Source organism: Wenyingzhuangia aestuarii (assembly GCF_011927765.1).
GTDB classification, from domain to species: domain Bacteria; phylum Bacteroidota; class Bacteroidia; order Flavobacteriales; family Flavobacteriaceae; genus Wenyingzhuangia; species Wenyingzhuangia aestuarii.
Genome location: NZ_JAATJG010000003.1, coordinates 115,343 through 173,013, shown reverse-complemented (window position 1 = coordinate 173,013; position 57,671 = coordinate 115,343). Strand labels below are relative to the sequence as shown.

Annotated in this window: 52 protein-coding genes and 1 other RNA gene (2 of these 53 running past the window's edge); 29 read left to right on the top strand and 24 right to left on the bottom strand. The window is 30.5% G+C overall.

Features of this window, described 5'->3' with window-relative positions; genetic code table 11:
- Nucleotides 1–39, top strand: partial view of a sulfatase gene (locus GGR97_RS04220; RefSeq protein ID WP_167897266.1) — the 3' portion only. 1,392 nt of this gene lie to the left of the window's left edge; the window shows 39 of its 1,431 coding nt (coding positions 1,393–1,431); the start codon falls outside the window, past its left edge; its stop codon occupies nucleotides 37–39.
- Between the two features lie 34 nt (nucleotides 40–73).
- Here the strand turns inward: GGR97_RS04220 and GGR97_RS04215 are convergent, their stop codons facing one another.
- Nucleotides 74–1,426 carry a UDP-N-acetylmuramate--L-alanine ligase gene (locus GGR97_RS04215; RefSeq protein ID WP_167897265.1) on the bottom strand — a complete coding sequence of 451 codons (1,353 nt, stop codon included), beginning with the start codon at nucleotides 1,424–1,426 and terminating at the stop codon, nucleotides 74–76.
- A gap of 104 nt (nucleotides 1,427–1,530) precedes the next feature.
- Between GGR97_RS04215 and GGR97_RS04210 the strand changes: the two genes are divergently transcribed.
- The 3 genes from GGR97_RS04210 (at nucleotide 1,531) to kdsA (ending at nucleotide 9,574) form a co-directional block, all read left to right on the top strand.
- Complete coding sequence (locus tag GGR97_RS04210; RefSeq protein WP_167897264.1) at nucleotides 1,531–2,007, top strand: hypothetical protein; 477 nt, start codon at nucleotides 1,531–1,533, stop codon at nucleotides 2,005–2,007.
- A 141-nt stretch (nucleotides 2,008–2,148) separates the two neighbouring features.
- On the top strand, nucleotides 2,149–8,700 hold the full coding sequence (locus GGR97_RS04205) for an alpha-2-macroglobulin family protein (protein WP_167897263.1): 6,552 nt from the start codon (nucleotides 2,149–2,151) through the stop codon (nucleotides 8,698–8,700).
- Nucleotides 8,701–8,755: 55 nt separating this feature from the next.
- Nucleotides 8,756–9,574, top strand: a complete 819-nt coding sequence (kdsA, locus tag GGR97_RS04200) for a 3-deoxy-8-phosphooctulonate synthase (RefSeq protein WP_167897262.1) — start codon at nucleotides 8,756–8,758, stop codon at nucleotides 9,572–9,574.
- Between the two features lie 76 nt (nucleotides 9,575–9,650).
- Here kdsA and GGR97_RS04195 read toward each other — a convergent pair whose 3' ends face one another.
- Nucleotides 9,651–9,878 (bottom strand): DUF3820 family protein, encoded by a 228-nt coding sequence (locus tag GGR97_RS04195; protein ID WP_167897261.1) that lies wholly within the window; start codon nucleotides 9,876–9,878, stop codon nucleotides 9,651–9,653.
- A gap of 66 nt (nucleotides 9,879–9,944) precedes the next feature.
- On the opposite strand from GGR97_RS04195, the gene ssrA reads away from it, so the two are divergent.
- The 9 genes from ssrA to GGR97_RS04150 all read left to right on the top strand — a co-directional run bounded on the left by ssrA (nucleotide 9,945) and on the right by GGR97_RS04150 (nucleotide 15,537).
- Nucleotides 9,945–10,344: a transfer-messenger RNA gene (gene ssrA / locus GGR97_RS04190) on the top strand.
- A 135-nt stretch (nucleotides 10,345–10,479) separates the two neighbouring features.
- Nucleotides 10,480–11,358: a hypothetical protein gene (locus tag GGR97_RS04185; protein WP_167897260.1), complete on the top strand. Its 879-nt coding sequence runs from the start codon at nucleotides 10,480–10,482 to the stop codon at nucleotides 11,356–11,358.
- Between the two features lie 46 nt (nucleotides 11,359–11,404).
- A complete protein-coding gene (locus tag GGR97_RS04180) occupies nucleotides 11,405–11,692 on the top strand; it encodes a helix-turn-helix domain-containing protein (RefSeq protein ID WP_167897259.1) in 288 nt (95 codons plus the stop codon).
- A 39-nt stretch (nucleotides 11,693–11,731) separates the two neighbouring features.
- On the top strand, nucleotides 11,732–12,679 hold the full coding sequence (locus GGR97_RS04175; RefSeq protein WP_167897258.1) for a replication initiation protein: 948 nt from the start codon (nucleotides 11,732–11,734) through the stop codon (nucleotides 12,677–12,679).
- A gap of 263 nt (nucleotides 12,680–12,942) precedes the next feature.
- Nucleotides 12,943–13,740, top strand: coding sequence for a toprim domain-containing protein (locus GGR97_RS04170; protein ID WP_167897257.1), 798 nt, complete (start codon nucleotides 12,943–12,945; stop codon nucleotides 13,738–13,740).
- Nucleotides 13,741–13,811: 71 nt separating this feature from the next.
- Nucleotides 13,812–14,105, top strand: a complete 294-nt coding sequence (gene mbpA / locus GGR97_RS04165; protein ID WP_167897256.1) for a mobilization protein MbpA — start codon at nucleotides 13,812–13,814, stop codon at nucleotides 14,103–14,105.
- On the top strand, nucleotides 14,105–14,941 hold the full coding sequence (locus tag GGR97_RS04160; RefSeq protein ID WP_167897245.1) for a relaxase/mobilization nuclease domain-containing protein: 837 nt from the start codon (nucleotides 14,105–14,107) through the stop codon (nucleotides 14,939–14,941). Before mbpA ends, GGR97_RS04160 begins: the two co-directional genes overlap by 1 nt.
- Complete coding sequence (locus GGR97_RS04155) at nucleotides 14,929–15,237, top strand: DUF6730 family protein (RefSeq protein ID WP_167897244.1); 309 nt, start codon at nucleotides 14,929–14,931, stop codon at nucleotides 15,235–15,237. Before GGR97_RS04160 ends, GGR97_RS04155 begins: the two co-directional genes overlap by 13 nt.
- 78 nt (nucleotides 15,238–15,315) lie before the next feature.
- Complete coding sequence (locus GGR97_RS04150) at nucleotides 15,316–15,537, top strand: phosphate ABC transporter substrate-binding protein (RefSeq protein ID WP_167897242.1); 222 nt, start codon at nucleotides 15,316–15,318, stop codon at nucleotides 15,535–15,537.
- A gap of 136 nt (nucleotides 15,538–15,673) precedes the next feature.
- Here the strand turns inward: GGR97_RS04150 and GGR97_RS04145 are convergent, their stop codons facing one another.
- Nucleotides 15,674–15,886 carry a hypothetical protein gene (locus GGR97_RS04145; protein ID WP_167897240.1) on the bottom strand — a complete coding sequence of 71 codons (213 nt, stop codon included), beginning with the start codon at nucleotides 15,884–15,886 and terminating at the stop codon, nucleotides 15,674–15,676.
- 531 nt (nucleotides 15,887–16,417) lie between these two features.
- Between GGR97_RS04145 and GGR97_RS04140 the strand changes: the two genes are divergently transcribed.
- The 4 genes from GGR97_RS04140 (at nucleotide 16,418) to GGR97_RS04125 (ending at nucleotide 19,932) form a co-directional block, all read left to right on the top strand.
- On the top strand, nucleotides 16,418–16,882 hold the full coding sequence (locus GGR97_RS04140) for a hypothetical protein (RefSeq protein ID WP_167897238.1): 465 nt from the start codon (nucleotides 16,418–16,420) through the stop codon (nucleotides 16,880–16,882).
- 81 nt (nucleotides 16,883–16,963) lie between these two features.
- A complete protein-coding gene (locus GGR97_RS04135) occupies nucleotides 16,964–17,449 on the top strand; it encodes a beta-barrel fold lipoprotein (RefSeq protein WP_167897236.1) in 486 nt (161 codons plus the stop codon).
- A 46-nt stretch (nucleotides 17,450–17,495) separates the two neighbouring features.
- Nucleotides 17,496–18,068: a hypothetical protein gene (locus GGR97_RS04130; protein WP_167897234.1), complete on the top strand. Its 573-nt coding sequence runs from the start codon at nucleotides 17,496–17,498 to the stop codon at nucleotides 18,066–18,068.
- Between the two features lie 301 nt (nucleotides 18,069–18,369).
- Complete coding sequence (locus GGR97_RS04125) at nucleotides 18,370–19,932, top strand: Fic family protein (protein ID WP_167897232.1); 1,563 nt, start codon at nucleotides 18,370–18,372, stop codon at nucleotides 19,930–19,932.
- Between the two features lie 204 nt (nucleotides 19,933–20,136).
- On the opposite strand, the gene GGR97_RS04120 is transcribed toward GGR97_RS04125, so the two are convergent.
- Both GGR97_RS04120 and GGR97_RS04115 read right to left on the bottom strand, forming a co-directional pair.
- Nucleotides 20,137–20,298, bottom strand: coding sequence for a hypothetical protein (locus tag GGR97_RS04120; RefSeq protein WP_167897230.1), 162 nt, complete (start codon nucleotides 20,296–20,298; stop codon nucleotides 20,137–20,139).
- Nucleotides 20,299–20,543: 245 nt separating this feature from the next.
- Nucleotides 20,544–21,467 carry an ankyrin repeat domain-containing protein gene (locus GGR97_RS04115; RefSeq protein ID WP_167897228.1) on the bottom strand — a complete coding sequence of 308 codons (924 nt, stop codon included), beginning with the start codon at nucleotides 21,465–21,467 and terminating at the stop codon, nucleotides 20,544–20,546.
- A 355-nt stretch (nucleotides 21,468–21,822) separates the two neighbouring features.
- Between GGR97_RS04115 and GGR97_RS15310 the strand changes: the two genes are divergently transcribed.
- Nucleotides 21,823–21,936, top strand: a complete 114-nt coding sequence (locus GGR97_RS15310; RefSeq protein ID WP_245229446.1) for a helix-turn-helix domain-containing protein — start codon at nucleotides 21,823–21,825, stop codon at nucleotides 21,934–21,936.
- Between the two features lie 596 nt (nucleotides 21,937–22,532).
- Here GGR97_RS15310 and GGR97_RS04105 read toward each other — a convergent pair.
- Genes GGR97_RS04105 through GGR97_RS04080 form a run of 6 tightly spaced genes read right to left on the bottom strand, consistent with a single transcriptional unit; the run spans nucleotide 22,533 to nucleotide 28,981 of the window.
- On the bottom strand, nucleotides 22,533–23,102 hold the full coding sequence (locus tag GGR97_RS04105; RefSeq protein ID WP_167897226.1) for a hypothetical protein: 570 nt from the start codon (nucleotides 23,100–23,102) through the stop codon (nucleotides 22,533–22,535).
- The gene (locus tag GGR97_RS04100; RefSeq protein ID WP_167897224.1) at nucleotides 23,099–23,596 is read right to left on the bottom strand and encodes a hypothetical protein; all 498 of its coding nucleotides are present in this window, start codon (nucleotides 23,594–23,596) and stop codon (nucleotides 23,099–23,101) included. Before GGR97_RS04100 ends, GGR97_RS04105 begins: the two co-directional genes overlap by 4 nt.
- The gene (locus tag GGR97_RS04095) at nucleotides 23,580–24,467 is read right to left on the bottom strand and encodes a hypothetical protein (RefSeq protein ID WP_167897222.1); all 888 of its coding nucleotides are present in this window, start codon (nucleotides 24,465–24,467) and stop codon (nucleotides 23,580–23,582) included. The genes GGR97_RS04100 and GGR97_RS04095 overlap by 17 nt, the downstream gene beginning before the upstream one ends.
- 2 nt (nucleotides 24,468–24,469) lie before the next feature.
- Nucleotides 24,470–25,930: a T9SS type A sorting domain-containing protein gene (locus GGR97_RS04090; RefSeq protein WP_167897220.1), complete on the bottom strand. Its 1,461-nt coding sequence runs from the start codon at nucleotides 25,928–25,930 to the stop codon at nucleotides 24,470–24,472.
- A gap of 15 nt (nucleotides 25,931–25,945) precedes the next feature.
- The gene (locus GGR97_RS04085) at nucleotides 25,946–27,427 is read right to left on the bottom strand and encodes a hypothetical protein (protein ID WP_167897218.1); all 1,482 of its coding nucleotides are present in this window, start codon (nucleotides 27,425–27,427) and stop codon (nucleotides 25,946–25,948) included.
- A gap of 33 nt (nucleotides 27,428–27,460) precedes the next feature.
- On the bottom strand, nucleotides 27,461–28,981 hold the full coding sequence (locus GGR97_RS04080; protein ID WP_167897216.1) for a transglutaminase-like domain-containing protein: 1,521 nt from the start codon (nucleotides 28,979–28,981) through the stop codon (nucleotides 27,461–27,463).
- Between the two features lie 121 nt (nucleotides 28,982–29,102).
- Between GGR97_RS04080 and GGR97_RS04075 the strand changes: the two genes are divergently transcribed.
- Complete coding sequence (locus tag GGR97_RS04075) at nucleotides 29,103–31,589, top strand: alpha/beta hydrolase-fold protein (RefSeq protein WP_167897214.1); 2,487 nt, start codon at nucleotides 29,103–29,105, stop codon at nucleotides 31,587–31,589.
- Nucleotides 31,590–31,656: 67 nt separating this feature from the next.
- On the opposite strand, the gene GGR97_RS04070 is transcribed toward GGR97_RS04075, so the two are convergent.
- The 3 genes from GGR97_RS04070 to GGR97_RS04060 are packed head-to-tail and all read right to left on the bottom strand — an operon-like array spanning nucleotide 31,657 to nucleotide 33,860.
- The gene (locus tag GGR97_RS04070; RefSeq protein WP_209272317.1) at nucleotides 31,657–32,046 is read right to left on the bottom strand and encodes a DUF6527 family protein; all 390 of its coding nucleotides are present in this window, start codon (nucleotides 32,044–32,046) and stop codon (nucleotides 31,657–31,659) included.
- On the bottom strand, nucleotides 32,036–33,217 hold the full coding sequence (locus GGR97_RS04065; protein WP_167897212.1) for a ThiF family adenylyltransferase: 1,182 nt from the start codon (nucleotides 33,215–33,217) through the stop codon (nucleotides 32,036–32,038). The genes GGR97_RS04070 and GGR97_RS04065 overlap by 11 nt, the downstream gene beginning before the upstream one ends.
- Nucleotides 33,192–33,860: a multiubiquitin domain-containing protein gene (locus GGR97_RS04060; RefSeq protein WP_167897210.1), complete on the bottom strand. Its 669-nt coding sequence runs from the start codon at nucleotides 33,858–33,860 to the stop codon at nucleotides 33,192–33,194. Before GGR97_RS04060 ends, GGR97_RS04065 begins: the two co-directional genes overlap by 26 nt.
- 449 nt (nucleotides 33,861–34,309) lie before the next feature.
- On the opposite strand from GGR97_RS04060, the gene GGR97_RS04055 reads away from it, so the two are divergent.
- Nucleotides 34,310–35,377, top strand: a complete 1,068-nt coding sequence (locus GGR97_RS04055) for a HigA family addiction module antitoxin (protein ID WP_167897208.1) — start codon at nucleotides 34,310–34,312, stop codon at nucleotides 35,375–35,377.
- Between the two features lie 196 nt (nucleotides 35,378–35,573).
- Here the strand turns inward: GGR97_RS04055 and GGR97_RS04050 are convergent, their stop codons facing one another.
- From GGR97_RS04050 to nadE, 7 genes are all read right to left on the bottom strand, one after another.
- A complete protein-coding gene (locus tag GGR97_RS04050; protein ID WP_167897206.1) occupies nucleotides 35,574–36,800 on the bottom strand; it encodes a tyrosine-type recombinase/integrase in 1,227 nt (408 codons plus the stop codon).
- Nucleotides 36,801–37,051: 251 nt separating this feature from the next.
- Entirely contained in the window at nucleotides 37,052–38,620 is a 1,569-nt protein-coding gene (locus GGR97_RS04045; protein ID WP_167897204.1) for a sulfatase family protein, read from the bottom strand.
- A 2-nt stretch (nucleotides 38,621–38,622) separates the two neighbouring features.
- Nucleotides 38,623–39,468, bottom strand: a complete 846-nt coding sequence (locus GGR97_RS04040; RefSeq protein ID WP_167897202.1) for a LamG domain-containing protein — start codon at nucleotides 39,466–39,468, stop codon at nucleotides 38,623–38,625.
- Nucleotides 39,469–39,936: 468 nt separating this feature from the next.
- Nucleotides 39,937–42,621 (bottom strand): TonB-dependent receptor, encoded by a 2,685-nt coding sequence (locus tag GGR97_RS04035; protein WP_167897200.1) that lies wholly within the window; start codon nucleotides 42,619–42,621, stop codon nucleotides 39,937–39,939.
- A 2-nt stretch (nucleotides 42,622–42,623) separates the two neighbouring features.
- On the bottom strand, nucleotides 42,624–43,487 hold the full coding sequence (locus GGR97_RS04030; RefSeq protein WP_167897198.1) for a GLPGLI family protein: 864 nt from the start codon (nucleotides 43,485–43,487) through the stop codon (nucleotides 42,624–42,626).
- A gap of 180 nt (nucleotides 43,488–43,667) precedes the next feature.
- Complete coding sequence (locus GGR97_RS15385; RefSeq protein WP_167897196.1) at nucleotides 43,668–44,108, bottom strand: cold-shock protein; 441 nt, start codon at nucleotides 44,106–44,108, stop codon at nucleotides 43,668–43,670.
- A 236-nt stretch (nucleotides 44,109–44,344) separates the two neighbouring features.
- On the bottom strand, nucleotides 44,345–45,133 hold the full coding sequence (nadE, locus tag GGR97_RS04020; protein WP_167897194.1) for an NAD(+) synthase: 789 nt from the start codon (nucleotides 45,131–45,133) through the stop codon (nucleotides 44,345–44,347).
- Between the two features lie 54 nt (nucleotides 45,134–45,187).
- On the opposite strand from nadE, the gene gldB reads away from it, so the two are divergent.
- Together gldB and gldC are read left to right on the top strand one after the other, a co-directional pair.
- Nucleotides 45,188–46,147: a gliding motility lipoprotein GldB gene (gene gldB / locus GGR97_RS04015; RefSeq protein ID WP_167897192.1), complete on the top strand. Its 960-nt coding sequence runs from the start codon at nucleotides 45,188–45,190 to the stop codon at nucleotides 46,145–46,147.
- 35 nt (nucleotides 46,148–46,182) lie between these two features.
- A complete protein-coding gene (gene gldC / locus GGR97_RS04010) occupies nucleotides 46,183–46,530 on the top strand; it encodes a gliding motility protein GldC (protein ID WP_167897190.1) in 348 nt (115 codons plus the stop codon).
- 71 nt (nucleotides 46,531–46,601) lie between these two features.
- Here gldC and recA read toward each other — a convergent pair whose 3' ends face one another.
- The 3 genes from recA to GGR97_RS03995 all read right to left on the bottom strand — a co-directional run bounded on the left by recA (nucleotide 46,602) and on the right by GGR97_RS03995 (nucleotide 51,007).
- Nucleotides 46,602–47,621, bottom strand: coding sequence for a recombinase RecA (gene recA / locus GGR97_RS04005; RefSeq protein ID WP_167897188.1), 1,020 nt, complete (start codon nucleotides 47,619–47,621; stop codon nucleotides 46,602–46,604).
- A 284-nt stretch (nucleotides 47,622–47,905) separates the two neighbouring features.
- Nucleotides 47,906–48,631: a transporter gene (locus tag GGR97_RS04000; protein WP_167897186.1), complete on the bottom strand. Its 726-nt coding sequence runs from the start codon at nucleotides 48,629–48,631 to the stop codon at nucleotides 47,906–47,908.
- 60 nt (nucleotides 48,632–48,691) lie between these two features.
- Complete coding sequence (locus tag GGR97_RS03995) at nucleotides 48,692–51,007, bottom strand: TonB-dependent receptor (RefSeq protein WP_167897184.1); 2,316 nt, start codon at nucleotides 51,005–51,007, stop codon at nucleotides 48,692–48,694.
- A 106-nt stretch (nucleotides 51,008–51,113) separates the two neighbouring features.
- On the opposite strand from GGR97_RS03995, the gene GGR97_RS03990 reads away from it, so the two are divergent.
- The 7 genes from GGR97_RS03990 to GGR97_RS03960 all read left to right on the top strand — a co-directional run.
- Nucleotides 51,114–51,785 (top strand): metal-dependent transcriptional regulator, encoded by a 672-nt coding sequence (locus GGR97_RS03990; RefSeq protein ID WP_167897182.1) that lies wholly within the window; start codon nucleotides 51,114–51,116, stop codon nucleotides 51,783–51,785.
- 1 nt (nucleotide 51,786) lies between these two features.
- Nucleotides 51,787–52,698 (top strand): metal ABC transporter solute-binding protein, Zn/Mn family, encoded by a 912-nt coding sequence (locus GGR97_RS03985; RefSeq protein ID WP_167897180.1) that lies wholly within the window; start codon nucleotides 51,787–51,789, stop codon nucleotides 52,696–52,698.
- A gap of 221 nt (nucleotides 52,699–52,919) precedes the next feature.
- Nucleotides 52,920–53,666: a metal ABC transporter ATP-binding protein gene (locus GGR97_RS03980; protein ID WP_167897178.1), complete on the top strand. Its 747-nt coding sequence runs from the start codon at nucleotides 52,920–52,922 to the stop codon at nucleotides 53,664–53,666.
- On the top strand, nucleotides 53,663–54,775 hold the full coding sequence (locus tag GGR97_RS03975; protein WP_167897176.1) for a metal ABC transporter permease: 1,113 nt from the start codon (nucleotides 53,663–53,665) through the stop codon (nucleotides 54,773–54,775). Before GGR97_RS03980 ends, GGR97_RS03975 begins: the two co-directional genes overlap by 4 nt.
- Entirely contained in the window at nucleotides 54,772–55,932 is a 1,161-nt protein-coding gene (locus tag GGR97_RS03970; RefSeq protein WP_167897174.1) for a metal ABC transporter permease, read from the top strand. Before GGR97_RS03975 ends, GGR97_RS03970 begins: the two co-directional genes overlap by 4 nt.
- An 80-nt stretch (nucleotides 55,933–56,012) precedes the next feature.
- On the top strand, nucleotides 56,013–56,456 hold the full coding sequence (locus tag GGR97_RS03965) for a hypothetical protein (RefSeq protein ID WP_167897172.1): 444 nt from the start codon (nucleotides 56,013–56,015) through the stop codon (nucleotides 56,454–56,456).
- Nucleotides 56,457–56,517: 61 nt separating this feature from the next.
- On the top strand, nucleotides 56,518–57,671 hold the 5' end (the start) of the coding sequence (locus tag GGR97_RS03960; protein ID WP_167897171.1) for a UvrD-helicase domain-containing protein. The gene runs 1,957 nt beyond the window's last position; only the first 1,154 of its 3,111 coding nucleotides appear in the window; its start codon is at nucleotides 56,518–56,520; its stop codon lies beyond the right edge, outside the window.

Below are 57,671 nucleotides of genomic sequence, written 5' to 3'. Positions count from 1 at the left end.
GAAAAGAATTTTTTTAAGAAAAAAAGAAAAAAGCATTAAAAAAAATGGCCGTTTTAAATGGCTGTTTTTTTGATTAATATATTTTTTTTAGCTCGTCAAAATCTAAACCTCCGTAATTACCAGAACTCATTAATAAGGTTGCGGTATTGTTAAAATCTTGTTCAAACAAAAACTGTTTAAAATTGTCTGGATTGGTGTAAATAATTAAATCATCTCTTTTAAAAGCATCTTTAATTTGCTGCTCAGTTACTTTTTCTAATTGTTTAATAGCTACTGCTTTTGGAGAATAAAAAACTACGGCTTTATCAGCTTTGTTTAAAGCACCTTCGTATTCTTTTAAAAACTCAGCATTTAAACTACTGTACGTATGTAGTTCTAAACAAGCTACTACGGTTCTGTTGTTGTATTGATTTTTAACAGCAGTAGTTGTAGCAGCAACTTTACTAGGCGAATGGGCAAAATCTTTAAAAAGAACAGCGTTGTTGTTTTCTGCAATTTTCTCCAATCGTTTGCTAGCTCCTTTAAAGCTTTCAATAGCTTCGTAAAAATCTTCTTCTCCAACTCCCATGTGCTGACAAATCCATTTGGCACCTGCTAAATTTTGTAAGTTGTGTTTTCCAAAAATTTCTAAAGGCAAATCTCCTTCAGGAGTGTCTAATAAAGTAGTACCATCATCTATTGTGTAAGTAGGAGTGGTATATGGATATTTTTTTATAGTATTTTCAGAACCTTCAACCACTTGTTTTACATATTCATCTTCTTGATTGTAGACCATAATTCCACCAGGAGTTAAAGAGTCTGTAAAAATAGAAAACTGTTCTAGGTAGTTTTCAAAAGTTGGGAATACGTTAATATGATCCCAAGCAATTCCACTTAACAAAGCAATGTTGGGTTTGTATAAATGAAATTTTGGTCGTCTGTCTATAGGGCTAGATAAATATTCATCTCCTTCTAAAACTATAAATTCATTTTCTTTAGTTAGGTGTACCATGGTGTCAAATCCTTCTAATTGCGCACCTACCATATAATCAACCTGAATGTTGTTGTAGTTTAAAACGTGTAAAATCATAGAGGTAATGGTGGTTTTTCCATGAGATCCTCCTATAACTACTCTTGTTTTTTCTTTAGATTGCTCGTATAAAAATTCAGGATAAGAATAAATTTTTAACCCTAACTCTTGTGCTTTTAACAATTCTGTATTGTCTGGTTTTGCATGCATTCCCAAAATAATAGCATCAATATCTTTGGTTATTTTTTCAGGATACCATCCAAAAGTTAAAGGCAATAGACCATGATTTGCTAATCTGGATTTTGAAGGTTCAAAAATAGTATCATCACTACCTGTTATTTGATATCCTTTTTTGTGTAAAGCAATAGCTAAGTTGTGCATTGCACTACCTCCAATAGCAATAAAATGTATGTTCATGTGAGATTTTTTTTTGATAATCTTAAAAAGTAAATTTAAGAAATGAATTCTGTATTGACTGTTTTGTTTTGCTATATTTAGCGTTGAATATAAAATAAGTACTTATGAAAAAAACAATTTTTACTTTGGGATTGTTGTTAGCAGGTTTTGCAACACAAGCTCAAGATTTGTCTAAACATGCCATTGGTTTGCGTTTAGGTGATAATGATGGTTTAGGGTATGAAATCTCGTATCAGAGAGCTTTGTCTGATGCTAACAGATTACAGTTTGATTTAGGAATAAGAAGTAGCGATAATGTAGATGCTTATAAGTTATCTGGTGTTTACCAATGGGTATGGGACTTAAGCTCTTTGGCTGATGGGTTTAATTGGTTTGCGGGTGCGGGTGCTGGACTAGGAACTATAGAGACTATGGGGAGTGATAGTGAAACGTTTATCAATGCTGCAGGAACTGTTGGTATTGAATATAATTTTGAGTTTCCATTACAATTATCTTTAGACACAAGACCAGAACTTGGAATTATTAATGGTAACAACGATTTGTCTTTAGAAATAGCTTTAGGAGCACGTTATAAATTCTAATTCTATTTTTAAAAACTTTACTTAGAGCCTCTGTGTTTACAGGGGCTTTTTTTATGAGGTATATAAAGTTGGTATTCTAATTGATGTAAGTTTTAATAGAGTCCTTCTAAAGTGTTAATTTGCCATTAAAAAACTGCTATTATGAAAAAGAGTATTCTTGTTGTTTTTCTATTCTTATCGTGCGTATTGCAAGCTCAAAGTAAATTTAATTCCTATGATAATTTGTGGGTAAAAGTATATGAAGATGAGCTAAAACTTTTGCCAAAATCCTCTTTAAAAAAGGTAGATGCTATTTATAGTAAAGCGGTAAAAGAAAAGAACGAAGTGCAAAAAATAAGATGCTTGCTGTATCAAAGTAAATTTGCATTAACCTTAGAAGAGAATGCTCAGTTAAAAATTGTGAACAATTTTAAATTGCAAATAAAAGCAACAAACAATAAAGTATCAAAAGCACTTTTGCACAGTTTGTTGGGACAGATGTATTTAGATTATTTTCAAGCTCATAGATGGGATTTTTACAACAGAACTCAAACAGCTAAAAAAGTAAATGATGATGATTTTAGAACATGGGATTTAAAAACATTATATACAGAAATTCACAAACATTTTAATGCTTCTTTACAAGAAAAAGAGTTGCTTATAACTATCAAAATTGATGATTATAAGGTTTTAATCAAAGAAAATCAGTTAAATGAAATAAGTACGTTGTTTGATTTTTTAGTTTTTAATGCTTTAGATTTTTATAATAAAAGCGAAAGCAGTATTACACAACCTAAAGAGCCTTTTGTAATAGATAAAAAGGAATATTTATCAGAAATAGAAACCTATCATTTTAGCACTACAGATAGTTTATCTAACAAGTATTTGTCTTTAAAATTGTATCAAGAATTAATTCAGTTTCATAAAAAGCAAACCAATCAAGAAGACTATTTTAAAACTTTATTACTGGCTGTTGAGTATGTGCAGAACAAATCAGATATTGAGGATTTTAAACAAGTAAAACTAACGTTTTTACAAAAACTACAACAGAAATACAGTCTATCTAAGGCAAGAGTTTATATAGATTTTGAAATTGCAAAAACGTATTATAGTCTAGGAGAAACGTACAATCCTAAGTCTAATACAACGCATCAATATGCTTTTAAAAAGGCGTTAGAAATCTGTGAGGAATTGGAGAATCTTGATCAGGATCATGAGTTGTTTCAGAAGAACAAAGAGTTGATCAATGCTATAAAATCAAAAGAAGTTTTTTGTGTTACAGAGGAATATATGCCTGTAAATCAACAATCAAAAGCAATGCTAAAATATAGGAACGTAACCGAGTTTTATGGGACTATTTACAAGGTAAATTCAACACAATACCAACAAATAAAAGAGGAAAGAGTTTCTCGTAAAAAAGATTCTTTAACAAATCTTTTGCCTGTTTATAAAGAATGGAAATCAGAATTACCCAATAAAAATGATTATCAGCAACACTCAACAGAAATTTTGTTACCAAAAATTCCACAAGGACTATATATTTTAAAAGGGAATTTTATAAAGAATAATAAAAACAGTCGTTTACAATATTTTCAAATAACCAATCTTACATATCTTAAAAAAGACAAAGGTTTGTTTCAGGTGTTAAACAGACAAACTGGACGTGCTTATTTAGGGGCTAAAGTTTATTTAAAAAATAAACCATATAATACAAGAGAATCTAAAATTGATAAAGATTTTGTAACTGATGAAAACGGTTTTTTTGAATTTGAAAATCATCAATATTACAGAAATGTAACTGCAAAAGTAGTTACAAAAACAGATACCGCTTTTTTTGAGAATATCTATTTGTATAACTATAATAATTATACAGGAAACACTAGTTCAGCTATTAGTTACAAACCATTTGTGTTTACAGATAGGAGTATTTATAGACCTGGCCAAAAAGTTTTTTTTAAGGCCATTGTGTTAAAAAAGAAAGGGAAGAATACAGAGGTGGTTAGTAACGAATCTGTTGAGGTTGTTTTGTACGATGTAAATAATCAGCAAGTAAAAAAGGCAACTTTAGAACTGAATGAATTTGGAACGGTAGCTTCTACTTTTGAATTGCCAACAGGTGGATTAAATGGGCAGTACAGCTTTAAGGTATTTAGAAACGGAAAACAAATAGAATATGTATCTACCAAAATAGCTGTAGAAGAATACAAAAGACCAAAGTTTGAAACGTCCTTTACACCCATAAAAGAAACGTATAAAGTAAACGATTCTGTAACCGTAAATGGAGAAGCAATTGCTTTGTCTGGAAGTAAAATTACCAATGCAAAAGTGGTATATAGAGTGGTAAGAAAAGCTAAGTTTCCAAGATGGTGTTGGTGGGGTCGTCCTTCTAATCCAACAGAAATAGCAAACGGAGAAATTATTACAGATGGCAATGGGGATTATAAAGTAAAGTTTAAAGCTTTTCCAGATGTGAATGTCGATAAAAAAAATCAGCCGACTTTTTACTATACTATTTATGCCGATGTTACAGATATAAATGGAGAAACCAGAAGTGCAGAAACAGAAGTTGCTGTAGGATATCATTCCTTAAGGCTAGAAGTATCACTTAAAAATAAGATAGATAGTTGTGATAAAAACTCACTAACTATTGATAGTGAAAACTTAAACGGACAATTTGTTGCTGTACAAGGAGAATTAAAAATTTATAAGTTAGTAGCTCCGCAAATGGTGTATAGAAATAGACCCTGGTCTAGTCCAGATGTGCAAACTTTTTCTAAAGAAGAATATGCCAAATTATTTCCTTTTGAAACGTACAAAGAAGAAGATTTGGATCCTAAAAAATGGGAAAAAGGAAAATTAGTATTCTCTAAAAGTTTTGATACGGAAAAAGAACCTAAAATTAGTTTGGGAAAAACTAAAAAATGGGAGTTAGGAAAATATATAGTAGTTGCTACTTCTAAAGATAAGTGGGGGCAATTGGTAAAAGATGAACAATTGTTTACGTTGTTAAATTCCAAAGCTAAAAAAGTTGCCGACAACCAGTTGTTTCAAATTTCTATAGACAAAGAAGTGTATCAACCTAAAGATTATGTAATCCTTTCTGTGAGTTCATCTTTTAAAGGGATGACTGTTTTTGTGGAGGTAGAAAAAAATCACAAAACAGTTTCGGTACATCAAATAGAGTTAAATAATCAAATTAAGAAAATAAAAATTCCTGTATCAGAAAAAGATAGAGGTGGTTTTGCCATTAAATGGCACAGAGTAAATTACAATGCAATAGCTAGTGGTGTTCTTCATGTTTCGGTTCCATATCAACCTAAAGATTTAAGTATAGAAACCCTTACGTTTAGAGATTTGTTACAACCTGGAGCTACTCAAAAGTGGAGTTTTAAAATTAAAGGAGCCAATCAGCAAAAGGCAACAGCAGAGGTGTTAGCATCTATGTATGATGTTTCTTTAGATCAGTTTAAACCTCATACTTGGAGTTTTAATCCTGTACAATTACCAATTTATAGAACATCAAATTATATAAATAGTTTTAATAATTTTAGAACAAATACATTAACAATTAGAAGTTCTAATTACAGATATTTTTATCATCACTATCAGTTGGCTGTTCATCAATTTAACTGGTTTGGATTTAGTTTTACAAATGATTCTTGGGTAAATAGAAATTATCTTAGAGAGATAAAAAATTATTTTTTTGAATTTAATAATATTCAAAAATCCCATAATGATTCTTTAGCAAAAGATGAGGTGAAAATTACTGTTGTAGATGCTAATCATGAACCTCTTCCAGGAGTAACTATTGTTGGTGGAGAAAAACCTATATTAACAGGTTTTGATGGAGTAGTTATTTTAGAAAATCTAGAAAACAAAGAATTGTATTTTAGTTATTTAGGTTACCAAAAAGCAATACTAAAAATAGAAAAATCCTATAATAGTTATGTAGTTGTTTTAGAAGAAGACAGTAAAAGTTTAGATGAGGTTGTGGTAGTTGGTTACGGTACTCAAAAAAAGAAAGAAGTAACAGGGGCTTTACAAGGTCAGGTGTCCGGAGTAAATATTATAAGTACAACAAGATCGGAGGCTGAAGATAACATTCAAATTAGGGGAATGGCTTCTTTAGAGGCTGGCGACAACCCTTTGTATGTAGTTGATGGAGTAGTTTATGATAAAGATCCACAATTAAATGTTGATGAAATTAGTAGTATTGATGTGTTAAAAGATGGAGCGGCTACAGCTATATATGGAACTAGAGGTGCAAATGGAGTAGTGATAGTGACTACAAAATCAGGAGCAAAAAAACTAGAAGAGCAGTTAGGGAATATAAAAGCTAGAACCAATTTTAACGAAACAGCCTTCTTTTTTCCACAGCTTAAAACCGATGAAAACGGAGAAGTATCTTTTGAGTTTACCATGCCAGAAGATTTAACCAAGTGGAAATTGCAATTATTAGCTCATGACAAAGAATTAAATACCGGAGTAAAAAGTTTAACTACAGTTACACAAAAGCAGTTAATGGTGACTCCAAATGCTCCAAGATTTTTAAGAGAAGGAGATGAAATTACATTTAGTACAAAAATTGCAAATTTAGCAACTAGTGTTCAGCAAGGAAAAGTAAGATTAGAGCTTACCGATCCTACTACGGGTAAAAACATAGATGCTTTGTTGCAAAACCATCAAACCACAAAAGATTTTAAGGTTGTTGGAAAAGGAAATACATCGGTGTCTTGGCAATTGCAAATTCCAGAAAATATTTCTGCTGTACAGTACAAAATTGTGGCAGCGAGTACTAACTATTCAGATGGAGAACAAAATGTGTTGCCTGTATTGTCTAACAGAATGTTGGTTACAGAAACGTTGCCTTTGTGGGTAAATGGTGGAGAAACCAAAACGTTTGTTTTAAATGGTTTAAAAAATAATACTTCAGAAAGTTTAAAACACCATCAATTAACTTTAGAAATAACATCTAATCCTGCATGGTATGCTGTGCAAGCTTTGCCGTATTTAATGGAATATCCGCACGAGTGTGCAGAGCAAACTTTTGCTAGGTATTATGCAAATCAATTGGCAAGTCATATTTTAAACTCCAATCCTAAAATTAAAAAGGTGTTTGATCAATGGGCAAATTCAGAAACTTTGATTAGTAATTTGGAAAAAAATCAAGAGTTAAAATCCATTATTATTCAAGAAACTCCTTGGTTAAGAGATGCGCAATCAGAAACCGAACAAAAGAAAAGAATTGCTTTATTGTTTGATTTGTCTAAACTAGAAAATAGCTTAGAACAAACTATTAATAAGCTAGATAAAATGCAGTTTTCTAGTGGTGCATTTCCTTGGTTTAGCGGATCTGACCATTCTAACAGATATATTACTCAACATATTTTGCAAGGCTTTGCACACTTAAAACATTTGGGAGTAAATATCAATCATAAAAAAACAGAAAAAATTATTGAAAAAGCACAGGCTTATGTAAATGCGGAATTGTTAGAAGATTATGAAAGATTGTTAGTACGTGCAGAAAATATAAAATCTAAAGCAAAAACTAAAAAAGAAGGAGTGTTGTTGGCTCAAGATTATTTAAATAAAAAACACTTGTACAGTGTTCAGTTGCAATATTTATACATCCGTAGTTTTAACATACAGCCAATTACAGATAAAAAGTTAAAAGAGGCTGTAGATTATTACTTTCATCAAACTATAAAATATTGGAAACAAGAAAGCTTGTATAATAAAGGATTAATTACGTTAATTCAACACAGAAATAACCATTTAAAAACGGCTAATAATGTGTTAAAATCTTTAGAAGAAAATAGCGTTACAAGTGATGAAATGGGAATGTATTGGAAAGAAAACAAAGCAAGTTGGTATTGGTATCAATCTCCTATAGAAACACAAAGCTTGCTAATAGAAGTGTTTTCGGAAGTAGCAAACAATACAAAAAAAGTTGATGAGTTAAAAAAGTGGTTGTTAAAGAATAAGCAAACACAACAATGGAAAACCACCAAAGCTACTTCAGAAGCAATTTATGCGTTGTTGTTACAAGGATCGGATTGGTTGGCTGAGGATACTGTAGCTATTAACATTGGGGGAGAAAAACTAGAGGTAAGTACTTTAGAAAATGCAAAAGTAGAAGCAGGAACAGGGTATTTTAAAACCAAATGGAAACCCGCAGAAATAAATACAAACATGGCAACGGTTACTTTAACTAAAAAGGACAAAGGTGTTGCTTGGGGTGGTTTGTATTGGCAGTATTTTGAAGATTTGGATAAAATTAAAACGGCAAACACACCTTTAAAACTCAACAAAAAAGTATTTGTAAAAACCAATACTGCTAACGGACCGTTGTTAACAGAGGTAGCAAATAATACCACTTTAAAAGTGGCTGATTTGTTAACGGTAAGGATAGAATTGTCTACAGATAGAGCTATGGAGTTTATTCATATGAAAGATATGAGAGCATCCGGATTAGAACCTGTTGAGGTATTATCTGCTTATAAATGGCAAGACCGATTGGGATATTATCAAAGTACCAAAGATGCAAGTACTCATTTCTTCTTTGATAGAATTGACAAAGGAATTTATGTTTTTGAATACGATTTAAGAGTGAGTCATAAAGGAGTATTTAGTAACGGAATTACAACTATTCAGAGTATGTATGCTCCAGAGTTTAGCAGTCATAGTAAAGGAATTCGTATAGAGGTAAAATAGCCTTTATATGTATCTGTAAAAATGTATCTTTGAACCCATAGAAACAAACTAAGAAATGGACTTAAATCTAATCCCAAAAATTAAACACGCAAACAGCGATAACTTTTTTTTACTAGCCGGACCTTGTGCTATTGAAAGTGAAGAAATGGCATTAAGAATTGCAGAGCAAGTAGTAACTATTGCAGATAAATTAAAGATTCCTTATGTATTTAAAGGAAGTTTTAAAAAAGCAAATCGATCTCGTATTGATAGCTTTACGGGAATAGGTGATGAAAAAGCTTTAAAAATATTACGTAAAGTTTCTGAAACTTTTGATGTACCTACGGTAACAGATATTCACGAAATTTCGGATGCTGCCATGGCTGCAGAATATGTAGATGTTTTACAAATTCCTGCTTTTTTAGTTCGTCAAACAGATTTAGTAGTAGCTGCTGCCAAAACAGGTAAAGTAGTAAACTTAAAGAAAGGACAATTTATGAGTCCTGGAGCTATGCAACATGCAGTTCAAAAAGTAAAAGATGCAGGTTCTGATAAAGCTTGGATTACAGACAGAGGAACTATGTTTGGGTACCAAGACATGATTGTAGATTTTAGAGGGATTCCAGAAATGAGAGCTTTTGCTCCAACAGTTTTAGATGTAACTCACTCTTTACAACAACCAAATCAAACAAGTGGTGTTACAGGAGGTAGACCCGATATGATTGGGACTATTGCTAGAGCAGGAATTGCTGCCGGAGTAGATGGTTTGTTTATAGAAACTCATTTTGATCCTGCAAATGCAAAATCAGATGGAGCTAACATGTTAGATATTCAATATTTAGAAAAACTATTAACAGATTTATCTGCTATTAGAAAAGTAATCAATACTTTGTGATTTTTAGAGAGAAAATAGCGTGAGTATTAAGGGGATGTATACTATGTACTGGCTCTTAATACTTACTAACACTATACTAATTGCTGTTTTTTAGTTTACGAATAATATCTTCTAATCCATTTAATTTTAGTTCATATACTTCAGCCATCATTTTACCTAAGGTTCCAGGAGGAAATCCTTTAGTTTTATACCATACAATATAATGTTCTGGTAGGTTGATTAAATCATGTCCTTTGTACTTTCCAAACGGCATTTTAGTGTTTGCTAATTTAATAAGGTATTGATGATCTGACAAATTGTTCATTATTTGTATATTGGTATATGTTTTGAAGGTATAAATATATACATTTGCAAACTTCTTTGATATAATGGGGACGACTGGTTTTGACAGCGAGGTCAATTAACTAGTAAGCATGCCGAGAGATGGAGCTCATTCTCGTAAATCGAGGTTCCACAACAATAAACGGTGAAGAATCTTTCGCCATGGCTGCCTAATTATCTGAATTAATAGTACGATAAGGCCTAGGCTCACAAGGTGAGCAAGCTATGCATCTCATGCCAGCGCTGATAGACCGCGTGCAATTTAGAGATGTCGTAAAAGTCTAAATAGGAAACGTATAACTTAGCTGCGTTTTTGAAGCTCAATAAGTTAAGCTAAGGGTAGGTCGTTTTTAGCCAGCCCTCTGCCGACAATTCTATAGAAACTAAGCATGTAGAAAGCTACGCGATTGCTCGTTTGGACCCGAGTTCGATTCTCGGCGTCTCCACTTTTAACCCTTATAAACCCAGTGTTTGTAGGGGTTTTTTATTTTAGTTGACAATTTGGTTGACAATTTTAAAATCTCAGTTTCTTGTTTTTTGGTTTAAAATTTGATTAAATTTATAATCAAATATAGCTAATCATTATGAATTTTAACACACTTAATCTCTCATTAAATAAAGAGTCTTTTAAAACAAAGTATTATACACAGCTTTTAATAAACAGGCATGATTACATTGAAAAGAGAATTAAAAAACAGATTAAAATAAATAAGGCTAGGAAAAGATTAAATATAGAGCTGAATGAAACTGTTGATTGTGATCTCTTTCATAGTGAGAGGTTTGATAATTTGATGAACTCAAATTATACTTTAACAACCCCAAACTTTATAAATGCACTTAATGAAATATTCCAAGATTATATTCAGAAAGAGTATAAACCTAATGAGTCAAACTATAGAGGGTTAATTGAAAATATAGATAATGTACTACCGTATTTAATTTTGGTTTTTGAACAAGAGAGTATAATACAGAGAGACAATAAAAAAGAGCAATATGATGATAGTTTGACGTGCATAACTAGCAAGCCTATTGAAGCTAACGATCATTCAATCTCATCAAAAGACAGCTCACTTTTAGAAACAGAATTTTTTGAGAAATGTATTAAGAAAAAATACAGGAAACCTTTATCAACTCTACTGATTGAGAATAAGATTTATGACACCAATGGGGAAAAGTTTTTTGATGAAGTTTATAACAGATTTGAAAACTACGGTGTATTTGTTCGTAAATTAAATGATTTAGGAGTGATTAATCATCAATTTATTCAAAATAGTGGTGGAGTGAAAAATTCTTTACATCCTATGTCAGAAAAGCTTTTTGATGTAAGAATTACTCTGAGTCATTTTAGAAAGAAATTTAACTATGGTACTACGGAAAATGATGCTGATTTTTATGATAAATTATCGGTTTTGGATGTAATTAAACCTGAAACCACTCTCGAGACCAGTAAAACCAATAGTTAAATAGCCTGTTTTATATTATTGCCTCATAAATTTAAATTAATAAATTATGAGTAATTACGTAGATCCCTTTGGTGCTATTTTAAAAGAAATTGACCAAGTAAAATCCCAACAACATTTAATATTAAAGACCTTAAAAGAAGGTCATTTATCAAAGCTTTATACCACAAAAGAGGTTTCGATAATAATTAGAGTAGATATTCAGACTGTACGTTCTTATATAAAGAAAGGACTTTTAAAAGAAACTCTAATTGGTGCTAAAAAACACATTGCTCATACTGAGATTTATAACAATGATGGTACTATAAAAGAATTTAAGTACAAGAGAATTTCTTAAAATACTTAAACTTATTTAATACTTCAATTGTGAAATTCCATGAGTAACGAAATAATTATTCGTCATCCTAATCATATTATAACTGCAATATATAATAATGAATTATCTAAAATTGATGAAATTGTAATACTTCATATTGCTTTAAAAATAAGACACAAAGAGCATTTTAATAAATATGTAGCTATTAAATCGGAGTTCATAAAACTTAAGGTTAATGAACTTGATTCTAAAAGGAATTATAATCAATACATGGACTCCATAGAAAAGCTTAGTAAGACAAGTGTTTATTATGTGAAAAATTTAGTTGATAATAAGTTAGAAAAAACAGTTACTCAATTTATTTCAGGAGTTAGAAAAACACCAAATAATAGAGAAGTTATAATCGAACTACCTGGGTTTACTATTGAATATTTAACGTATCTCAAAGGAGGATATTCGGATATTGATTTCTTTGTTTTTATGAGGTTGAAAAGTAAATATTCAATAAAGCTGTATAAGCTATGTTGCAGGTTTGCTAATCTTGGAGGATTCAATTATTATGAGGAAGAACTTAGATCTTTGGTAGGGGCTTTAGAGACTCTTCAAACTGTAAGTGATTTAAAAAGACGTGCCATTGAAGTTGCAAAGAGAGAGTTAAAAGAAGTTTCAGATATTTATTTTGAATATAGTATTGATAAAAGAAAGGATGGTGTGTTTTTTAGGTTTAAAATTCTTTCTTCAAATGTTCAACAATCAATTCATAGTTTGAAAAATGATGAACTTATGAAGATATTTAATTTTTTATTAAAATTTTATCCATCATCAAAGAATGACAATGCGATCCATTATTCTGAAAAAATAGCTGAAAATGAAAATACGATGTTAATTAGATCTAGGTTAGAGAGATTGATGTCAGAGTATTATCATGATAAAAAATCTAAACAAAGCACTCTTAATTTACTCAATAATGTAATATTTCCAGAATATAATATTGAAGTTCGTAAATAAGTCAGGAAATACTCGTAAAAATGTCAGACAAATCTCATCAAACTTCGTAAAAACGTCAGAGACAAGTAGTGTAAGTGATTGTTTATTAGTTTTTTATGGGGGTGCACAATAGGTAACCATAATTAAATATAATTTAACCTTAGAGAATAAGCTTTTAAATGAAAGAAAAAAGGGCTATTAGTTACATGTTGTAGAGTATATCAGGCATGTAACTTCGTAAAAATGTCTTGGTAAAAATCGAAAAACCTCAAAACTTCGTAAAAATGTCAGAAACTAGTATAAGAGAATATTTAGAATCACATAACATATACCCTGAAAGAAATTATAGATCATCATATGGCATGTACTTATCTCCCATAAGATATGAAAGAAAAGCCTCTTTTAAAGTAGATTATATAAAGGATGTTTTTTATGATTTCTCGATACAAAAAGGTGGCGGATTAAAAGTGTTAAAATTTTACATGAATAACGGTCATGTTGTATATGCTAAGTCAAAAACTAAAAAGATTAACATTAAGCTAGAAAATAAAATATGGAAAATTCAAAAAGTAGTAAGTGAAGAATTATTTAGATATGCTTTTGAAAGAAAAATAGCAAAACAGGTACTTGATAAATATTGTGTAGAAATCCATTATGGATACTACGAAAGATACCCTTTAAAAGCATTGGGTTTTAAAAACGATAGCGAAGGGTATGAATTCCGTTTTAAGGATTCTAAAGAGCGGAAAGGATGTTTGATAAATAAAGATATTACAACATATTATAATTCTATGTATTCTGATGTGTGCTTGTTTGAAGGGTTTATGGATTTTTTTTCTTTCAAAACTCTCTATCCAAATTTCGAGAGTAATTACTTAATTCTAAATTCAACTTCTCAAGTTAAAAAGTCTTTTGTTTTTCTAAATAAACATCAAAGAATTTTTGGGTTTTTAGATTTGGATTCGGAGGGAGATCGAGTAACTGGTTTGTTAAACAACCATTACCCTAAAAAATTTTATGACAAGAGAAGTCTTTATAAAGGGTATGGAGATTTGAATGAGTATTTAATTGAAAAACATTAACACGTGTGAGTAGAGCAAGATGGATGCACTTACGTACAAATCTTGCTTTTGCTCATTGAAATTCGCAAAAGATGAAAAATTATAGAATAGAAATTAGAGTTTCTCTATATGAGAGAAAACTCATAAAAAAGAATGCAGAATTAAGTGGACTAACAGTTAGTGAGTTTTGTAGAAGAAGTGTAAATAACCAAAAGATAATAGAGCGTTTTACAGATGAACAAATAGAGCTGTATAAATCTCTTTTACAATATCATCACCACTTTCAGAGAATTGGTAATATGTTCTCTAAAAATAATCCAAATTTAAGTTTAGAAGTAAGAGAATTGGCAAATCAATTTAAAGCACATTTAAAAGAATTTAACTAATGGTAGCTAAAGGAAACTGCCTCTCAAACACCAAGGTAGCATTAATTTATGGAGACGACATAAATAAAGGTGCATCAATTGTTTATAGCAATTATTTACATAGTCATTTACCTACTGAAATAAGTAAGGAATTTAAACTGTTTCAAGATCAGAACACCAATTGTAAGAAGAATACTTTTAGTTTCATTATTAGTCCAACAATAGAGGATGGTAAAAAAATGAATGAATCAGATTTTGAAAAAGTTTGCAAGCTTTTTTTGAAAGAATTAAAACTGGATCAACATCAAGCAGTTGGTTATATTCATAATGATAAAAATCACAAACACGTCCATTTGTACGTCAATAGAATATCATTTGAAGGTAAAGCTTTTGACGCCTGGAGGATAGGAAAAAGATCTCAAGTAGCTGCAAAAAATGTGGCTTTGCAAATGGGTTTAACCACTGTTGATCAGGTTAAAGAACAAAAACAAGAAAATACAAAATTAATAAGAGGAGAAATTAAATCCATTCATGATTTAGTCATGAAACAAAGACCTAGATCTTTAAAAGATTATATCAAAAAAATGAAAAATAACAATGTAATCGTAAAACCTGTAATTAACAAGCAAAATAAACTCCAAGGGTTTAGGTATGAGTACAATAAACAAAGCTTTAAAGGCTCAGAGGTACATAGAAATATGTCTATTAATAAATTGAATTTTGAAGCTCCTAGAGAGCAGAAAATAGAATTAAGTAACAATAAAGAAAATTTTAACTTCAGTAATTTATTATTCGACTATTCAGGAGAACATGAACCAAACAGAAATAAAAAAAGAAAAAATACATGGCAAAGATAGAAACCGTAACAGAAATGATTGTTGATGAAATCAATCATATGGAAGTTTTAGTAAAAGAGTTCAAACAAGAAAAAGAAGCTCTTAAAAAAATTAAGATAGAGCCTAATACAGATAGGTTAAAAGCAATTTTAAGTAAACATATTGAGCATATCAATAATCAAAATCAGGAACATACTAAGGTTTTCAACCAATCTATTGTAGAGTTAAAGCATCAAAATAAACGTTTTTTAATGTTTACAATAGTTTTATTGCTTAGTGTAGTATTATTATTTTTAGGATTATTCATAAACCGCTAAAGATCAGGTTAAAAATGAATTGTATAAATAAGATGAAAAACACAGTGTTTTAAGTATTCACTTAAAAACAACTGTAAAATGAAACAGTATAAAAAGTTCAGAAAAGCATTTGGAGTTAATGAGTTTGGACTTATTGATTTTCCAAGAAAATTTTCGAATGTTAAAATTTCAAGAATTTCTAATTTTGAAAAAATGGGAGGATGTCCATTTTGTTTCCCTCATGGCATTGAGACGTGTAACTCAACTACCCATAAAAACAAACGTAATTGGAAAAACAGTCGGTTTAAACAATGGAAATAAATAGGTTGTATATACCAATTGTTCTAAATGCTAAAGAAAACCTAAGAGCAATAAAGTAAAGTACTTTATTGCTCTTAATGATTATACACAACATAACCATGTGTTTTATGTTTGTAAAGGGGATTAATATTATACTCTATAGTTTAGTACCATCCATAAAAACTATTTCCTTCTTAAGTATTTTACATGTTTCAATATAATCATCAACGGCTAATTCAAATTCTTTTTGAAGACCCTTTTCCTCATCAGCTTCAAAAGAAATTAAATCACTAAGGTTAGATACCTGACCTGCAAAAACGTTATCAGGTTCTGAAAAAAAATATTCTCCTTTAAATTTTTTGTATTCCATATGAATTATTGTTTGTTGTCTATTGTGTATAAAATTAGTTATTAATTTCCCAATAATAATTGAGTCTATTATTCTATAAAAACATAGTTTTGTAAATAGAAAAAGAAAATTTTAAAATATAAAGCGTTTAGCTTGATTTAGGAACTCTAAAATCGCCAATTTTAATTCCCCATAAATCAATGTTGAGACGCCCACGTACTGCGTGGGCTGTTTCTCATTTGGGGAAAGGTGTTTGGCGATACCTAGAGTCTAGTGAGTTCAGTTCCACGCTTTTTTTATACGTGAAAAATGAAAAATCGCCAGTTTAATCTTCAAGAAAACTTAGTAAAAGAGTTCTGCTTTACTAAAATAGTTTCCGACAACATTCTACACATTTTAAAACATTTAGGACTCAGCAATTGTCTGAAGTTCTACTTATGTTTTTCTCACAATTTCATCAACCTGAACTTTACAATGGCACACACTTTAGTATAGTGTGTAAATACCTACTGACTTAAAAATAATTGTAAATATTTTCAAATAAAAATTGATATGACAAAAAGAGAGGATGTTCTAGGATTAGCAATACTGGCTATTCTTGGAAGTAGAAGTTTAAAAAATGAAAAACCTGTTGTAAAAACAACTGAGAAAAGCAATTTTAAATTGGTCTTTACTCAAAAAGGAGATGTACAGAATTATATAGGAATTCTAGCGGTGTCAGGCATATCCGATATTGATTATGATGTTGATACATTGGAATTGGTAAATGGAGAAGAGTTTTGTGTAGGTCGCTCTAAGTATATCAATATGGATGAAAGAGAGCAAGGTAGTTATACGTTTGTTACGGATGGAGAAACCAAATCATTACAAGTGGTATTAGTAACCTCTGATAATACTCTTACAGAAGAAAGTGTTAGCTGTAATCTAACGGTGTATAAAAACAATCAAGATATTTTTAATCAATACTTTGAGATACTACAAGGTTCTGGAGCTAGTCCAGTGGCTTATGTTTTTTAATGTTTTAAAACTCACAACACAACATAAAAGTATCCTTGTAATAATGATGCTGTTTTAAATCCAAAAATTAAATAAATAGATATGAAAAGAAAAATGATTTCAGCTATAGTTGTTATGACTATGCTACTAATAGGATGTTCAAAAGATGATTCTGAACCCATCAATCAAGATGATACAACAGATATTGTAACTACAGAAAAAAGCATCTATAAATTGGTTTTTACTCAAAGAGGAGAGGTTGAGAACTTTACAGGGGCACTCTTTTTTTCTGGTTTGTCAGATGATGTTTACGATGTAAACACTTTAGAAGTGGTAGATGGTAAAGAAGTTTTTTTAGGTAGAACTGCTATTGTAAATATGCATGAAAGAAAAGAGGGGAGTTATACATTTCTTACTGAAGAAAAAACAAAGTCTGTACACATTGTAGTAACAACTTCAGGATATTCCATAACAGATGTTGGTGTTACTTACAATATGACTGTTTATAAAGATGATGAAGAAATTTTTAATCAAGATTTTGAGGTCGTGAAAGGTTCTAGTTCAACTCCTAAATCTTATGTTTTTTAAGATTTATCAATAAACAACACAACATAAAAAATATAAAAAAGAAAACATGAAAAAGATATTATTCACCATTACATTATTTAGTGTTTGTTCATTATTAAATGCTCAAACAATAGAAAAACAAGCTGTTAAAGAATATTTAGAAACTGTAAAAGGAGTTAAATATGATCTTAAAGTAGCGTTTACACACTTTGAAATATCAACCATAACAGTTCAAGATAGTATTGCTATTTTAAAAGATAGTTTTGAGAAAAACAAAACCCAAAAATTAGCTTCTTTAACCAAGTCAATTGCATCTTTAAACGATGGAATTAAAAAGCAAGAAGGAAAAACAGGTTTAGATGCTGTAGTGGCAGGCTCTTTAAAGAAAAGATTTACTTATGATAGAGACAAACTTCAAAAAAAATATGATGAAATAGTTTTGTGGAAATTCAAGTTATATGAACCGTATAAAACTGAAAGCCCTGAGAAAATATTAAGTAAAAAAGCAGATGTTCATTTCACTGCTATCAAACCAGGAGAGACCAAATCATCCGCTTATACAGGTGATTTTGTTTTAAATCCAAAAGGAGATAAGTGCTTAAAAAGTAAAAACATCAAAAAAATAGAAATGAATTTTTAAGAATCAATTATAGTAAACCAATTATATGTTGTGTAGTAAGACAAAAGGCAATAAAATCAAACTGATTTTATTGCCTTTTAGGTTTTTTCTAGCATTTAGAACAGATGGTATATTAACATATTGTCTATGGAGTAAATACACAACATAAAGATATTGTCTCAAAAAATTAGACTTGTTGAAGTTTGAAAGTATATTGTTAGTCTTGTTTTGCGCTTATTTTTATTTGTATTAATGTATTTGCGCTCGCTATTATTGTTGAGCGCTTGTTTTTTTTATACATTGCGCTTGTAATTTATACTAAATGGATCATAGCGCTCATTTTTCACAAGAAAAACTTATTTTTCATGGAAAACAATCTCCAGAGAAAGGAACTATTGTTGGGTATGCAGCAATTGTAGATACGTTGAATTTACCAATGCCAATGGTAAGCCCAATAGCGTTGGTTTGTGATCAAAACAAAAATTATCAAACCAATGAATGGCTTATTTTACCTAAAAGTTATTTACCTGAAGATAACGAGGAATTAGAGGAGGTAGAAGCACTTTATAAGCATTTAGTTTTTGCTCTTAAATATGAAGGGGTTAATCTATTACTGTTTAGTTGTCTGATTAAGTATTATTCAGAAGATCGATTGACTAAGCTGGTGAGTTTTGAGCCAACAGGCCAATATAGCAGAAGAATATGGTTTATTATAGAATGGTTGCTTGGTAAAGAATTAGAAGGCAAAGAAAATCTGAGTAAAAAAAGTTATGTGTCTGTAGTAGATGTCAATCAACAATATTCGGTTGAAGGGGTTAAGTCTAGCCGACATTTGGTACTTAATAATTTTCCAGGAACACCTGATTTTTGTCCAATGATAAAAAAAACGGAAAAGCTAGAAAATTACATTAACGATCATTTATCAAATCGTAAAAATGAATACTTTAAGGGAGTTCATAAGGAAATCATTCAAAGAGCTTCTGCGTTTCTGTTGTTAAAAGACTCTAAAGCATCTTTTTCAATAGAAGGAGAAAGTGCTAAAAGTAAACGAGCTGCAAGATGGGGACAAGTGATAGGGCAAGCGGGAACAAAAGAATTATCAGAAGAAGAGCTAGGCAGATTACAGCAAGTAGTGATTGAGAATTCTCGATTTATAGAAATGGGAATTCGAAAAAAAGGAGGATTTGTAGGGGAACATGACCGAGTAACTGGAGATCCTTTACCAGAACACATATCTGCAAAATGGGAAGATGTACCACAGTTGATACACGGTTTAATAGAAGCAAATAAAATATTGATTAATAGCGAAATTGATGCTGTTTTAGCAGCCACAATCATTGCATTTGGTTTTGTGTTTATACATCCATTTGAAGATGGAAATGGAAGAATTCATAGGTATTTAATTCATCATATTTTGGCAAAGAAGCAGTTTTCACAACAAGGAATTATTTTTCCTGTTTCTGCTTCTATATTAGATCATATAGATGATTATAGAAAGGTGCTTGAGGCTTATTCACACCCATTGTTAGACCATATTGAATGGGAAGAAACTAAAGACCATAATGTAATTGTAAAGAACCAAACGGTTGATTATTACAGATATTTTGATTTTACAGTACAAGCAGAATTTTTATATGATTGTGTTTTTGACACGATAGAGAATATAATCCCTACGGAGCTTTTATACATAACCAATTATGATGAGTTTAAGAGAGAGATTGATGACACCTATGAAATGCCTGATAGATTGATTGCTTTATTGGTAAAGTTTCTAGGTCAAAATAATGGTGTTCTTTCAAGAAGAGCTAAGGAAAAAGAGTTCTCTGAGTTGACTGAAAAAGAAGTGAAAGCAATAGAAAAGTTATATGGGGATATATTTGAATAACTAACAATCCCTAAAGACTAAATTCTTTAGGGATTGTTGGCTGATTATGTTATTCTTAAAATTATTTTGACACTATCTCATAAAGTGTGTAAGTTTTAATTAAGATCTAAGCAATTAATTATGCCATCATTATCTACTAGTACACAGACTTTTGCAAACAACTCTGCAACAATAAATTTGTTTGTGGTTGTATAACTTTTAAAACTAAATTAGGAGTTTGTTCACATTACTATTTATATAGAGTTCTTTTAGAATTTCTTGTTTTACTTGCATCATAATTAGCTGATGAAACAATAGTGTTGGGGAATTAACTTCTGCATAGTGAGTTCTATCCCAATAACTATTCTTTTTTGTGTAAGCAAACATTATATGAATTTTTCTGTACCAGTATAAACCCAAACACTATTTTTAAATTTTGAATATTAAATACAGATGTTGTGCTGTTTACTGTATAGTTATTTTTGTCTAAATCTTTTGAAAAAGTGTTAAAATTTACGGCTAGAATAATGATTTTTTTCCTGTTATTACAACCTTATATGAAGAGGTCTATCTCGAGGGTCCATATATTATATCTCCATTTTTTGATAATTAAAATATTATGTGTACCATTCTCAATACTTAGATAAGTACTCTTTTGTTCTTCCTTTAGCAATATAACTCGGTATTGGAGTATTCCAATAATCAAGACCTTCCTTAGATAAATAATTTACTAATTTCATTTTTTTTCTATATTCTTCAGTGTTTAATGCAAAAGTCATTGTTCTTAAATAACCTAAAATTTGATATCCTCCTGAGTTGTATTTGACGTTTTCTGTGTTTTTAAATATTTTATAATTGACTTTAGCTTCAAAAATTAAATAACATACAATGTCTATTCTTTTTCTTTCTAAAGCACTGATTAAAGAAGTTTCAGGATATGGGTCGTTAGGGTTATCTTTATATACAAAATTAGGATTAGCCCCAGATTCAATCAACAGTTTTGTGTTTTCTATATTACTGCCCGAAGCTACTATCAAAGGAGTTCTATCTAACGTGTTCATATTGCTGTTTAATAAATTAACATCACCACCATTTGTAATAATAAACTTTAATGTATTTAAAGAATTTGGTAATCTACTGTAATGAGTGTTATTTATAGTTGTCATTATAGAAGCACCATCATAACTAATTATATTAGGATTTAAGCCTCGTTCAATTAGAAGTTTTATTGCTTCAAAATTTTCATTTCTTAATGAAAGATGACCTAAAGTAGTTTTAAATTTATCTTCTTGATAATTAATTTCTTCTTTTGAAAGATTAGCTATGATTTTTTTCAATTCTTCATTGTCTTTCATTATTATTTTAGAAGCTGCATCATAAACTGGAGTACCATAAAAAATTTCTTTATCATCTCCTCTGAGTATTTTCCCCCATACTTCTTTTTCTCTTTTTTTAGAATATTTAATTTCAGTGGGGTCATTTACCCATTTATTTTTATTTTCCCCTGAATTACATCCAGTAAGGATGAATAATAATATAATTATTGTCTTTTTCATGATTTTAATTAATGTTAATTCACTGATCCTTTGATTATTTGGAAAGTTTGTTTAAGGACATCCTAATGAATCTTTTAAAGCGTTAATTAGATGTTGCATAGTACTATTTGCTCCTATGTAAAGAGAAGTAGGTAACACATCGTTCAATAGTCTATTTCTATATCTTTCTCCATTATTGCCTGACGAGGCTCTTGATCTTTGGTATTGATGGAAAAGCCGACTGTTTCTATAAAAACTAAGTATCGTAAATATAGATAAAACAGGTTTAAAAAAAGCCTTTTAAAGTTAGTGAAAAGGAGACTTTTATTAAAAAATTAGCAAGGCTTAGAAAAGAAAAAAAAGATCTCAAACAGGTTTGGCTCCTCAATTAGGTATTCATAAAAATGTATTAGGACGTTACGAACGTGATGAAGTAAAACCTTCTGTAGAAATTGCTCGTAAAATTGCAAATATACTAGACGTATCTTAGAGGTTTCCAAGTTTAACGAAGAAGACAAAAACCATACTTTCTCCGTTATTGATACTTTTATCGCAAAAAGAAAAATTCAGTCGATTCTTTAAACATAAAAACAGAAACTCCTTGCAAGAAGTTTCTGTTTTATGTTGTGCTAGTTATAGACTTTAATTAAATCCACACTTTTTTAATCAAATATTTCTGACCTATTTAAGAAGTCTAATTATATTAAAAATTAAAACAACAATTCCTAGAAGAAATAATCTATTTGAAAAAAGGTATTTCAAATCCTTTTTTTTAGTGATAATTATATATCTCAATTCAAAAATTGCATATAAAATCATTACCCATATATAGATTCCAATATAGAAATACGCTGCTACAGACCGAAGATCTTCAAAAACTAACAATAATAGGAATATCACATATGATATAATATGAGCTATTCGAACTCTTTTAATAAAAACGCTCTCTTTATTTACTACCTCTTGTTTAAGTGCCATCGATAGTTTTATTTATTCTACAGGTTGATATCCATTAAAAAGCTATTAATCTGATTAATTAAATTGTCATTACCCCTGTTAATTAAATTTGTACCGTTTCCTTTTTTTCTATTCAAAAGAAATACTATTTAAGCATGCCAAAGCTTCAGAACTATACTTATCATCCTTACTCAAAGGATATCTAATACTAGCTATTAAAATTTTAGCATCTGTAAATGTTACAAAAAAATGAGAGATTTCATCAACGGGGGAAGTATTGACAGATTGCGGAGGCATCAACATTTTCATACATAAAAACTCTTTACCATTAATTCTTTTTATTTCATTAGAAAGTAATTTTATCTCCCTAGACTTATAAAGCTTAGTATATAGTTTCTGAATCTTCCCTAAAGTATTATTTTTTTTATCAACTTTATAGTTAAGATTGAACACATAAGAAGAATCACTTTCTTTTAAAAACATTTTACTAGGTCTTCTAGGTTCATATGTGTATTTAAGTTCAATTTTTTCAGTAGATAGCTCATGAATATCTTTGGGCAACGAAATTTTAACCTTGTCATCACCTATAGAAAACTGTAATTCCTCTGAAACAGGTTTTTCATATTGAACCTCTTTCTTTTGCTTAGTTTGTTTACAAGCTACAAATACAAAACATAATATAATTAAATTTTTTTTCATGTAATTAATTTTTTACCTAGTTCATTTAAAAACTTAAATTCTGAATTTTGTAATTCATCCGTATTAAGGAAATCAGATGAACACAAAAACAACAGTTCTCCATTAGAATTACACACCTTGACAAAGGTTGTATTTTTTTTAGACTCATTTGGCATTTCTTTAATATTTAAGTCAGTCACTAAATACTTATGAACCGAAGAGCCCAAACCTATTGAAGTTATTTCTACTTGATTATTTTCCATTTTTATGCTAACAATTATTTTCTTTCGAGTAGCTATTATAGAATAAAGAGACCAAATTGTTCCAATAAATATCAAACACATAAATATTATCTTGTGAATTGGTTCATTTAGAACCAACTCATGCCTCAATAATACAAGTACCAATATAGTTATCTCTAGTGTTAATGAAAATAATAGTATGCTTACTAAAGTAAAATATTTTCGATTCTCTTTAGATATAGAATTTTTAATTTTTTTATTGACAATCTTCATTTATTATTTCATCTAAATTATCTAAATCATTTAAAAATACAGCTGTATTAGCCACTGCTGCCGTCCCCATAATTACATTACCTTTCTCAACCGCAGCAGCTAAGGTTTTAGCATTCCCTACAGTACCACCTGTTGCAACAAAGGTATAAGCATCATTTGCATAACCTAAAACATCTTCGTGTAAATGATCATTAGAATCTGTTCTTGTTAAAAAATCTAGTGCAGATCCTAATAATGCACCTAAATTATTAGGTATATCATAATCGTAGTGACCAATTATCGCTATTACATCCGCACCATTTGCGATTACTCTGTAACTTCCATCTACAATTAAAATAGTACTTGTCCCAAGCGATACAGGCTCTGTTAAAACACCTGTCCCTACTTCTAAGGCTCCTCCTAAAGTTCCCATTATAGCATCAAACAATGATCTTTTGTTATTGCAGTCATCATTTATTATTTGACTCTCGTTTGTGCTCTCATCATTAGTTCCCTCATTGCTAGTTCCCTCATTACCATTAGAACCACCACCCTCACAATCTCCAGAGGGACAATCAATAGGAGGTTCTGGATTAGGTTCTGGATCACATGTACCATAACATTGACAGTCAGTTAGACCTTCACAAGGATCATAAGTGTCTCCGCCTGAGTTGTAGTGACTACCGTGATTTACCAAATTTAACACACCATCTTCATCAACCCATGATTCTGTAATGTCTCCATGGTTGTTTACGAACCAATCGTGACCATATTCATCTTGTCCAAGATCAATACCATCATCAACTTCTCCATACTGAGAGTACCCATTATTAACAAAGAACGTGCACAATAAAACTACAAAAAATAGTTGTTTTAATTTATTTTTTTTCATTTTTATTGCTTTATTATTATTCTGGTGTATACTCTATCATCTGTTATTACTTTTATTACATACAAGCCACTAGGTAGATAACTAGTATTGGCAGTATAGGTTTGGTTTCCTTTTTGTAATATTTTACCAGGTTCTAAAACAATGGTTTGTGCATTGTTTACCCCTGTTAATTTAACTTGTACTGTTTCTTTTTTTTCTAACTCAAAAGTTATGTGCAATTGGTTTTCAAAAGGGACAGGATATAGTTTAATAAACTCTTCTTTTTGTTGCGCTAAAGCCACTAATTTTTCTTCTTCATCTTTACTTATTGCTTTTGTAGTCTTAGGTCTTAGCACTATAGACATTGGGGGAGCTGTTTCTTGCCAGTCTTCTATATAAGTATCTAAATTTGCTAACAAATAAGAAATGTTATTGTAGGTCTGTTTGTTTAAGTCCATACCTAAGACATGGTAGTTTAAATTAGGTACTCTAAGGTTGTGTGTGTATTGTTTCTTTAGCGTGAATTTAAAATTATCTACAAACAAATTATTATCTTCAAACAATACATAATTACTAAACTTTTGTTGGTTAAATTCAATAGTTGTTTTTATGTCACCAAAATCATCTTGAGTAAATGCAATGTTAATGGGCAATATGCGTTGTATTTGTGTTCCAGACTCATCATATTCTATAAACTTACCAGTCCATTCACCTACTAAATCTTTATTATCTAAAAATTCTGTAGTGGTTGTTATTTCGGGTGCATGTTCAATAGCTTGAGTTTCTATTTTCTGTTCTGAACTGGCAGTTTGTATTAGTTCTTGTTCTACTTTAGTTTCTTCTTGTTTCTTTTTTTCAGCCTTTACATGATTGAAAAAATACTTACTGTTAGGTGTTCCGCTAAGGGTTAAATATTCTACAGCTTTGTTGGTGCTTTGAGAAACTCCATAGCCAAAATAATAACAAACCCCTAACCAATGTTTTGCCATAGGGTCTTTGCTTAATTTAAACCATTTTACGGCTTGGTTATAATCTTGATCTAGTCCTAAACCTTTGTAATACATATAACCAAGGGAGTATGCTGCTTTGCTATTTTTATTATAAGCCCCTTTTGTAAACCATGCTACAGCATTAGCCATGCTAATAGTACAACCTGTTCCATATTTATAGAGTCTACCTAAATTTCCTTGTGCAATAGCATAGCCAGCCAAAGCGGCTTTTTCTATATATTGAAAACCTAGTTTTTCATTTTTTTCTATTCCTAAACCTTCTAGATAAAATCCTCCAATGTAGTTTTGAGCTTGCACATTTCCTGCATCTGCACAAGGTTTAAGTTGTTTAAATAAGTTTGTGTAGTTTTTAAAAGGAGAATTTTCCTTTAAAATTTTAGTTACTTTTAATAGTGTTTCTTCGCAAGATTTTTGCTCTTGAGCAAATACTCCTAAAGAGGACAGTATTAAAATTAGATGAATAATTTTTTTCATAGTTTTTTAGTTAGTTTAATTCCATTGAAATGTTCGGTTATCAATTTTTTTAGAATTCTGGGAAGGTTGTAGTTCAAGTTCTTTAGCTAATTTTTGATATTCTTTTTCAAAACGATAGGTTAAGACTCCTAATTTTTGTTTTAACAATTGCTTGTCATGAGCATAATAAGATTTGCTAATGTTTTGATTGAAATGATACAGATAAATTAGTTTGTGCAACTCTTTAATTTGTTCTTCGCTCAATTCTTTATTTCCGATTATTTCTTTTGTTTCTTTTTTTGCTTGATTAAGAGATTTTTTTCTGAATTCTTGACCAACAAATGAGATATATTCTTTGTAAGTAAGTAAATCGTTTAATTTTTGAGCAAATTCTTTCTTTATGATAAAAGGCTTTTTTATTTCAGAGGTTTCGGTAAGTGAAAACAAGGCTGTTTGATGTTCTTGTTTTTGAGATTGTTTATAATTAGTAAGAGCTTCATTTCTTTCTTTAATTAGTTCTAGTAACCTTTCTGTTTTGTTGTTATTTAGTCCTGCTTTTTGTGCTTTTTCGTAAAAAGATTTTTCAGCATCTTCTTCCTTTCTTTTAGCTCTGTTTACTTTCTGTTTATTTATAATAGTTTTAGAAATTAAAAAAGCATCAATATCTCTATAGTTTATATCTAAACTTTCTAAACGATCTATTGTGTTGTCTATTTTAGATTTAATTTCTTTTTGTAATTGTGTTATTATTTTTGCCTGAGTAATAGAGTCTTGTTTACTAATAATTTTGGTGTTTTCAATTTTTTTTGTGACACCGCAATTGGTTAGTTTTTTCTTTAAGTTTTTAAAACCTTTATTATTTATAATAGTTGTAAGTTCAGGCTTGTATTTTATTTTATCTTTTAGTAAGTAAAAATGGTAATCTCTGTATAAGGAGCTTTGTTGTTTAGTTAATTGAGTACAATCATTTTCTTTTTTTTGTGTAAAAAAAAGAACTTTTTTAATTTCATTCATTTCTGATTGTACAAAATTTCTTTTTGCTGTTTTAATCTCTTGTTTTCTAACTTGCATTTCTTGAAAATCAAAAGGGAATTTTTTTTCTATTAACTGAATTTGATAGTTAAAGTTTTCTAATTTTTGTAGTAGTATTTGTTTATAATCAACTGGAAAATTATCAAACTTAGAGTTAGCTTCTTTTTTTGTAAACTCTTTTAATTTTTCGGTTTTAATGGATGCTCCAAATAGCTTTGTCTCTTGTTCTTCTGTGAGTATATGTAACAAGGCTCTGTTGTATTCTTTATTGTGAATTTTTCTATCTTCTGGGTTTTTAATGTTTTTTAAATTTTCTTTCCTTTTTTCGATAGCTTGATTGATTGCTGTTTTTTGTACATCACTAATATCAGTAATAAATTTTGTGATTTTTGTGAAATTAAAAAGATCATTTTTCTTAAATTCTTGAGCATAGAGTCCCCAGTTAGCAACTAGAAAAGTTGCTATTAATAAATATTTTTTTTTCATAGATTTATTTGGTTTTAGTAGTTTTGTTTAAATTTAGTACCATATAATTTTTTCTCTATTGTCATTAATTATAAATGTTCTCTCGTACCCATTACTGTTTTTAGATGCAATTAGAAATAGTCCGTTTTCAGGAACATTTTTAAATAATAACTTACCTTCTTTTGCTTTAGACACAGCCACTTTTTTCCATTTATGATCCCATACTAATAATAAGTAAATTTTCCCATTTTGAATTTCTAATGAGTTGTGTTCCTTATAGGGATTAAATTCTGCTTGTTTTTTATCAAAAAGAAAGTTAAACGTATTTTTATAGTTGGGCTTTAGCAATATTGTTTCTTTTTTACTATTCAACAGTATTGGATATGGCTCGTTAATCATCTTATGGTTGATATAAGTACTAGGTAGGTAAACAAGGTTGGTTCCTAAGTCTTTAAAACTACATTTCTGATCTGATTTTTTAGCCCAATCTACAACTCTCCATCTGCCTATGTTAAATACATTTAAATAAGCCACATCACTATTGTTTTTGTTACTTGCAAAATTGTATGATATATTACTAACTGGTAGGTACTCTTTAGTAACATCAATAATATTAGATTCTTGTAAAAATAACTTGTCAGGTATTTCTAATTTGTTTTTTAAATATGCTAACGAATTTTTTTGAGTAGAGAAGGTTTTTCTAAATACCTTTGCTAATCTTTTGTTTGTTGGGCTATATGCTAAAGGTAGACCTCCGTTGTTGCCATATGCATTTCCGTTAAATGGAATGTGTTTTCCGTTTTTATCAATAATCGTATTCCAAAAATGTCTATTGGACGATGCTCCATATTGAGGTGTAAAATCAAAGGTAGTTGCCAAACCTATAGATCTACAGGCAAGAAGAGCAAGATTTGCCAAATCAGGACAAGCTCCGGATCTTCTAAATAATAATTGTTTGGGACTTAATATAGGAATGGGGTCTGGTCTGTTGCCTAAAAAACGATAATCTTTTAGACCCAAAATAACTTGTGTTGCAACCTCTACAGGATTTTCAATATCTGCTACATTTGTTATATGTCTTGTACTTAGAAATTGATATTCTTCTCTCCAATCTTCTAAAGGTTCAACTAAACTTCTGTATGGTAAAATATATTCACAAAATGTTTTAAAGTCATAAGATTTTGACCAAGGGTTGTTTTTCCAAACATCAAAGGCTAGGTCTATGTTTTTAATTAGTAACTCAGGAGTTATAATGTCTTCATCTCTAGTTGTATAAGTTTTTGGGTGGATTTTAACACTATCTTTTAAGACAGTAAAGGCATCCAAGGCTTTATCGATGTCTTCATAATTCAATTCTGAAAACGGAACTTCATGATTTAATGAATCCAACCATTTGTAATTGATAGATTTATGGATATTAATATTAGCTATTAAAAATTTGGCAGCATTTATTTTCTCTATTTCATTTTTTGGATAATGAGATAGAATTGTGTTTGATAAAATGTCTTTTTTGGTTTGTGCGAAAAATTCAACAGAAAGCAGAAAAAATATTAAATATGTTGTTTTTAAGATCATTTTTTTAAAAAAATAAAGCGCTCAAAAATATCGAATAAAACATTATTATTAACATGTGTTTATTCGCAGGTTTCTACTTGAGTATATGTAGTTATTTTTGATTTTTATAATTTCTGTTAAAATGAAAAATATTCAAATGTCATATTTTAGTAAATATCTACAAGAGTTAACCATAGTTCTTTTTTTGATTATCTCATCTGTTATTTATACTTCTATTGATAGCTTAATATTTCTAAAAAGTAAATTTTTATATTGGATGTTTTTTTTAGTTTTAGTGAACTTTTATTTTATAAAAAATAATAATAAGCAAATAACTATTAATGTTTTTGACGTTTTTATTGTTGGAATCGCTTCTATAGGAATTATACAGCTTTTGTTCAATTCAACTATAAATATGTTTCATATTAAAATATGGAATTACACAGCATATTTTATCACTTATTTTTTTTTAAAGATTTTTTTATCTAAACACTTAAAAAAATCTTGTATAATTATGTTGTATAGCCTTCTTTTTTTAGCACTTATAAATGCTTTTCTAGGGGTGTTTCAATACTTAGACTGGATTCCTTCTGAAAAAAATAAATACTTTAAGGTTTTAGGCATGTTTCATTCGCCTAATCAGTTAGGTTTATTAATTAGTCTTGGTGTTTTATCTTTGTGTTCAATTCTTAAAATAATAAAAGTAAAACACAGTTTTGCAGTTTTAATAAATTCATTAGCTTTTATGTTTTTATTATATGTTTTAGTATTGACTAAATCTAGGGGTTCTACATTGGCTTTAGTTTTTGGAGTAACGATATTGTATAAAAAAAATATGTATTTGTTTTTGAAAAGAATATCTAAGCTTACGACTGGTTTAATTGGAGTTATTGGGTTATTAGTTTTTATTATTGTAGGAAAAAAACTATATGAAATAAATCCAAGCTCTATCAATGGTAGGTCATTTATCTCAAAAACAACGGTTTCTCAAATTGTTAAAAATCCATGGGGGTATGGAATTGATTCTTTTGCTAAAGAATATAATAAAAACAAAGCAGTTTATTTTGACACTGAAAGAAATTGGGAGGAAGTAAAAAATGGTGATTTTGTATTTGTTGCTTTTAATGATTTTTTAGAATTAACTTTTGAGATGGGAGTTATTTGGATAGTTCTTTTGATTTTATTTTTAATAACGGTGTTAAGAAAAAAAATAGATACTCTTGAAACAAAAATAGCTACATCAGTATTGTTGCTGTTAAGTGTTTATGCTTGTACAAACTCAATATTAGTAGTCCCTGTATTTATGATTATATTTCTTTTTTTTATGAGTATTATAATAAAACAAATAAACTGTAAACCAATATTTAAATTGAAAAATAATATATACACAAATACTGTTTTATTGATTCCTTTATTGTTTTTATTGACTGTAATTCCTTTAAGAGTTTATGCTGAAATTTCGCTATCAAAATTAAAAACACCTTTAAAAGAGGTAGATTTATCAAAACTAGAAAATAACTTAAAATATATTAATAATAATGGGAGAGCAGAGTTTTATGTGGCTTCTGAGTTAAAAAAGAAAGGGTATAGGGAACAAAGTATAAAATACTTAAATATTGCTTTTCAAAAAAGTGGTATGCCTCTAATAGGTAGATATTTGGCATTAGAGTACTTAAAAGACAATAACTTAAAAAAAGCAATAGAAATATTTAATTACAATAAGAGGGTAGAGCCCTATAGGTATGAGGCAAGAATAGATCTTTTTAATTTATACTCTAAGTATAAAGATATTTCAAATGCTGTGTTAATGGCTAAAGAAATTATAGATTTACCTATTAAAATAGCATCTTTACAAGTAGATAGTTATAAAAACCGAGCTAAAAAATATTTGAAAATCTACGATAAAGTAAAAAGGGATACTGGTTATTATGGTGTCTTGTCAAATGGACAAAGCTTTAATAGTCGCGTATTAGGAAAAAGACTTCTTTACTATGTATATCAGCCTCCATTAAATAAAATTTGCCAAAGGTTACCTGTTTTATTTGTAAATGATGGAGTACCTTACTTAAGAAAAGGAAAACTAGCTAGGAAAGTAGATAGTCTAGTTTATGCTAAAAAAATAGTACCTATTATTGTGGTTTTTATTGAGCCTAAAGACATTAATTTTCCAAAACAAAAAAGGTGGAAAACAAGAGAAGAATTATATTTATGTAATGATTCGTATTCCCTTTTTCTCTCAAAAGAATTGTTTCCTTCCATTGAGAAAACATATACAGCTTCACAAAATAGATCTGTTTTAGGACTTTCTTTTGGAGGACTTTCCGCAGCCTATTTAGCCATAAAGAATCCAAATCTTTTTGAGAATGTGTTATTGCAATCTCCTGCTTTTCATCCTTGTCCAGATATTTATAATTTATATAACTCAAAATCTAAACAAGATTTTAAGATGTATTTAAGTTATGGAACTGGAAAAGATACTGAAAAACAAGACTTGCCTTTTATTGATATTCTAGAAAAAAAAGGATATGATTTATATGTAGAAAAAGTTAAAGGCGGAAATCATTCTTGGGATGTTTGGGAAAAACAACTTAACGACATATTAATTAGATGTTATGGGGTAGATCTGTAATAACATTAATTGTAGAAGAAGGTAGTTTGTTCAAACAATAAAGCCAAGATAATGCTTGGCTTTATTGTTATTTAAGTTTCAAGAATTTAAGAAACTTATTAAAAGAGGAGTCTTTTCTGTCTACGACTTCTTTATTGTAAAAATCATCAATTTCTATTTGTTCATTTTTTTGAACTTCAGAAATTTTACCATTACCCCATTTTTCAGCCCAGACAATTTGATTATCTCTAATCCAATAATGAGATTTACAATCAAAATTCCAATTCCCTATGGATGGGGAAAGACTAATACTTTCACCGTTGTAGGTGTATGACCATTGTATTGGTGATATTGGTGTTACAACCTTGTTTTTACAGCCACAAGCACATAGATGAATTACTATATTAGAGTTGTTTGATATATATATAATGTTTTCTTTTAAGTAATCAGGTATGTAATTTACAAATCTATGTTCCATAATCTTCATTTAGGATATCATTATGAGCGATATTGTAAATGGTCTGATACTCAAAAATATTATCACTGTAAATACCAATCATTTTTTTCCATTTTATTATTGCTAAATCAGCATTTAAAGAATTTAATTCAGCTATTTGAATGTTTGATTGGTATATATCATCTTGATTTGGATCAAAAAAAGAAATTCGTTTGCTTTCCCAAATATGATTTTTATTTAGATTATCACTAGAAGTGATTCTTATTGAAGCATTCAGTTTTTCGTTTATTTTTGAAACACCAATACCAGTATCTATAAATGGAATATTTAGTTTCTGTAGGTGTTCAATAATAAGTTTTTTAATTTCTCCTTTATCAATGGAAATAAACACAAAATTTAAATGATTTAATTCATTGATATTCTGTTCAGTTATATAATAATTATGTTTAATTAAACCATTATGCATTTTAGAATAGGTACGATGAAAATAATTAACTTTTGTAGTGCTTTCACCTAGTTCTTCAAAAGAAGCTGCTCCAGGAGATCTAAAAGCATTATGTTGAAAAAAATCATCTCCATCAAATAAATGGATTTCTTCGATGGGGTTTTTAGCTAATTTATCTAGTATATATGACCCTGTGCCTCCCAATCCTATTAAACCAATCTTCATGTTTTTGACTTTTTCAGTTATATGTAGCACAGAAGATCTAGTTGAATTAGTATCTAAATAATTTAGAGAACTATTATTGCTAGATATATTTAATGCCCTAAAGCTCTGAGGTTTTATATTTTCATCAACTTCTTCAACATAACTCGATATTAGTCTTATATAACTCTCGAATTTTTCTAGAAAACTTTTAAAAGGTGTTTTAGGTTTGTTAGAAAAAGTGAAATTACTTAAGATATTAGCACTAAGTTTATGACTTTGTCCAATGATAAATACGGGCACTCTAGTACCATTCTTATCGCATGGTTCTTCACCTATGAAATGCATTACATGATCTTTAGGTTGTACAATATTATTCTGTATAATATTGAGAGGGCATACTAAAACTCCTTTCTTTATTGTTTTGTCTTTATTAATATATGGTATATTAGAAACGAGAATACATCCATCTTTTAAATCAATTTCATAGCCTATGCTATGAAATTGATCTATAATTACTTTATGATTGGTTGGTCTCACTAACATGGAATAGCATTTTAAATTTAACATTAATTGATTTTCCAGGTGTAAGTGAGCCTTTAGGCTTGTTTAAGACTCCATTATGATAAGTTATAGTAAAAGCTCTGTTAGGAGGGATGTTTTTTGAACCTGTAAATAGTTCAATAATTTGCTCATAAGAAATAGTTTTGGTATTCCATGAATGGATGGTTCCATTTATATCAATATAATTTTCTTCTTTTGGATGTAGGCAAAATCTAGAACCATTTTTTAATGAAATTTTATGATCCGCATCATTTTGTTCTTTGTATCCAATTTCTATATCTCCATTTTTAATCTGAGTTAAGTAATAATTGGTGTTATTATATCCTGCTAACTCAAGTAGTTTTGTAGGAGTAGAATTACATTCATCTACCGAATACTCTACGTCGTCAATAAATATATTTATTGAATTGTAAAGCTTGGCAACAAAATGTTCAATTCCAGGATCTGATAGATCAACAGTTTCTGTTAACTGAATTGGTTCATACCCCTTACGGTTTGTTTCTAGAAGTAATTCGTAACTTTCTACAGGTGTTAAACAGGCTAGTTCTAAAATTTCTTTACCTGTTAATAATTGTTTTGGCGAATTTAAGGTCGTGCGATTGACTCTAATGTTAAATGTCTGCATGTTTATAATTTTATGCATTAATAAATTTATTTCCCCTAAGCTGGGTTGCACTCTTTAGCTTTAAAACAACTGAGTCTGTTGTTCAGGCTGTTAGAGGTAGAAATAAATTTGCTTTTAACATTAAAAAACCTTATTTTTACATTAACAACCACAAGAGGTTGTAAGCATTTGGAAGTTCTAAATTGCTTGCAGAAGACGTAGGAATCTTTAACTCTTTAAGAAATTATAGTCCGATATAATATTGCTGAAACAATATTTTCGGGCTTTTTTTGTTTCCAATGTTTACACATCTTATATACAAAGATATAATAAAATAATTATATTAAAACGTTTTGTTGTTAAAAAATTACAATAAAGTTTTTTTAATGTTTTTGTTTATATTCACAAAATTGTAAATTTTTTAATGTTTATTTTTTTTGTATATTTGCATAAACAAATCTAACCTGTATATGCACCCTGGAGTTAAATTGCAAGATTTAATAAAAATGAATGGTATTTCTCAGAAAGATCTTTCAAAAGAAATAGGAGTTGCTCCTTCTCTTTTGAATGGTATCTTAAAGGGAGATAGGAATATAACGACTTCTATAGCTATATCGCTAGAGGCTATAGGTTTTAAAAAAGCAAAATATTGGCTTGATTTACAATTAAAATATTCTTTAGCTAATGAGCTAAAGAAAAAAGACGTTGTAAAGAAAAAAGAGAAATTAGAAGAATGGACGAAAGTATCAAAGCTAGTGCCGTTTTCTTTTTTTAAGCAAGATGATACTTTAGATATAGTTAATTCAGATGATATCTCTAAAATATATGAAATTTATAAGGTGAAAAATTATAATGAACTGGCTGATGTAATTAGTAGTTATAAATTATCACATTTTAGAAAATCTTTAAAATTAACTTCGGAACATAATAATTTAGTAGCCTGGTCGTTATTGGCTGAGTATAAAGCTGAAAAGCAAAATGTTCCTAGTTTCGATAAAAACACTTTATCAAAAGTTGTAAATGAACTTAAAGATGTTTTTTACAAGAATAAAAAAACAATATCCAGTACTAAGAAGATATTAAACAAGTATGGAATTAAATTTTTAGTTTTAGACCGACCAACAAAAACTCATGCAGACGGTAAATCTTTTGTTTCTTCTTGTGGTAATCCTGTAATTGTGATGTCATTAAAATATAAAAGACTGGATAATTTTGCATTTACATTATTACACGAATTATTTCATGTTTATCATCATCTATATTCAGAAAAATATTATTCAAAAGAGTTGTCAGATAGTGAAATTGATTTAATGGAGTTAGAAGCAGATAGGTATTCTAGAAATGCTTTAATTCCGTATGATTTATGGATGGATTTTATATATGGAAATGATTCTTTTAATGATGATATAATTTATGAATTTTCAGATATTTACCGTATTCACCCAGGAATTATTAGAGGGAGAGTTTGTCATGAGAATCCTGAGTACTATAGAAAAAGAAGTACAATAACAAAAATAAACGTCTTAGATGAGTCATAGAATACGATAGGTGAAGTTTTAGATTTAAATCTTTTTATCAAATTATTCTTATTGCAACCAAAAATGAGCCGATTAATAACATTAATCGGCTCATTTTTAGTTCTATTTGATTTTAATAAGTGGGTTAATCGTATCGTTAAGGATAATTCTAGGAATCAGGATCTTTATTGGCTCTCTTAATACCATTGTTTTGGGTTTACCCAAAAACACTATTAACAGCATCAATCCTTGCTTTATCATCTACCTGATGATACATATTAAAGGTTCTAATATCTTTGTGGCCTGATAGGCTCATAATTGTTTTATCGGCTATGCCATGGTTTCTCATAATAGTTATATATGATCTACGTGCGGTATGTGTGGTAATTCTCTTATAAAAGGGTTTAGTATATTTTATATGTTTAGAGCCTTTAGCAACGGTATATTCTACCTCTCTTGTAAAACCTAATTCTTTTAATATTTCTTTTATATAATCATTCTGTTTTTGGTTACTTCTCTCAGGTAGTTTGTAATCGTATTTTATCAATATTTCTTTTGTTATGGGTAGTAATGGGATAGATCTTTCGGATTTAGTAGGATCTTTACCGTCTTTTACCATAATATATTCTTCAAAAGTGTTTGCTCTTCCAATACGATGTACGTCCTCATACCTTACACCTGTAAGACATTGAATGATAAACAGGTCTTTAGTGATTTCGTGTTTTTTTGAGTCAAATTTATGATTGTATATTTTTTCGATATCTTCTTTTGTTAGAGCTTCTTGTCTTGTTAATACTCTTTGAGGTTTTTTGAAGTTTTTAAACTCTGCATTAAAGGTGTGTTTGTTTTTTAAAGACCAGTTTAGAAAAGTGATGAATAGACCTAAATTTCTAGAAAAGGTATTTGTTGAGTGTTTTCTATATACATAACAGAAATCTGTGAATTCTGATAAAAATCTTGAATTGATAGTATTAAAGTTTAGGTTATACTTTCTTTTCTCTTGAAACTCAGATAAGATGTTTTTGATGTTTTGGTATCTTTTTATGGTTGCTTCTTGCCAAAGTTGTCTTTTGATTTGTTCTTCGGTAAATTCATCATAAGTATTAAAAAAACTTTTAGTTTGTGATATGACATTAAATTCAATATCTAACTGCTCTTTTATATAAGAAGAGGTAATGTTTATTTTTGATTGATTACAAAAAGTAATTGTTTGTTCAAAACAAGTAGAAAATCTATCTAACTTTGATTTTATATTGGACGAGTATAAAGAACGATTTTTTCCTTTCTTAATTGGTTGATTATTTTCAAAGTCCCATTGAGAAGGATGAATAGTTTCTCTAGTAGAGTAAACTAATTTTTTTCTTTCATTTTTAAAGTAGCAACTAAATAAAATTAGCGTCTCTTTGTCTGATTTTGGATGTTTTAAAAAAAATGTGTGTTTCATAGAAAATTATTTGAATAAAAAATAAGATTCTGAGCAGTTGACAATTTGGTTGACAAAAATGTTATATCTAAATATAAATATAGGTTGTGTTTTGCTATGTAAATATCCTACAAACTCAGTGTTTATAGTTAATGTAGGACAATTATTCATATTAACAAATAAAAGCGAAAATACTCGGCGTCTCCACAATTTATAACAACCCCTCTTGGAAACTAAGTTTTAAGGGGGGTGTTTTTTTAAGAGTTCTTTTTTTAATCATTCCAATGCTTGTCTACAATGGATTTAATTTCTGGATAGTTTTTATCCGTTTCGTTTAAGTCTTCTCTTTGTTTCTTTAATTGCATTTTTAATTTGGCAACAATGTCCTTGTATTTAGGGTTGTTGTATTGGTTGTTCAATTCCTGAGGATCATTTTTTAAATCATAGAACTCCCAAGTATGTGGAGTTTCTCTGTCTATACCGTAGTATTGTTTACCCCAATAGTGCTTTTTAAATTCTGAAGTAGGCAAATAGTGCTTTCCATAGTAAAAAATTAATTTGTAGTCTTTAGATCTTACTCCCATGTGTGCAGGTACATAGTGGTGAATAATGTGCATCCAATAGCGGTAATAAGTAGTTTCTCTCCAGTCTATTTCTTCTTTACCTTTTAAAGTTCTAATAAAACTTTTTCCTTGCATGTATTCGGGAGTTTTTCCTCCTGCCAATTCTATCATGGTTGGAGCATAATCTGTGTTGTTGATTAACAGGTCTGAAATTTGATTCGGTTTTATTTTTTTTGGGTAGTGTACAATAAAAGGCATGCGCATAGATTCTTCATACATCCAACGTTTGTCTTGTAAATCGTGTTCACCCAACATCATTCCTTGATCTCCTGTGTAAATAATCACCGTGTTTTCCCATAAACCTTCTTTTTTTAAGTAGTCAAATAAACGTCCTAGGTTGTCATCTACTCCTTTTACACAGCGTAAGTAACGTTTCATATAGGTTTGATATCCTTGATGTGCAGATTCTTTTCCTTTGTATTTGCCTCCGTTTAACATCCAGTTGTAGTTACGGTACATATGTCTGTCTGAAACCGAAGTACCAATATATGTTTTTAAAGAATCGTTAATACCTCTTACTCCTTCAGAACCCCAGTTTGGTTGATAGTATAAGCTTGAAGGCTCTGGAATTTCAGCATCCTTTAAAAATTCTTCATATCTTGGGGCGTATTCAAAAAAGTCATGTGGAGCTTTGTAATGATGCATTAAAAAGAAAGGTTTTTCTTTGTCTCTATTTTTTAAGTAATCAATAGAGATATCTGTAATAACATCACTAGAGTGTCCTGTAGATTTCACTTTATTTTTTGGCCAATTTCCTTTTCCTTTTTCTAAAAATGTAGGGTTAAAGTATTTTCCTTGACTTGGCAGTACTTTGTAGTAATCAAAGTTAATTGGTTCATTTTTTAAATGCCATTTACCTACTACCGCAGTACTGTATCCTAGTTTTTTTAATTCTATAGGTAAGTATTGTTTTATGGTGTCTAATTTATCATCTAAATCTAACACTCCATTAGTTTGCGGGTATTGACCCGAAATAATAGATGCTCTACTTGGTGTACAAATAGAGTTGTTGCAAAAGGCATTGGTAAAACGAATTCCATTTTGAGCCAATTTGTCAATATTGGGAGTCATATTTAAACCAGACAAGCGGCCACCATAGGCTCCAATGGCATGTGCTGCATGATCATCGGACATGATGAAAATAATATTAGGTTTTTTCTTTGCTTGTGTATTACTAACGGTTAGTATGATCAAGCATAAAAGGGCTAATTTTTTCATTTCTATTTGTCTTTCAATTCGTAAACTCTAATATAGTCGACCAAAGTGGTACGTTCTTCTTTGGTTCCTGTAGCAACTTTACTTCCTTTTTCTGGAATAGGGTTCCAGTCATAGGCCTCTATAGAAAATTGCAATATTAAATCCTGGTCAAAAGGAACAGGCGGGGTTAGGGTGTATACGTATTCTCCGTCTAAATAGAATAACAATTCAGTAGCACTTTTTCTGTAAAATCCATAAGTATAAAACTTTTCGTGATTTTTAACATCTAAATATTTAGCTCCTTGGTCTCTTATAGACTTATTGCAAGAGCTTCCTCTATGAATAGCGTTAGAATGCATAATTCGATCCCAATCATGAGCCCATTTGTGTGTTTTTTCGGTCAATACTCCTACGGATTCGGTGATGTCTATTTCGTGTTTTTGTTCACAAGTTCCTTGATGACATAACCAAAATCCACCACCCATTTCAGTCTTGTTCATCTTCATTCTACATTCGTAATAGTGTCCAATGTTTGTTTTTTTGTAAGAACGTAAAATTCCTCCATGGTATTTATAGGTGTGTTTTCCTAAGGTTACTGGTTTGGGTAGCTCTCCAACTTCAATAGTTAGATAACCGTCTTTAATGTCAAAGCTTTCTTCTTGAAACAAAGCTGGTGCACGTCCTGTCCATTTTAACTCATAATGTCCATCTGGTTCAATGTTCCATTTTTTTGTGTTTATTTTTTTTCCATTAAACTCATCGCTTAATGCTTTTACTTTTTTCCATATTTTACCTTCTACTTTTGGCGGTTGTGCTTGCAACAAAGTGACAAAACAGATAAGGATAAAAAAAAATGTTTTTTTGATCATGATTAAAATGTGTTAAAATAGGTTTGTTTTGGAATCAATTTATACGAAGCTACAATAGAAAATTAAACAAGTGTGCAACAGAGGTTTTATTTGATAGGACAATTGTCTAAAAAAGAAAAAGTCTATGAAAAAAGCTGAATTTTTAGAGTTGATAGAAAGGTATCCTAAACGATATAAAGTGATAAAGGCTCACTCTCAACAGTTCTAGTTTTAATAATAAATTAGCATTGCCTGTAAAATGTTAATAGACACCGATATGTCTATTTCAGAAGTTGGATACAAAGTAGGTTCTAATAATCATACTTTTTTACAGACAGTTTCAAAAACACATACAAATGTTTCCTTCTAAATATAGAGAATCTTACCAATAAATACCCATTGATGCTAGGTGAGTGTTTTCTATATTTCTAAACAAAAAAACCTAACTTATTTGTAAGTTAGGTTTTTGTTAAAAAAAAGTAGACAAATTTACAAATCATATTTAACACTAAGTACTACGTATCTTGGTTGAATAAAGTATTCTGTAGTATTGGTATATAATGCATTTATATTATCGCTGTTTAAAGATTTGGTGTTTAACAGATTGGTGGCTGCTAATTTGTATTCCCATTTACTATCTTCTTTCTGGTAGCCTAAACTAGCATCAAAAAAAGTGTAGTTGTTTAATGTTCTTTCATTGTTTTTATAATTGTAGTAAGAGTAGCCTGTTTTAAAAATAAAACCTTTTAAGAAATAAGCACTTAAGTTTGCATAAGGACTGTGAGTATAGAATTTAGTATTTCCATTTCCTTGATTATACTCATTTACTTTTAAATTGTATCCTATTTCTAAATTTGGAGCGGTTTTAAAATTGGTGTTAAATTTAGTGCGATATGTTTGTGTAAAAGATTCGTTTACTCTTTGTTCTGTGTTAATTAATTGGTTGAATTTTGTGTAAGAAAAATTACCGCCTAGAGAACCTTTAATCTTTCCAATTGTTTTTTCCACTTTTCCGTTTAGACTTACCACTTCGTCTTCAAAATTAGAATTGAAAGGAGTAGATGTTTTGTTGTTAGAACCAGGTATAAATGTAGCTTTATTTCTAATTTGATTTATACGTTTGTTGTAGTTAATAGAGGCATATATGTTGGTATAGCTAAATTGATTAAAACTAAAATAATTCAATCGGACATTGTGAGCTAAGGAATTATCTAATTGACTGTTTCCTTTAAAAAGGGAGTTGTAGTTGTTAAATACAAATCCTTCTGCTAATTGATTTACATCTGTAAAAGTGGTAGTCATAGCATAGTTAAAAGAAATGTTTTCGCTCTTTTTTAAGTCTATTCTAGTATTGAAACTTGGTAATAAACGAAGAAAGTTATCAGTAACAATATTGGTAAACTGGCTGTTTTTTGTGTAGTATGCATGTGCTGATAATCCAGGTCTAAAGGTGAAAATTCCAGCTTTTAAAGCATATTGTATTCCAATATAGGTGTCGTTAAAATAATAGTTAATATCATTAAATACGCTTCCATCCACATTACTTAATTCATAAGTATTGTTGTTGTCTAAAATTTGATAGATTTCAGAATTAAAACGCTGAGAGCTTGATAAAAGTCCTAAGGTAAAGTTGATGTTGCTTTTGTCGTTTATGACATACCAGTAATCGGCTTTAACATCTAGTTTATTGGTTTTAATTTTTTTGTCTTGGGCAATGTTTAAGGACGATTGTGTGGTGTTCATATTTAAATCGTCAGAAAATTTAAATTCATTAGTAACATCTAGTATTGCATTGTAAAAAGGATCTTCATCTTGTGTTAAAGATTGAACTTCCACAGCAAAAATGTTTTTAGGATTTAAGGTGTAGTAGTAGTTTATGTTTTGAGTGATACTATATGGGTTTTGAGCCAGAGTTTCGTCTATGTTTTGCAATACAGATGAGAAAAAATCTTTATACTCTCTTTGTTTTGATACTCTAGCAAAGATGTCGTAATCTAAATGGTTACTAGCATCAGGAATGTACTTAGAGCTTAATTTAAATAATCCTAAATCTGATTTTTGTCGAGTATCACTTGTTGTGCTTTCGTTTTGATTATCATTAGAGGAATATATTTTATCGCTATTTTGTTGCATAGTAGTTTCATTACCAGAATAAATAGCAAATCCGCTAATGTCCCATGTTTTTTTAGGAGCATAATTAAAATTAAGCGCTCCAAATTTAGATTCAATAGCTTTGGCTCTGTTATTTTGTAGTGTTAAGAAGCCTATGTCTGATGAAGCTACGTCAAAATTAGTTCCACTGTTTCTGTTAGATCCTCTAACGCCTCCAGAAAATTTAAAATAGTCTTTTCGTGTAAATGGAACTTCTCCAATATTATTAAAGTCTGTAATAAGATTTAAACTGTATTTTGGGCTGTAGTAAAATAATTTAGGATGTACCAAGTACCTATCATTAGGTCCAACACCACCAGTAATTTCACCAAACCAAAAGTTCTTTTTTCCTTCTTTTAAACGAATGTTAATAGCAATACTTTCTTCGTTATTTCGTACACTTTTTAGCTGACTAACTTCGTCGTAGTTTTTTAAAACTTCAATTTTATCTAAAGCATTAGCGGGAATGTTTTGAGTGGCTAATTTAGAATCTCCATCAAAAAAGTCTTTACCTTCTATCATTACTTTTCTAACAGCAATACCATCTACTTCAATTTCTCCATCATCATTAACTTCTACACCAGGTAGTTTGCTAAGTACATCTCCTAATTTTCTATCTGTTTTGTGTTTAAAAGAATCTGCATTGTATATTAAAGTATCTCCTTTAATAACCACAGGCATTTCGTAAACCAATTCTACCTGGTCCAAAACATTATCTCCTAGTAGGTTAAAGTTTTGAGAAAGGGTGTTTTTTTCTGTTTTAATAGAAATTTCTTTGGTTTTCATTCCTATAAAACTAGCCTGTAGTGTGTAGGCGGTGTTACTGCTAAGGTTAATTTTATAGTGTCCTTCGCTGTCAGTCATTCCATAAGAATCCATTAGTTTAGTTTCTTGGTTAATGGCAACTACATTGGCTAATTCTAATGGATTTCCAATACTGTCTTTTACAATTCCTTCTACTTTTACTTGTGCAAAAGAAAGGGAGCAAATGCTAATAAAAAATGCTATTATTTTAAGTTTCATTATTATCTTCTTCTAGAATTATTACCACCTCTTTTTCTAAAGTTCTCTCTCATTTCTTGGAACTTTTTAGTCGCAATTTCAGTATACTCAGCCTGAGTTACTTCTTTTCCTTTGCTAGGCTTTTTAATTTCAACGTCTTCTTTTGGGTTTAATACAATTTTAGAACATAGAATAATGGTTTTGTCTACAGTTACTTCTAAAATTAAACCAGGCAGTCCCCAATAGTCTCCAGGTCCTTGATTTACTGGGATTTGTAAAGTGTACCAAGCTGTTACATCTGTAGCTATAGGCTCTTTTTTTTCTGTTTTTTCGTCTTCTTTTTTAGGAGGCTTTCCAAAACTTGGCATTTCAAATTCTGCCCATGTTTTTACTGCAGTAGCTTTAAAACACATGTATTGTCCAATTTTTTTGACTTCACCAGTTATTTTCCATTCCAACTTAGGAAGTTCATCTTTAATTAAGAATTTTTTACCTAACAATTCGTGAGAAACTAGTAATTCTTTTGTATCGGTGTTTTTATATTTATCACCATCAATAGCACCAGACATCATAGAGCCAAAACGCCCCCCTCCAGGACTCCCACCTTGTTGTGTAGGTGCTGCTAATTTTTCTTCAATTTTATAAATAGAGGTTGTTTTGTTAAAGTCTAGTGTATATGTTTTTTCAAACATACTTTTTAAGCGTTCAGCCATTCTTTTTTTCTGATCTTCGCTCATGTCTGGACGACCAAAATTATCCATGTCTAAGCTTGTTTTAGAGATGTAATAAGCTTTTCCTTGGAATTGTTGCTGTGAAAATAATTGGCTACTAATGCACATGATAAAACAGGTAATAGCAATAGTATATTTTTGTTGTAAACCTTTCATAATTTAATTTTTGTTATGAGTATGTTTAGTTAGACCTTTAAAAGCTATGAAAGTTTTAAATAAAAAAAAGAACCTCTGTTTTAATTTACGAAAGGTTCTTTTAATGATAAGTTTTGCGCATAAAAAAGCCTTCAATTCATTAAGAATTGAAGGCTTTTTTTATGTTGAATTTAGAAGAGATTAAGCTACGTATAACTTAACTTTTACAGCAACTAAACCTTTAGCTCCTCTTTCTATTTCAAAAGAAACTTTGTTTCCTTCTTTAATAGTTCCCTCTATGTTGTTTATGTGTACAAAAAGACTGTCTCCAGTATCTTTTTGGTCAATAAATCCGTATCCTTTATCGTTGTTAAAGTTTTTAACAATTCCAATTTTAACAGGATCTTCTTGCTCTAAATCTTCTTTTTTAGGAGTACTAATATGAATATCGCTTAAAGAAACTTCTTCTCTTACAATAGTAGGATCTGGTTTTTCAGTAGTTAACTGACCATCAGCTCCCATGTACATAAATTCAGCAGTTTTTTCTCCAGACTCTTTTAATTGTTCTTTACGAAGTGCTTTTTCTCTACGTTTTTTTGCTTTTTTCTTTTCACGTTCTTTTTTTTCGAAACTTTCTGCCATCTTCGCTTTTTTATTTAGTGTTATGTGAATGATATCTTATTTTTCAGGTGAAAAACTAAATATCCTATCTATTTATTAATTCAAAGAATAGCTATGTTTTGAAGTATAGTGGTCGTATTTAAGTGGTTAATAGTAAAGTAAACCACCTGAAAATCTATTTTTTGAGAATGCAAATGTACGAAATTCTTAGCAAAAAACGAGTTTAATTCTTTGTGAGTTATTGTTTCAGGTTTCTATTACTTCCAGTTTTCAGGAATTTCACAAACAGGAATAGGTTCCATTTTATGTTGATTAGCACGGTTTAATTTGCTGTAAATGGCAAAAACCTCTTGTTGTCTATCTGTAAAATCTTCTACCGTTTTTCCTGCATCTTGTTGTTTCATAGCCCATTCTAACTCATCGTAGCTAGCACCTAGCTGATCTTCATCAGTTCTGCTATCTCCAAATAAACCATCTGTAGGAGCAGCGGTTTGTATAGCGCTTGGTACTCCTAAATAAGCACCTAAAGCAAATACTTCACTTTTCATTAAATCGGCAATAGGGCTTACGTCTACACCACCGTCTCCATATTTTGTGTAAAATCCTACACCAAAATCTTCTACTTTATTACCGGTACCTGCTACTAGACTACTGTGTAAACCAGCTATGTAGTATAAAGAAGTCATTCTTAATCTGGCACGTGTGTTGGCAAGTGTAAGGTTTAAAATGGCTTCGTTACCACTGGTAGGAACAGCTTTTTTAAAAGTTTCAAAACTTTCGGTTAAATCAACACGTTCATCGCTTACGTTGCTAAAACGAGCTTTTAATTGTGTAATATGTTCTTGGGCTCTATTTACTTGGTCTGGATGTTGGTGAATAGGCATTTCTACACATACAGTTGGTAGGCCTGTACTTGCACATAGTGTTGAGGTTACGGCAGAGTCTATTCCACCAGATACTCCCACTACAAATCCTTTAACTCCTGCTTTATTTGCATAGTTTTTTAACCAGCCAATAATATGTTCTGCTATCTTTTGAGTTTCCATGTTGCTTATTTCTTATTTTTGAGGTTACACAAATTTACTCAAAATATAATCAGCATGAAAAAGTGGATTGGCTTATCTTTTATAATTAGTATTCTAGTTGCTTGTACATCAATAGATAAAAAAGAGCAAGAAATAGCCAAGGTAAAAGTAGAGGTTAAATTTGCGTTGTTTCACGATGCTTTTTTTACTGCAGCATTAGGTGATTTGCCTAAAATAAAAGAAGAATACCCCTATATGTTTCCTTCTCAAATGTCTGATAGTTTGATAGTAGAAAGAAGACAAGATACTATTCAGCAATTTTTATACAAGCAAGTAAAAAAGATATATCCTACGTTTGATAAAAAAGAAAAGGAGTTGATTGATTTGTTTAAACACATTAATTATTACTATAATGATTTTGAAACACCTACAATAGTTACAGATATTACTGGGGTTTCTTATGAAGATAGAGTCCTGTATGCTCATAATTTAGTATTAATATCGTTGGATATGTATTTGGGAAAAAAGCATGAAGTGTATGGAGGATATCCAGCTTATTTGGCAGAAACATTTACTCCAAAACACTTAACTAGCGATGTAGCTAAAAAAATAATAGCAACTAAGTATAGATTTACAAGAGATAGAACTTTTTTAGGACAATTTATTTTTGAAGGGAAAAAATTGTATTTAGAACAGTTGTTTTTACCTACTATTTCTGATGATATTTTGTTGGGATATACACCAAAAAAAATGGAATGGGCGAAAAATAATGAAGCTCCTGTATGGAGTTATTTTATTAAAAACGAATTGTTGTATAGCAATGAGCCTAAGTTAAAACAACGTTTTATAGATGTAGCTCCGTTTTCTAAATTTTACATGACTATTGATAAAGATTCTCCTGGTGGAATTGCAAAATACATAGGTTTGCAAATTGTAAGAGCTTTTATGGCTAAGCAAAATGTAAGTCCGCAACAATTAATGAAGTTAGATGCACAAACAATTTTAAGTCAATCAGGTTTTAAGCCTAAGAAGTAGTTTTTCTATATCTTTGCAATTCAAAAAATAAGAAGATGGCAGTAGCACATAAATCAAAAATAGAATTTGAAGTAGGTTTGGATGAAAATAAGATTCCAGAAACCATCCACTGGTCTGCAACAGATGGTGGAATAACAAAAGATTCATCTAAGGCAATATTAGTTTCTGTTTGGGACTCTAAAGAAAAAGAAAGTTTGTATTTACCGTTGTGGACTAAAAAAATGCCGGTTGATGAAATGAAAGTTTTCTTTCATCAAACATTAGTACAAATGGCAGATACTTTTGAAAGAGCTACCAATGATGAAAAAATGTCGGCAACTATGCGTGACTTTTGCGAGTATTTTGCAGAAAAATTAGACTTGGAAGACAAAACTAAAAAATAATTAGTTTTTGCATATAAAACAAAATCCCGATAGCATTGCTATCGGGATTTTTTATGTTTATTAAAGATAGACTATTCTTCTCCTTCAGGATTTTTAATAGCATCAATAATTTTAGCTTCAAGTTCTTCTGCTAATTCTGGATTGTCTTTAATTAAGCTCTTAACAGCATCTCTACCTTGTCCTAATTTAGTATCTCCGTAGCTAAACCAAGAACCACTTTTCTTAATAATTCCGTAGTTTACTCCAATATCTAAAATTTCACCTACTTTAGAAATACCTTCCCCGTACATAATGTCAAATTCTGCTTGTTGGAATGGTGGAGCTACTTTGTTTTTAACCACTTTTACTTTGGTAGCATTACCAATTACTTGGTCACCATCTTTTAATTGCGTTCTTCTTCTAATATCTATACGAACAGAAGCATAGAATTTTAATGCATTACCTCCGGTGGTTGTTTCAGGGTTTCCAAACATTACACCAATCTTTTCACGTAATTGGTTAATAAATATTACAGTACACTTAGTTTTGCTAATAGTTCCTGTTAATTTACGTAAAGCTTGAGACATTAAACGAGCGTGTAATCCCATTTTAGAATCTCCCATTTCTCCTTCAATTTCACTTTTTGGAGTTAAGGCTGCTACCGAGTCAATTACTACAATATCAATAGCACCAGAACGAATTAAATTTTCAGCAATTTCTAAAGCTTGTTCTCCGTTGTCTGGTTGCGAAATAATTAAGTTGTCAATATCTACTCCTAAATTTGCTGCATAGAAACGATCAAAAGCGTGCTCTGCATCAATAAAAGCGGCAATTCCACCTGCTTTTTGAGCTTCGGCAATTGCATGTAATGTTAACGTTGTTTTACCAGAAGATTCAGGTCCGTAAATTTCAATAATACGACCTCTAGGGTATCCACCAACACCCAAGGCTAAGTCAACTCCTAAAGATCCAGAAGGAATTACTTCTACATCTTGAACAGCCATGTCTCCCATCTTCATTACCGCACCTTTTCCGTAAGTTTTGTCTAATTTATCTAAGGTAAGCTGTAACGCTTTTAATTTAGCATCTTTTTCGTTGGTCTCTTTTGCCATATCGACTTTGTGTATTTAATTATTTTGATTGGTAGCTAAAATACGAATTTATAGATGTAAAAATAGGAAACAGAACTTTTTTAGCTTGCTTGTTTTTATTTTAAATAAGTGCTGTTTTTTAAAAATGTATTTTCTCTACAGGTTCTGTTTTTACTGGGTTTGTTGAGTTTTGTTAATTGAGAACAGATAATTGTTTTTACATATTTTTATTTTGTGTAATAAAGTGTGCAAGTAGGTCACACATATTTTATGCTTATGAAAGCAGATTTTAATTTTTAGATTGATTATTTGTGCTCAATCAGCCAACTAATCCCTGCTGAAATATAGTTGTTTGTTTGGTTGATTCCTGTTCCAAAAGAAAAATCAAATTGTAGATGGTCGTTTTGTAAATAAGTAAAACCAGCATCAATATTAGAAATATGATTGTTTAGATTTTTAAAAGTTCCGTAAGGTTCAATATAGATTCCTACTTTATTATTTACAGCTTTACCAAAAGAAATAGAGTAGGTTGCATTTTCGTTTTCGGCTCCAAAATAATCATAACCTATTCCGTAGCCAATACTTGTGCTGTTGGTTATGGAGTGTGAAAAGGAAAGCCTGTTGATGGATCCTGTTTTTTCTGAACTAAATCCTTTGCTTCCTGTGGGTAGTGATAGCTGAGATGAAAACGCAATTTTGGTGTTTATATCTTTTTTGTTTAAAAGTTGAATTTTAGTACCAATTTGCAAATCGCTTATTCCTTTTGATGTTAGGTTGTTTTGTTTGGATGTTTGAAATTGACTTAAGATTCTAACTTCAATCCCTTTGGTAATTCCATATCTAAATAAAGCTACAGGAGCTATGGTGCTTTTGATGTCGTTTTCAAAAGCAACCAAGTATCCGCTTTCAATTTGTAAATCTCCAGAATTTACTGTTAGTGCGCTTTCTGTTTGTGTAGGTCTGTCTGTACTAATTTGAGCATTTGTCTTTGTAAATGCAATCATCAGAATAATAATTACTATTTTTTTCATATTGTTTTAATGCTTATAAACTAGTATTTAAAATAGTATATATATTTTAAATTTGGATGTTTAAATTCCAAATTTAAGCCCAACAAAAAACGTTCTAGGTCTTTGTGGTCCATAAATATAAGTTACATCTCTGTTTACTCCTTGGTCAAAATCATTTTGATACGCATTAAATAGGTTTTGAATTCCACTAGAAATTTCAAAATAAGTGTGTTTATGTGTGTCAACAAAAAATTGGTAAGAAGATTTCCAATTCAATTCAAAAAAGGAGGGTGATTTTTCTAGCTTGTCTGTAGGAATGTATCCTGCTAAATGCTGTACATGCATAGGGCCTGTAAATACTCCAGATAAATTGTTTTGAAATGCTTTGGTAGGAGCATAGGTAGCTATAAAATTACCATAAACTTTTGGCGTTTTGTTAAACTCTTTAGTTGCTTGATCTGGTTCTTCTTCCGACCATTCAATTTTGTTATTAAATAAAGCTCTTTGCAAGGTTGCTCCTGCCTGAAAAATCCAATCTGAATTGGGTGCGTATTTTAATTCAATATTTATTCCATATACTTTAGCTCCGTCAGAATTGCTTCTAATCCATTCAAAAATTCCAGAATCAGGAGTAGTTTCTGTTCCTTGTTCTAGTGCAAAAGCATCGTTAAGTTTGGTGTAAAAGAGTTCGGTTACTAAAGAAAAATCTCCGTTTTCTAATTCTTTGCTCCAGTCTAAAGAGGTTAAAAAACTATGTGATGTTTCTGATTTTAATCCATCGGCATTTCTAATTCTACTAATTTCTCCAGCAGCTAAAGAGGCATGCACATCTTCTCCATAAATTTGCGGAGCTCTAAATCCTTTGGCATAACTAGTTCTCCATCTTAAGTTTTTGTTGATGCTGTACAAAATGTTAGCTCTTGGATTTGTAACAATTGTTTCTTCTGCCAAATTGTGAATATCTCCTCTTAAGCCTCCTAGTATTCTAAGTTTGTTGTTTACTATCCATTCTTGTTGTGCATAGATTCCTATTAAATGAGTGGTTTGTAAAATAGGTTCAAAATCTGGGTTTTCTTTACGATCATCTATACTATTGTATTTGTATTCTACTCCTCCTGTAAAAGTTCCTGTGTTGTTTAAAAATTGGTCAAATTTATGAGCATATTGAGTTCCTGTAACAAAAGTAATGTCTTTAGATTTCCCAAAACCTTCTATACTTTCTTTAATGTTTTCTCCGGTTGGATTGCTACCGGCCAATCCTCCGTAAAAGTTTTTGTTTTTAGAAACAGATGTAGATGCGTAAACGGAATAATTGTCTTTTAAGTTTGGGTTTAAATACTCGTAGGTAAGGCCTCCAGAAATTACGGTAGATGCTATTTGCTCAGTAACATCAGCTAAAAAAGGAAGAAGGTTTAAGTTGTTTCCCCCTCTTCGGTATTCGTTATTTGCGTTAAATTCAGCTGTAATTTTTTTTCTATCAGTAGGTCTGTTAAAAGCTTTTAGGCCAAAAGAAGTGTTCTCCATTTCGGTAATTTCGGTAAATCCATCATTGTCAGCATCAAAAGCTTCTCTTTTTCGTTTCATTCCAAAAAGAGCTATTCCAGTATCAAAATCTTGGTTAATTACCGTTCCGTTAAATGTGATGGTTTTGTCTTGGGTATTTCCTCCAATTAGTGCCAAATTACTACCTACAGAAAAACTGTTTTCTGATGGATCTTTGGTGATAATGTTAATAGTTCCGGCAATAGCATTAGAACCGTACAATGCAGAACCACCACCACGGATCACTTCTATTTGTTTGATGATGTTTGCCGGAATTTGATCTAATCCGTACACGCTGTTTAAAGCACTAAATACAGGTCTGCTATCTATTAATATTTGAGTGTAAGAACCGTTTAAACCATTCATTTTTACTTCGGAAGTTCCACAGTTTTGGCAGTTGGTTTCCATTCTTAATCCGGGTTGAAAATTCAGTCCTTCGGATAAACTTACGGCTTGTGTGGCTTCTAAAACTCTAGCATCGGTAACGGTTACAATTACAGGAGCTTTTTTTCTGTTTAAATAACCTCTAGTAGCCGTTACTACAACTTGGTCTAAGCCTAAAACATCTTCTTTTAAGTTAATGTTAATGATTTTTTGTTCGTTTTTAGCTATAGAAACACGGACTTCTTTGGTTTTGTAACCAATTGCATTAATGACTAAAAGATGATTTCCTTCTGTAATATCTAAGTGATATTTCCCATTAATATTGGTGCTAGTATTTTGATTTGTGTTTTTTATACTAATGGTAGCAAGTACAGGTTGGTTGGTAGCGCTAACAATTCCTTTTATGTGACTGTGTTGTGCGTGTGTAAATAAGCAACATAGAAAAGTAAATAGGTAAACGGATATCTTCATTTTTTTTATTGATGAAATTATTTTTAAGCAAATCTATATAATTTTTTAGATAAGTCTAAAAATATTTTTAATAATTTATGTTGTTTAAATTTATATATTTGTAATAATGAAATTCGATTTATCACAAACAGAGGAAAATTACTTAAAAGCTATTTATAGCTTGTTTGTTGTAGCTAACAAACCTGTAAGTACAAATAAAATAGCGGAGAGGCTGGAAACCAAGGCTTCATCGGTAACAGATATGATTAAAAAATTGGCTGAAAAACAGTTGGTGGATTATGTAAAATACCAAGGAGTATCTTTAACCGTTACAGGAAAAGACATTGCAGTGCATGTTATTAGAAAACATAGACTTTGGGAAGTGTTTTTGGTTCGTCATTTAGGTTTTCAATGGGATGAGGTTCACGAAGTTGCAGAGCAGTTAGAGCATGTAAAGTCTAGAAAGTTAACAGATGGCTTGGATGCCTTTTTAGATTTTCCTAGATACGATCCACACGGAGATCCTATTCCAGATAAAGACGGGAATTTTATCAAAAGAAATATTACGGTTTTGTCTTCTTTAAAAATTAATGAAGAAAGTAAAATTGTAGGTGTAAAAGATAGTTCTAGTGCTTTTTTAAAGTATTTAGACAATGCGGATATCAAGCTAGGAGTTGAGATAAAAGTATTGCACAAAGAAGATTTTGATAATTCTATGTTGTTATTAATTGAGGGGCAAAAAATATCTATATCACAGCAAATTTCTAGCAATTTGTATGTAAAACAAAATAAAAATTAGAATGAAAAAAATTATAGCAATTGTAGTTGCCATCTGTTTTGTAGCTTGTAAACCTGCAGAAAAAACAAACAATTTAAAGTTTACGGTAGTAACCACTACCACCATGATTACCGATTTGGTAAAAACTATTGGAGGAGATGCTATTGAGGTAAAAGGAATTATGGGAGCAGGAGTAGATCCTCATTTGTACAAAGCTTCAGAGGGAGATGTTTCTAAGTTAACCAGTGCCGATTTAATTATTTACAACGGTTTGCATTTAGAAGGAAAGTTGGTAGATGTTTTTGAAAAAATGAATCAGGTAGGGAAAAAGACCATTGCTTTGGGTGATTTTTTAGCTCATGAACAAATCATTAATTCAGAAGCGTTTGCAAGTTCTCACGATCCGCATATTTGGTTTTCTATTCAGAATTGGAAAACAATTGCCACTAAATTAACGGAAGCTTTGATTAAAGAAAATCCAGAAAATAAGTTAGTGTATCAAAAAAATGGAGCAGATTATTTGGCAAAATTAACAGCTTTAGAAACAGAGGTAAAGACTAAAATAGAGGAATTACCTGTAGAGAAGCGAATTTTAGTAACAGCACACGATGCCTTTTCTTATTTTGGAAAAGAATTTGATTTTGAGGTAGTAGGATTGCAAGGATTGTCTACTGCTACAGAAGCTGGAGTTAAAGATGTACAACGTATTTCTGATTTTATTATAGAAAACAAAGTAAGAGCCATTTTTGTAGAAAGTTCAGTTCCTAAAAGAACGGTAGAAGCTTTACAGGCATCGGTAAATTCTAAAGGGCATACGGTAGTTATTGGTGGAGAATTATTTTCGGATGCTTTGGGGAATCCAAGCGACGAAATGGGAAATTATATAGGAATGTTTCGTTACAATGTAAATACTATTGTAAATGCATTAAAGTAAGACTTAATTGAGTTTTTATAAAATTAAATAGGTGTTCAAGCATAGTCAAGAACTAGATGTTAAGTGAGAATTAATTGATAAATCATAAAAGTGTTAGTGATTGACTGGCCTGTTTGAGCTCTTTAAAGATGCTCGAGCGGAGTCGAGAGTCTTTAAAAGCGAGTAAGGAAAGCACGACCCTCCCGAAGTTTCGGGAAGGGAAACACCCCAAATAAAAAAAAATGGAACAAAAAATTGCCATTGCTATTGATGATTTAACAGTAGCGTATAATTACAAACCGGTACTTTGGGATATTGATTTGCAAATTCCGGAGGGAGTTTTAATGGCTATTGTTGGGCCAAACGGAGCGGGAAAATCTACTTTGTTAAAAGCTATTTTAGATATTATAAAACCCTTGGCAGGATCGGTAACGGTGTACGGAAAACCTTATAAAAAACAACGAGACTTGGTGGCTTATGTTCCACAAAAAGGAAGTGTAGATTGGGATTTTCCTACCACGGCTTTAGATGTGGTTATGATGGGGACTTACGGTTCTTTAGGATGGATTAAAAGACCTGGGCAAACTCAGAAAAAACAAGCATTAGAAGCTTTGGAAAAAGTGGGAATGTTGCCTTTTCAGAACCGACAAATTTCTCAGTTATCAGGAGGACAGCAGCAGCGTATTTTTTTGGCGAGAGCTTTGGTGCAAAACGCATCTATTTATTTTATGGACGAACCTTTTCAGGGAGTAGATGCAACCACAGAAAAAGCGATTATTCAGATTTTAAAAGAATTAAGAAAAGCAGGAAAAACGGTTATTGTAGTACATCATGATTTACAAACCGTTCCAGAATATTTTGATTGGGTGACCTTTTTAAATGTAAAAAAGATTGCCACAGGACCTGTAGCGCAAATTTTTAACGATGATAACTTGACCAAAACTTATGGAATTAACTATAAGACAAGTATTACAGAAGGTAAGTTATGATAAATGAATATTTAAATTTACTGTTAAAGGATTACACCTTGCAAATTATTACACTAGGAACAGCGGTTTTAGGAGCTGTTTGTGGTATGTTGGGTAGTTTTGCTGTGTTAAGAAAACAAAGTTTGTTGGGAGATGCTATTTCTCATGCATCCTTACCCGGAATTGCTATTGTATTTTTGGTCTTAGGAGTAAAAAGTAATAACGGATTATTGTTAGGGGCTTTGGCTAGTGGTTTGGTTAGTGCGGTTTTTATTAAAGGAATTATATCTAAAACACACTTAAAGGCAGACACTGCTTTGGGAATTGTACTGTCTACTTTTTTTGGGTTTGGAATGTTGTTGCTAACTTATATTCAGAAATTACCCAATGCCAATCAATCGGGGTTAGAAAAATATTTATTTGGTCAAGCGGCTACCTTATTGGCTAGCGATGTTTGGTTAATGACGGCCATTGCAGGAATCTCATTGTTAATTGTTTTATTGTTCTGGAAAGAATTTAAAATGGTGCTATTTGATCCGGATTATACCAAAACCCTAGGGTTTAATGTAAAGTTTATAGATACTTTAATTACTTCTTTTATTGTAATTGCTATTGTAATGGGTTTACAAACAGTGGGAGTGGTTTTAATGAGTGCCATGTTGTTGGCACCTGCTGCTGCTGCTAGACAATGGACTAACAGTTTGGCAAAAATGGTGATGTTGGCTGGTTTGTTTGGGGCAACCTCTGGAGTGGTAGGAACGGCTATAAGTGCTAGTGCAAACAATTTATCTACAGGACCTGTTATTGTGTTAATTGCTACGTTGTTTGTAGTGTTTTCTTTTGTGTTTTCTCCTATTAGAGGTTTGTTGTTTAAGCAAATTAAATTGTGGAAAAATAGAAACGATTTAAAGTTGATGAAGACTCTGATGTTTATGTATAACTTGGTAAAAGATCACGAAGATATTTCGCATCCACATAAAATTCAGTTGCTAAATAATTTTCAGGGATACACTAAAAAAAGTCTCAAAAGATTACAAGCCGAAGATTTGATTTTGTTGAACAGAAGTGATTGGTCTTTAACAGAAAAAGGTTTTAACACGGCTAAAAACTTATATACGCAAGAGTTATGACAAATGCACAGTTAGAAATACAAATTATTTTGAGTTTGGTGGCTGTAGCTTGTGCTTTGCCAGGGGTGTTTTTGGTGTTAAGAAAAATGGCTTTAATTAGCGATGCTATTAGTCATTCTATTTTACCAGGAATTGTACTGGGTTTTTTTATTACACAAGATTTAGCATCGCCTTTGTTAATTGTAATGGCTACGTTAACAGGTGTGTTAACTGTTGTTTTGGTAGAATATATTCAGAAAACAGGTTTGGTAAAAGAAGATACAGCTATAGGATTGGTGTTTCCGTCTATGTTTAGTATTGGAGTTATTTTAATTGCTCGTAATGCAGGAGATGTTCATTTAGATGTAGATGCTGTTTTATTAGGAGAAGTTGCTTTTGCTCCTTTTGATAGATGGATGTACAATGGAATAGATATGGGACCCAAATCTTTATGGATGATTGGAACTATTTTAACGGTTTCTATTTCTTTATTGATTTTGTTTTTTAAAGAATTAAAAGTAGCCACTTTTGATGCAGGTTTAGCAGCTTCTTTAGGTTTTACTCCTATTGGAATTCACTATGGGTTAATGACGGTTTCATCGGTAACTACGGTTGGGGCTTTTGATGCTATTGGAGCTATTTTAGTAGTGGCTTTTATGATTGTACCTGCTGCAAGTATTTACTTGTTAACCAATAATCTTAAAAAAATGTTGGTGTACTCTGCTTTGTTAGGTGTGTTTGCATCTATAGTAGGATATTGGATAGCTCATTTTTTAGATGCTTCTATTGCAGGAACTATTGCTACGGTTTTAGGCTTGTTGTTTTTTATGGTGTATTTGTTTGCTCCGGACAAGGGATATATTTCTCAGTGGTATAAAATAAAACAACAAAAAACAGAGGTAGCCATGTTGGTGTTTATGCTGCATATTGCAAATCATGAAGAGGAGCAAGAACGAAATGTAAACCACTTACAAGAACATATAAATTGGACAAGTCAGTTAGCTAGAAAGGTGTTAAGATTGGCTAATCAGAACAATATGATTGTGATTAAAAATGATGTAGTTAGTTTAACCCCAAAAGGAGCAGAATTCACAAATAAGGCTGTTTCTTATATTTCTGATAATAAAAATGCAGAGTTAGAGGGAATTAAGCAGAACTTCTTTTTGTTTAGAGGATAAAACTATTGGTATGTTATTTGAAGTTGTATAATTAAGGCTAAAATCTTATATTTAGTTAACAACCTAAAACAACAAACAATATGTCAATATTAAATATATTTTTAAGTGGATCTCAAAAGAAAAATAGGGGACACTTAGCTAACATTGTAAAAATTGCAAAATCTAATGGAAAACTAAATAGAGATGAAATTAGATTGATTAAAAAAGTAAAAGAAGAATTAAATATTAGCGATTTGGCTTACAGAAGTATTATTCGTAAACCAGAACAGTATCCTATGAATCCTCCGTCGGGTTATGAGGAAAGAATAGAAAGGCTTTATACACTTACAGATATGCTGTTGGTAGAGAAAGAATCTTTAGACTTGTCTATTAAATTGTTAGAAAAACTAGCTATTGGTATTGGATTCCGTATAGAAACACATGAAGAAGTTGTAAGATTAGCTGTAGAGTTAGTTCAAAATAAAGCTGATTTGGAGACTTTTACCAAAGAAATTAAAAGAGCAAATACAATTCCGAAAGAGTAGATTGTATGTAGCTCTTTATTAAAAGAGATTGTCTATTTTAGACAATCTCTTTTTTTATGCTATGATTTCAGAAAGTTTTTTTAAAGTTTACAATGCTTCGGCAGGTAGTGGTAAAACATTTACGTTGGTTAAAGAATATTTAAAAATTGTGCTGACTTCCGGCGATTTTGAATTTCAGAAAATATTAGCCATAACGTTTACCAACAAAGCAGCATCAGAAATGAAACAGCGTGTGTTAACTACGTTAAAAGATGCTTCTATAGAAAAAGAAAATCCTATTGTGGAGGTTTTAAAAACAGAAACAGGATTATCAACTACAGAAATTAAGGAAAAATCTAAAAGAGTTCTTAATAATATATTGCATAATTATGCAAGTTTTAACATCATTACTATCGATAGTTTTACACATAAGCTTATTAGAACTTTTTCTTTGGATTTAGGGTTGCCTCTAGATTTTGAAGTAGAAATGGATGCAGAGCCTTTGTTAGAAGAAACTATTGATTTATTGGTTTCTAGAATTGGAGAAGATAAAGAGTTAACAGAAACCTTGGTAAACTATACGTTACATCAGGTAAATGATGACAAATCTTGGAATATTAACGCTTCTTTAATAGAGGTTGCCAAGCTTTTGTTAAACGAAGAAAATGAAATTGAGGTTTCTAAATTGGTAAATACTCATCTTTCCGATTTTCAGAAATTAGAAAAACGCTTAAAAAAATATTTACTAGATACAGAGCAGGCTTTTAAACAAGTAGGAGAACAGTCTCTTGGTTTGATTGATGAAAATGACATTACATATAGTTCTTTTGCTAGTGGAGATTTACCCAATTACTTTAAAAAGTTTTTAGGAAGTTGGATGTTAAAAGAAGAAGAGTTGGCAGGGAAACGATTGATTGGAAATATGGAAAAAGGAGTGTTGTATGCCAAATCTAAACCCAAAGATCCTGTAAAATTAGCAGATAGAGATAAAATTGATTTGATTCAGGAAGAGCTACTAACATTGTACGCTATTTCTCAAAAATTATGTCAAGACCATTTAGGACAATACTTTTTAGTTAAAAAAATATTAAAATCTTTAGTTCCGTTGGCGGTTCTAAGTCATATAAACAAGGAGTTTTCTAATTTAAAAGAAGAAAATAATTTTAGATTAAACTCAGAATTTAATCGTTTTATAAGTAAGCAAATTAAAGATCAACCGGTTCCTTTTATTTATGA

Coding starts and splice junctions, on each gene's coding strand:
- GGR97_RS04215 (WP_167897265.1), bottom strand. CDS start 1,426: ATGAACATACATTTTATTGCTATTGGAGGTAGTGCAATGCACAACTTA.
- GGR97_RS04210 (WP_167897264.1), top strand. CDS start 1,531: ATGAAAAAAACAATTTTTACTTTGGGATTGTTGTTAGCAGGTTTTGCA.
- GGR97_RS04205 (WP_167897263.1), top strand. CDS start 2,149: ATGAAAAAGAGTATTCTTGTTGTTTTTCTATTCTTATCGTGCGTATTG.
- kdsA (WP_167897262.1), top strand. CDS start 8,756: ATGGACTTAAATCTAATCCCAAAAATTAAACACGCAAACAGCGATAAC.
- GGR97_RS04195 (WP_167897261.1), bottom strand. CDS start 9,878: ATGAACAATTTGTCAGATCATCAATACCTTATTAAATTAGCAAACACT.
- GGR97_RS04185 (WP_167897260.1), top strand. CDS start 10,480: ATGAATTTTAACACACTTAATCTCTCATTAAATAAAGAGTCTTTTAAA.
- GGR97_RS04180 (WP_167897259.1), top strand. CDS start 11,405: ATGAGTAATTACGTAGATCCCTTTGGTGCTATTTTAAAAGAAATTGAC.
- GGR97_RS04175 (WP_167897258.1), top strand. CDS start 11,732: ATGAGTAACGAAATAATTATTCGTCATCCTAATCATATTATAACTGCA.
- GGR97_RS04170 (WP_167897257.1), top strand. CDS start 12,943: ATGTCAGAAACTAGTATAAGAGAATATTTAGAATCACATAACATATAC.
- mbpA (WP_167897256.1), top strand. CDS start 13,812: ATGAAAAATTATAGAATAGAAATTAGAGTTTCTCTATATGAGAGAAAA.
- GGR97_RS04160 (WP_167897245.1), top strand. CDS start 14,105: ATGGTAGCTAAAGGAAACTGCCTCTCAAACACCAAGGTAGCATTAATT.
- GGR97_RS04155 (WP_167897244.1), top strand. CDS start 14,929: ATGGCAAAGATAGAAACCGTAACAGAAATGATTGTTGATGAAATCAAT.
- GGR97_RS04150 (WP_167897242.1), top strand. CDS start 15,316: ATGAAACAGTATAAAAAGTTCAGAAAAGCATTTGGAGTTAATGAGTTT.
- GGR97_RS04145 (WP_167897240.1), bottom strand. CDS start 15,886: ATGGAATACAAAAAATTTAAAGGAGAATATTTTTTTTCAGAACCTGAT.
- GGR97_RS04140 (WP_167897238.1), top strand. CDS start 16,418: ATGACAAAAAGAGAGGATGTTCTAGGATTAGCAATACTGGCTATTCTT.
- GGR97_RS04135 (WP_167897236.1), top strand. CDS start 16,964: ATGAAAAGAAAAATGATTTCAGCTATAGTTGTTATGACTATGCTACTA.
- GGR97_RS04130 (WP_167897234.1), top strand. CDS start 17,496: ATGAAAAAGATATTATTCACCATTACATTATTTAGTGTTTGTTCATTA.
- GGR97_RS04125 (WP_167897232.1), top strand. CDS start 18,370: ATGGATCATAGCGCTCATTTTTCACAAGAAAAACTTATTTTTCATGGA.
- GGR97_RS04120 (WP_167897230.1), bottom strand. CDS start 20,298: ATGTTTGCTTACACAAAAAAGAATAGTTATTGGGATAGAACTCACTAT.
- GGR97_RS04115 (WP_167897228.1), bottom strand. CDS start 21,467: ATGAAAAAGACAATAATTATATTATTATTCATCCTTACTGGATGTAAT.
- GGR97_RS04105 (WP_167897226.1), bottom strand. CDS start 23,102: ATGAAAAAAAATTTAATTATATTATGTTTTGTATTTGTAGCTTGTAAA.
- GGR97_RS04100 (WP_167897224.1), bottom strand. CDS start 23,596: ATGAAGATTGTCAATAAAAAAATTAAAAATTCTATATCTAAAGAGAAT.
- GGR97_RS04095 (WP_167897222.1), bottom strand. CDS start 24,467: ATGAAAAAAAATAAATTAAAACAACTATTTTTTGTAGTTTTATTGTGC.
- GGR97_RS04090 (WP_167897220.1), bottom strand. CDS start 25,930: ATGAAAAAAATTATTCATCTAATTTTAATACTGTCCTCTTTAGGAGTA.
- GGR97_RS04085 (WP_167897218.1), bottom strand. CDS start 27,427: ATGAAAAAAAAATATTTATTAATAGCAACTTTTCTAGTTGCTAACTGG.
- GGR97_RS04080 (WP_167897216.1), bottom strand. CDS start 28,981: ATGATCTTAAAAACAACATATTTAATATTTTTTCTGCTTTCTGTTGAA.
- GGR97_RS04075 (WP_167897214.1), top strand. CDS start 29,103: ATGAAAAATATTCAAATGTCATATTTTAGTAAATATCTACAAGAGTTA.
- GGR97_RS04070 (WP_209272317.1), bottom strand. CDS start 32,046: ATGGAACATAGATTTGTAAATTACATACCTGATTACTTAAAAGAAAAC.
- GGR97_RS04065 (WP_167897212.1), bottom strand. CDS start 33,217: ATGTTAGTGAGACCAACCAATCATAAAGTAATTATAGATCAATTTCAT.
- GGR97_RS04060 (WP_167897210.1), bottom strand. CDS start 33,860: ATGCAGACATTTAACATTAGAGTCAATCGCACGACCTTAAATTCGCCA.
- GGR97_RS04055 (WP_167897208.1), top strand. CDS start 34,310: ATGCACCCTGGAGTTAAATTGCAAGATTTAATAAAAATGAATGGTATT.
- GGR97_RS04050 (WP_167897206.1), bottom strand. CDS start 36,800: ATGAAACACACATTTTTTTTAAAACATCCAAAATCAGACAAAGAGACG.
- GGR97_RS04045 (WP_167897204.1), bottom strand. CDS start 38,620: ATGAAAAAATTAGCCCTTTTATGCTTGATCATACTAACCGTTAGTAAT.
- GGR97_RS04040 (WP_167897202.1), bottom strand. CDS start 39,468: ATGATCAAAAAAACATTTTTTTTTATCCTTATCTGTTTTGTCACTTTG.
- GGR97_RS04035 (WP_167897200.1), bottom strand. CDS start 42,621: ATGAAACTTAAAATAATAGCATTTTTTATTAGCATTTGCTCCCTTTCT.
- GGR97_RS04030 (WP_167897198.1), bottom strand. CDS start 43,487: ATGAAAGGTTTACAACAAAAATATACTATTGCTATTACCTGTTTTATC.
- GGR97_RS15385 (WP_167897196.1), bottom strand. CDS start 44,108: ATGGCAGAAAGTTTCGAAAAAAAAGAACGTGAAAAGAAAAAAGCAAAA.
- nadE (WP_167897194.1), bottom strand. CDS start 45,133: ATGGAAACTCAAAAGATAGCAGAACATATTATTGGCTGGTTAAAAAAC.
- gldB (WP_167897192.1), top strand. CDS start 45,188: ATGAAAAAGTGGATTGGCTTATCTTTTATAATTAGTATTCTAGTTGCT.
- gldC (WP_167897190.1), top strand. CDS start 46,183: ATGGCAGTAGCACATAAATCAAAAATAGAATTTGAAGTAGGTTTGGAT.
- recA (WP_167897188.1), bottom strand. CDS start 47,621: ATGGCAAAAGAGACCAACGAAAAAGATGCTAAATTAAAAGCGTTACAG.
- GGR97_RS04000 (WP_167897186.1), bottom strand. CDS start 48,631: ATGAAAAAAATAGTAATTATTATTCTGATGATTGCATTTACAAAGACA.
- GGR97_RS03995 (WP_167897184.1), bottom strand. CDS start 51,007: ATGAAGATATCCGTTTACCTATTTACTTTTCTATGTTGCTTATTTACA.
- GGR97_RS03990 (WP_167897182.1), top strand. CDS start 51,114: ATGAAATTCGATTTATCACAAACAGAGGAAAATTACTTAAAAGCTATT.
- GGR97_RS03985 (WP_167897180.1), top strand. CDS start 51,787: ATGAAAAAAATTATAGCAATTGTAGTTGCCATCTGTTTTGTAGCTTGT.
- GGR97_RS03980 (WP_167897178.1), top strand. CDS start 52,920: ATGGAACAAAAAATTGCCATTGCTATTGATGATTTAACAGTAGCGTAT.
- GGR97_RS03975 (WP_167897176.1), top strand. CDS start 53,663: ATGATAAATGAATATTTAAATTTACTGTTAAAGGATTACACCTTGCAA.
- GGR97_RS03970 (WP_167897174.1), top strand. CDS start 54,772: ATGACAAATGCACAGTTAGAAATACAAATTATTTTGAGTTTGGTGGCT.
- GGR97_RS03965 (WP_167897172.1), top strand. CDS start 56,013: ATGTCAATATTAAATATATTTTTAAGTGGATCTCAAAAGAAAAATAGG.